At 43.9% G+C, this 57,671-nt stretch carries 55 protein-coding genes (2 of these 55 only partly in view); 11 read left to right on the top strand and 44 right to left on the bottom strand.

Annotation, left to right across the window (positions count from 1 at the left end; genetic code table 11):
* The 5 genes from mdxF to JMN17_RS10110 all read right to left on the bottom strand — a co-directional run.
* On the bottom strand, positions 1 to 980 hold the 5' portion of the coding sequence (mdxF, locus tag JMN17_RS10130) for a maltodextrin ABC transporter permease MdxF (protein WP_202327985.1). It extends 328 nt beyond the left edge of the window; the window shows 980 of its 1,308 coding nt (coding positions 1–980); the start codon lies at positions 978 to 980; the stop codon falls past the left edge of the window.
* 38 nt (positions 981 to 1,018) lie between these two features.
* Entirely contained in the window at positions 1,019 to 2,272 is a 1,254-nt protein-coding gene (locus JMN17_RS10125; RefSeq protein WP_202327984.1) for an extracellular solute-binding protein, read from the bottom strand.
* A 93-nt stretch (positions 2,273 to 2,365) separates the two neighbouring features.
* Positions 2,366 to 4,135, bottom strand: a complete 1,770-nt coding sequence (locus JMN17_RS10120) for a glycoside hydrolase family 13 protein (RefSeq protein WP_202327983.1) — start codon at positions 4,133 to 4,135, stop codon at positions 2,366 to 2,368.
* Positions 4,136 to 4,247: 112 nt separating this feature from the next.
* Positions 4,248 to 5,198: a LacI family DNA-binding transcriptional regulator gene (locus tag JMN17_RS10115; protein ID WP_202327982.1), complete on the bottom strand. Its 951-nt coding sequence runs from the start codon at positions 5,196 to 5,198 to the stop codon at positions 4,248 to 4,250.
* Between the two features lie 245 nt (positions 5,199 to 5,443).
* Positions 5,444 to 6,019, bottom strand: a complete 576-nt coding sequence (locus tag JMN17_RS10110) for an LOG family protein (RefSeq protein ID WP_202327981.1) — start codon at positions 6,017 to 6,019, stop codon at positions 5,444 to 5,446.
* Positions 6,020 to 6,136: 117 nt separating this feature from the next.
* Between JMN17_RS10110 and JMN17_RS10105 the strand changes: the two genes are divergently transcribed.
* Complete coding sequence (locus JMN17_RS10105) at positions 6,137 to 6,457, top strand: MazG nucleotide pyrophosphohydrolase domain-containing protein (protein WP_087993786.1); 321 nt, start codon at positions 6,137 to 6,139, stop codon at positions 6,455 to 6,457.
* Between the two features lie 28 nt (positions 6,458 to 6,485).
* Here the strand turns inward: JMN17_RS10105 and JMN17_RS10100 are convergent, their stop codons facing one another.
* A complete protein-coding gene (locus JMN17_RS10100) occupies positions 6,486 to 8,087 on the bottom strand; it encodes a SulP family inorganic anion transporter (protein ID WP_087993785.1) in 1,602 nt (533 codons plus the stop codon).
* A gap of 18 nt (positions 8,088 to 8,105) precedes the next feature.
* Positions 8,106 to 8,699 (bottom strand): beta-class carbonic anhydrase, encoded by a 594-nt coding sequence (locus JMN17_RS10095; RefSeq protein WP_087993784.1) that lies wholly within the window; start codon positions 8,697 to 8,699, stop codon positions 8,106 to 8,108.
* A gap of 392 nt (positions 8,700 to 9,091) precedes the next feature.
* On the opposite strand from JMN17_RS10095, the gene JMN17_RS10090 reads away from it, so the two are divergent.
* Positions 9,092 to 10,069: a 2-hydroxyacid dehydrogenase gene (locus JMN17_RS10090; RefSeq protein ID WP_202327980.1), complete on the top strand. Its 978-nt coding sequence runs from the start codon at positions 9,092 to 9,094 to the stop codon at positions 10,067 to 10,069.
* A gap of 297 nt (positions 10,070 to 10,366) precedes the next feature.
* Here JMN17_RS10090 and JMN17_RS10085 read toward each other — a convergent pair whose 3' ends face one another.
* The 4 genes from JMN17_RS10085 to psdR all read right to left on the bottom strand — a co-directional run bounded on the left by JMN17_RS10085 (position 10,367) and on the right by psdR (position 14,927).
* Positions 10,367 to 12,313 carry an ABC transporter permease gene (locus JMN17_RS10085; RefSeq protein ID WP_087993782.1) on the bottom strand — a complete coding sequence of 649 codons (1,947 nt, stop codon included), beginning with the start codon at positions 12,311 to 12,313 and terminating at the stop codon, positions 10,367 to 10,369.
* Entirely contained in the window at positions 12,288 to 13,067 is a 780-nt protein-coding gene (psdA, locus tag JMN17_RS10080) for a lantibiotic ABC transporter ATP-binding protein PsdA (protein WP_087993781.1), read from the bottom strand. The genes JMN17_RS10085 and psdA overlap by 26 nt, the downstream gene beginning before the upstream one ends.
* A gap of 82 nt (positions 13,068 to 13,149) precedes the next feature.
* Positions 13,150 to 14,220 (bottom strand): two-component sensor histidine kinase PsdS, encoded by a 1,071-nt coding sequence (psdS, locus tag JMN17_RS10075; RefSeq protein WP_087993780.1) that lies wholly within the window; start codon positions 14,218 to 14,220, stop codon positions 13,150 to 13,152.
* On the bottom strand, positions 14,214 to 14,927 hold the full coding sequence (gene psdR, locus JMN17_RS10070) for a two-component system response regulator PsdR (protein WP_202327979.1): 714 nt from the start codon (positions 14,925 to 14,927) through the stop codon (positions 14,214 to 14,216). Before psdR ends, psdS begins: the two co-directional genes overlap by 7 nt.
* 150 nt (positions 14,928 to 15,077) lie before the next feature.
* Here psdR and JMN17_RS10065 point away from each other — a divergent pair, with 150 nt between their 5' ends.
* Positions 15,078 to 15,287 (top strand): hypothetical protein, encoded by a 210-nt coding sequence (locus JMN17_RS10065; RefSeq protein WP_087993778.1) that lies wholly within the window; start codon positions 15,078 to 15,080, stop codon positions 15,285 to 15,287.
* A gap of 35 nt (positions 15,288 to 15,322) precedes the next feature.
* Here the strand turns inward: JMN17_RS10065 and JMN17_RS10060 are convergent, their stop codons facing one another.
* The 25 genes from JMN17_RS10060 to JMN17_RS09940 all read right to left on the bottom strand — a co-directional run bounded on the left by JMN17_RS10060 (position 15,323) and on the right by JMN17_RS09940 (position 40,791).
* On the bottom strand, positions 15,323 to 16,087 hold the full coding sequence (locus JMN17_RS10060; protein WP_087993777.1) for an arylamine N-acetyltransferase family protein: 765 nt from the start codon (positions 16,085 to 16,087) through the stop codon (positions 15,323 to 15,325).
* The gene (locus tag JMN17_RS10055) at positions 16,088 to 16,345 is read right to left on the bottom strand and encodes an HPr family phosphocarrier protein (RefSeq protein ID WP_003219835.1); all 258 of its coding nucleotides are present in this window, start codon (positions 16,343 to 16,345) and stop codon (positions 16,088 to 16,090) included.
* A 23-nt stretch (positions 16,346 to 16,368) separates the two neighbouring features.
* Positions 16,369 to 17,319: a DNA-binding protein WhiA gene (gene whiA, locus JMN17_RS10050; RefSeq protein ID WP_087993776.1), complete on the bottom strand. Its 951-nt coding sequence runs from the start codon at positions 17,317 to 17,319 to the stop codon at positions 16,369 to 16,371.
* Between the two features lie 22 nt (positions 17,320 to 17,341).
* Positions 17,342 to 18,295 (bottom strand): gluconeogenesis morphogenetic factor, encoded by a 954-nt coding sequence (mgfK, locus tag JMN17_RS10045; protein ID WP_087993798.1) that lies wholly within the window; start codon positions 18,293 to 18,295, stop codon positions 17,342 to 17,344.
* A 1-nt stretch (position 18,296) separates the two neighbouring features.
* Positions 18,297 to 19,184 (bottom strand): RNase adapter RapZ, encoded by an 888-nt coding sequence (gene rapZ / locus JMN17_RS10040; protein WP_087993775.1) that lies wholly within the window; start codon positions 19,182 to 19,184, stop codon positions 18,297 to 18,299.
* Positions 19,185 to 19,209: 25 nt separating this feature from the next.
* Complete coding sequence (locus JMN17_RS10035; protein WP_087993774.1) at positions 19,210 to 19,677, bottom strand: 8-oxo-dGTP diphosphatase; 468 nt, start codon at positions 19,675 to 19,677, stop codon at positions 19,210 to 19,212.
* A gap of 328 nt (positions 19,678 to 20,005) precedes the next feature.
* Positions 20,006 to 20,956 carry a thioredoxin-disulfide reductase gene (trxB, locus tag JMN17_RS10030; protein WP_202327978.1) on the bottom strand — a complete coding sequence of 317 codons (951 nt, stop codon included), beginning with the start codon at positions 20,954 to 20,956 and terminating at the stop codon, positions 20,006 to 20,008.
* 218 nt (positions 20,957 to 21,174) lie between these two features.
* Complete coding sequence (locus JMN17_RS10025) at positions 21,175 to 22,572, bottom strand: C40 family peptidase (protein ID WP_087993772.1); 1,398 nt, start codon at positions 22,570 to 22,572, stop codon at positions 21,175 to 21,177.
* A gap of 380 nt (positions 22,573 to 22,952) precedes the next feature.
* Positions 22,953 to 24,407 carry a tetratricopeptide repeat protein gene (locus tag JMN17_RS10020; RefSeq protein WP_087993771.1) on the bottom strand — a complete coding sequence of 485 codons (1,455 nt, stop codon included), beginning with the start codon at positions 24,405 to 24,407 and terminating at the stop codon, positions 22,953 to 22,955.
* A 125-nt stretch (positions 24,408 to 24,532) separates the two neighbouring features.
* Positions 24,533 to 26,302 (bottom strand): multidrug resistance ABC transporter ATP-binding protein/permease BmrA, encoded by a 1,770-nt coding sequence (gene bmrA, locus JMN17_RS10015; protein WP_087993770.1) that lies wholly within the window; start codon positions 26,300 to 26,302, stop codon positions 24,533 to 24,535.
* Positions 26,303 to 26,469: 167 nt separating this feature from the next.
* Positions 26,470 to 26,829 carry a hypothetical protein gene (locus JMN17_RS10010; protein ID WP_087993769.1) on the bottom strand — a complete coding sequence of 120 codons (360 nt, stop codon included), beginning with the start codon at positions 26,827 to 26,829 and terminating at the stop codon, positions 26,470 to 26,472.
* 14 nt (positions 26,830 to 26,843) lie between these two features.
* Positions 26,844 to 28,751, bottom strand: a complete 1,908-nt coding sequence (locus tag JMN17_RS10005; protein ID WP_202327977.1) for a DUF6792 domain-containing protein — start codon at positions 28,749 to 28,751, stop codon at positions 26,844 to 26,846.
* Between the two features lie 5 nt (positions 28,752 to 28,756).
* The gene (locus JMN17_RS10000) at positions 28,757 to 29,479 is read right to left on the bottom strand and encodes a lipoprotein YvcA (protein WP_087993989.1); all 723 of its coding nucleotides are present in this window, start codon (positions 29,477 to 29,479) and stop codon (positions 28,757 to 28,759) included.
* A 443-nt stretch (positions 29,480 to 29,922) separates the two neighbouring features.
* Entirely contained in the window at positions 29,923 to 30,618 is a 696-nt protein-coding gene (locus JMN17_RS09995) for a lipoprotein YvcA (RefSeq protein ID WP_087993988.1), read from the bottom strand.
* 129 nt (positions 30,619 to 30,747) lie between these two features.
* A complete protein-coding gene (locus tag JMN17_RS09990) occupies positions 30,748 to 31,458 on the bottom strand; it encodes a lipoprotein YvcA (RefSeq protein ID WP_202327976.1) in 711 nt (236 codons plus the stop codon).
* A 154-nt stretch (positions 31,459 to 31,612) separates the two neighbouring features.
* Positions 31,613 to 32,338: a lipoprotein YvcA gene (locus tag JMN17_RS09985; RefSeq protein WP_202327975.1), complete on the bottom strand. Its 726-nt coding sequence runs from the start codon at positions 32,336 to 32,338 to the stop codon at positions 31,613 to 31,615.
* Positions 32,339 to 32,417: 79 nt separating this feature from the next.
* Positions 32,418 to 34,085 carry a DUF2339 domain-containing protein gene (locus JMN17_RS09980; RefSeq protein ID WP_202327974.1) on the bottom strand — a complete coding sequence of 556 codons (1,668 nt, stop codon included), beginning with the start codon at positions 34,083 to 34,085 and terminating at the stop codon, positions 32,418 to 32,420.
* 287 nt (positions 34,086 to 34,372) lie between these two features.
* On the bottom strand, positions 34,373 to 34,996 hold the full coding sequence (gene hisIE / locus JMN17_RS09975; protein WP_202327973.1) for a bifunctional phosphoribosyl-AMP cyclohydrolase/phosphoribosyl-ATP diphosphatase HisIE: 624 nt from the start codon (positions 34,994 to 34,996) through the stop codon (positions 34,373 to 34,375).
* Complete coding sequence (gene hisF / locus JMN17_RS09970; protein WP_202327972.1) at positions 34,993 to 35,751, bottom strand: imidazole glycerol phosphate synthase subunit HisF; 759 nt, start codon at positions 35,749 to 35,751, stop codon at positions 34,993 to 34,995. The genes hisIE and hisF overlap by 4 nt, the downstream gene beginning before the upstream one ends.
* Positions 35,748 to 36,485, bottom strand: coding sequence for a 1-(5-phosphoribosyl)-5-[(5-phosphoribosylamino)methylideneamino]imidazole-4-carboxamide isomerase (gene hisA, locus JMN17_RS09965; protein WP_202327971.1), 738 nt, complete (start codon positions 36,483 to 36,485; stop codon positions 35,748 to 35,750). The genes hisF and hisA overlap by 4 nt, the downstream gene beginning before the upstream one ends.
* Positions 36,482 to 37,120 carry an imidazole glycerol phosphate synthase subunit HisH gene (hisH, locus tag JMN17_RS09960; protein WP_087991498.1) on the bottom strand — a complete coding sequence of 213 codons (639 nt, stop codon included), beginning with the start codon at positions 37,118 to 37,120 and terminating at the stop codon, positions 36,482 to 36,484. Before hisH ends, hisA begins: the two co-directional genes overlap by 4 nt.
* Positions 37,121 to 37,705, bottom strand: coding sequence for an imidazoleglycerol-phosphate dehydratase HisB (gene hisB / locus JMN17_RS09955; protein WP_087991499.1), 585 nt, complete (start codon positions 37,703 to 37,705; stop codon positions 37,121 to 37,123).
* Positions 37,702 to 38,985, bottom strand: a complete 1,284-nt coding sequence (gene hisD / locus JMN17_RS09950; protein ID WP_202327970.1) for a histidinol dehydrogenase — start codon at positions 38,983 to 38,985, stop codon at positions 37,702 to 37,704. Before hisD ends, hisB begins: the two co-directional genes overlap by 4 nt.
* Positions 38,982 to 39,623: an ATP phosphoribosyltransferase gene (hisG, locus tag JMN17_RS09945; protein WP_003219799.1), complete on the bottom strand. Its 642-nt coding sequence runs from the start codon at positions 39,621 to 39,623 to the stop codon at positions 38,982 to 38,984. Before hisG ends, hisD begins: the two co-directional genes overlap by 4 nt.
* A complete protein-coding gene (locus JMN17_RS09940; RefSeq protein WP_087991502.1) occupies positions 39,616 to 40,791 on the bottom strand; it encodes an ATP phosphoribosyltransferase regulatory subunit in 1,176 nt (391 codons plus the stop codon). The genes hisG and JMN17_RS09940 overlap by 8 nt, the downstream gene beginning before the upstream one ends.
* Before the next feature lie 248 nt (positions 40,792 to 41,039).
* Here JMN17_RS09940 and JMN17_RS09935 point away from each other — a divergent pair, with 248 nt between their 5' ends.
* Both JMN17_RS09935 and pelC read left to right on the top strand, forming a co-directional pair.
* Positions 41,040 to 41,786: a C39 family peptidase gene (locus JMN17_RS09935; protein ID WP_087991503.1), complete on the top strand. Its 747-nt coding sequence runs from the start codon at positions 41,040 to 41,042 to the stop codon at positions 41,784 to 41,786.
* Positions 41,787 to 42,038: 252 nt separating this feature from the next.
* Positions 42,039 to 42,704, top strand: coding sequence for a pectate/pectin lyase PelC (gene pelC, locus JMN17_RS09930; protein WP_202327969.1), 666 nt, complete (start codon positions 42,039 to 42,041; stop codon positions 42,702 to 42,704).
* A gap of 21 nt (positions 42,705 to 42,725) precedes the next feature.
* On the opposite strand, the gene hprF is transcribed toward pelC, so the two are convergent.
* From hprF to hprK, 5 genes are read right to left on the bottom strand one after another with little or no spacing between them, the layout of a single operon-like run.
* Positions 42,726 to 43,244, bottom strand: coding sequence for a heptaprenylglyceryl phosphate O-acetyltransferase (gene hprF, locus JMN17_RS09925; protein ID WP_087991506.1), 519 nt, complete (start codon positions 43,242 to 43,244; stop codon positions 42,726 to 42,728).
* A gap of 3 nt (positions 43,245 to 43,247) precedes the next feature.
* The gene (gene ppaX / locus JMN17_RS09920; RefSeq protein ID WP_087991507.1) at positions 43,248 to 43,898 is read right to left on the bottom strand and encodes a pyrophosphatase PpaX; all 651 of its coding nucleotides are present in this window, start codon (positions 43,896 to 43,898) and stop codon (positions 43,248 to 43,250) included.
* Positions 43,895 to 44,833, bottom strand: a complete 939-nt coding sequence (locus tag JMN17_RS09915) for a nucleoside recognition domain-containing protein (RefSeq protein ID WP_202327968.1) — start codon at positions 44,831 to 44,833, stop codon at positions 43,895 to 43,897. The genes ppaX and JMN17_RS09915 overlap by 4 nt, the downstream gene beginning before the upstream one ends.
* A 23-nt stretch (positions 44,834 to 44,856) precedes the next feature.
* Entirely contained in the window at positions 44,857 to 45,666 is an 810-nt protein-coding gene (gene lgt / locus JMN17_RS09910; RefSeq protein WP_202327967.1) for a prolipoprotein diacylglyceryl transferase, read from the bottom strand.
* A gap of 13 nt (positions 45,667 to 45,679) precedes the next feature.
* The gene (hprK, locus tag JMN17_RS09905; protein ID WP_010328731.1) at positions 45,680 to 46,612 is read right to left on the bottom strand and encodes an HPr(Ser) kinase/phosphatase; all 933 of its coding nucleotides are present in this window, start codon (positions 46,610 to 46,612) and stop codon (positions 45,680 to 45,682) included.
* A gap of 181 nt (positions 46,613 to 46,793) precedes the next feature.
* Here hprK and nagA point away from each other — a divergent pair, with 181 nt between their 5' ends.
* Genes nagA through JMN17_RS09890 form a run of 3 tightly spaced genes read left to right on the top strand, consistent with a single transcriptional unit; the run spans position 46,794 to position 49,458 of the window.
* Complete coding sequence (nagA, locus tag JMN17_RS09900; RefSeq protein ID WP_087991512.1) at positions 46,794 to 47,984, top strand: N-acetylglucosamine-6-phosphate deacetylase; 1,191 nt, start codon at positions 46,794 to 46,796, stop codon at positions 47,982 to 47,984.
* Entirely contained in the window at positions 47,981 to 48,709 is a 729-nt protein-coding gene (gene nagB / locus JMN17_RS09895) for a glucosamine-6-phosphate deaminase (protein ID WP_087991513.1), read from the top strand. The genes nagA and nagB overlap by 4 nt, the downstream gene beginning before the upstream one ends.
* A 17-nt stretch (positions 48,710 to 48,726) precedes the next feature.
* The gene (locus tag JMN17_RS09890) at positions 48,727 to 49,458 is read left to right on the top strand and encodes a GntR family transcriptional regulator (RefSeq protein ID WP_087991514.1); all 732 of its coding nucleotides are present in this window, start codon (positions 48,727 to 48,729) and stop codon (positions 49,456 to 49,458) included.
* A gap of 18 nt (positions 49,459 to 49,476) precedes the next feature.
* Here JMN17_RS09890 and JMN17_RS09885 read toward each other — a convergent pair whose 3' ends face one another.
* The gene (locus JMN17_RS09885; protein ID WP_202327966.1) at positions 49,477 to 53,346 is read right to left on the bottom strand and encodes a metallophosphoesterase; all 3,870 of its coding nucleotides are present in this window, start codon (positions 53,344 to 53,346) and stop codon (positions 49,477 to 49,479) included.
* Between the two features lie 164 nt (positions 53,347 to 53,510).
* Here JMN17_RS09885 and JMN17_RS09880 point away from each other — a divergent pair, with 164 nt between their 5' ends.
* Entirely contained in the window at positions 53,511 to 53,984 is a 474-nt protein-coding gene (locus JMN17_RS09880; RefSeq protein WP_087991517.1) for a MarR family transcriptional regulator, read from the top strand.
* Positions 53,985 to 54,022: 38 nt separating this feature from the next.
* Here JMN17_RS09880 and cypX read toward each other — a convergent pair whose 3' ends face one another.
* Entirely contained in the window at positions 54,023 to 55,240 is a 1,218-nt protein-coding gene (gene cypX / locus JMN17_RS09875; RefSeq protein WP_087991518.1) for a pulcherriminic acid synthase, read from the bottom strand.
* Positions 55,241 to 55,254: 14 nt separating this feature from the next.
* The gene (gene pchC, locus JMN17_RS09870; RefSeq protein WP_087991519.1) at positions 55,255 to 56,001 is read right to left on the bottom strand and encodes a cyclo(L-leucyl-L-leucyl) synthase; all 747 of its coding nucleotides are present in this window, start codon (positions 55,999 to 56,001) and stop codon (positions 55,255 to 55,257) included.
* A gap of 436 nt (positions 56,002 to 56,437) precedes the next feature.
* Here pchC and JMN17_RS09865 point away from each other — a divergent pair, with 436 nt between their 5' ends.
* Positions 56,438 to 56,947 (top strand): MarR family transcriptional regulator, encoded by a 510-nt coding sequence (locus JMN17_RS09865; RefSeq protein ID WP_087991520.1) that lies wholly within the window; start codon positions 56,438 to 56,440, stop codon positions 56,945 to 56,947.
* 20 nt (positions 56,948 to 56,967) lie between these two features.
* On the top strand, positions 56,968 to 57,671 hold the 5' portion of the coding sequence (locus tag JMN17_RS09860; protein ID WP_087991521.1) for an MFS transporter. It continues 508 nt past the right edge of the window; only the first 704 of its 1,212 coding nucleotides appear in the window; its start codon is at positions 56,968 to 56,970; the stop codon falls past the right edge of the window.

Genomic DNA, 57,671 nt, shown 5'->3' with positions numbered 1-57,671 from the left:
TCAATCTTTGCCGCTTCATACAGTTCACCTGGAATCGCCTGAAGCACTCCCGTTACCATGACATAAATATAGGGAAAGCCAAGCCAGGTCTGAATCATAATGAGGGCTGTCTTTGTCCAGAAAGGATCAGTCTTCCACGCGATCGCAGGCAGCTCTACAAACGGCAGGTGATTTAATAAAGGAATCACTTGTGCATTCACCGCCCCTATGCTGTCGTTAAATATGTTGGAAAAACTCATGATTGTAATAAAAGCCGGAACAGCCCATGGCAATAAGAAAATCATTCGAAATATCCGCTTGCCTTTTATAAAATCCTGATTAACGAAAAGTGCCGTCACGATCCCCAAAATGATTTGCAGCGTTGTCGCACAGATTGTCCAGATGATCGTCCAGCCAAGTACATTCAGAAATGTTTCACGATAGGAGCCGAGGAAAAAAATATTCAAGAAATTTTTAAAACCGACCCAGTCAATCAGACTGTTAGGCGGGATATGATAAAAATCATAGTTTGTACATGCAATAAACAGAGTCACCAAAACCGGAAAAATAATCACAAACACCATCATGATATACGCCGGCAGTGTAAAAAAATATGGAAACCCTTTATCACCCGCATGACAGATCATATCCTTGGCCGTTGTATTGACTTCCAAACCCGCCGCTTTCATAGCGGCGATCTTACGCGAATCATAAATAGTAAAGATATAGAACATGAGGAAAATCACTGTCACGATCAATTGCAGCGTGCCTTCAATCAGCATAAACAGTGAGTGGTCAACACCGGGAACACTTCCCAATGTAATCAATCCGGTGAGCGCCTGAATACCGAAAACGTGTAATTCAAAAGCAAACAAGCCTGTGACGGCAAGAAACAAGATCCCCTTTAAAAACTGCTGATTCGCAATCTGCCCAAGTCCTGGAATGATTGATAAAAGCCCTGCCTTTCGTTTTTGCTTTGCAAGTGTGTAGTGTTTATTCATTTTTTCGCCCTCTATTCTTCCGGACGCTGTCCCGCCGTTTATTTCACATATTTTTCTTTGATATTTTCCTTTATGACGTTTACAGCATCATTCGCTGACGTTTGCGCCGCTTTTTTTCCTGAAGCCGCATCAAAAATCAAACTTTCCGCTCCTGTCCATACCTCAGCCATTTCAGGAATATTCGGAGTCGGTGTCGCTGTTTCATATTGTTTAATCACAGCTGACGCCAGCTCATTTTTTTGCTCATCCGCTTTCTTTCTCGCAGCTGTGTTGGCCGGAACTTCGTTTGTATTCTCATAAAAAGCGTAAGCATTGGCATCATTTGCAGCATACTCAAGCCATTTTTCAGCCAGATCGGGTTCTTTTGTATATTTTGATGCAACCCATCCCTTCCCGCCGGCAAAAGGGGCATATTCTTCTCCATTTGGCAATGTCGGAATGGGAGCCGCTCCGTAGTTTAATTCAGCCTCTTTATAGTTGGCAGCTGACCAAGGTCCGCCGATGATTGCAGCCGCTTTGCCATCTAAAAACATCTGCTGAATAAAATCGTCTGCGCTTGAATTGTCTTGCATGCCTTTTGGCCAATAGGTTTTAAACCATTTCTCCGCATATTTCACCGCTTCTACAGCCCCTTTATTGTTTAGGCCGATGTCCCCGGAATCTGTGCCGTTTTTTCCAAATACATATCCGCCGTAACCGGCCAACAAACCGTACGACATATAAAAGTCAGTCCATTTTGCCAAAAATCCGGTTGATCTCCCTTTTTCCGAAGCAAACGCAAACCGGGAATCCTCTGTTAATGTTTCAAGATCTTTAAATGTTTTTGGTGCTGTTTGTAAGAGATCTTTGTTGTAATACAAAACAAGTGTTTCAATCACTAGCGGCATTCCATACACCTTGCCGTCAACCGTTACTTGCTGCATCTCTTTATCTCCAAAACTTTTTGTGTGAGATGGCTTAATATCAAGCAAATGTCCTTGCTGGCCCAAACCGCCTATCCGGTCGTAGGCAGCGAGCATCACATCAGGTGCATTCCCCGCCGGGCCATCAAGAGGAAGCGCTTCCAACTGCTCAAACATTTGCTTTTCAACCATTTTTATTGTGACATCATTCTCCTTTTCGAATGTTGCTTTGATGCTTTCAATGTAATCTTTATAAGTTTCTTCAACAGATACAGTCAGTACCTTTTTGCCGTCAGAGCTTGCCGGATCTTTTGAACTTGAGCAGGCGGCAAGGCCGAATGTCAGGACTGATGCCGCCAATAAGACGAACCCCTTTTTAACAAGTATCATCCCTTTTCCCCCTTTATTTATGAATCTACAACAATTGTATGGCTCTCCAGAAAGCGGTTACAACATATTTTAACTTGTTACCGATAACAGAATTTAAACAGGAACGGCAGCACCCAAAATAAAAAATTCTCCCGGCTGAACGGCAATGACATCGTGATGATGAAGCCGCTGATCTGTCCATACATCGTAGATTTTCTTATTCCTTTCAATATTCAAATCTCGCAAACTGACATGTCGAGTCGCGTCCCCCTGGTTAAAGAAATAAATCAGTGTTTTTTCCTCAAGAGTCCGCGAAAAACGAATAAAATGGTTTTGGTCATCAAGCAGATTCCACTCAAGATGTCCCTCAGTCAATAAAGTGTTTTCCTGTTTGCGCAAAGCAATTAACCGTTTCATAAATCGCAGCATGTCTTGGTTCTGCTTCTCTTTTTCCCAAACCATACATTTCCGGCATAATGGATCATTTTCGCCGTCCAGCCCGATTTCCGTTCCGTAATAGATGCATGGTGAACCTATCTGGGCAAACATAAAGGCCAGCAAAGCGCGTGCTTTTTTCTCGTCATTGCGGCATCTGGTCAAAAGGCGTTTTGTATCATGGCTATCCAGTACATTAAACATCACCTCATTGACCTGCTTCATTCCATTCATCAAATGGGCATTTACACGGTGGGCCATGCGCGAGGCTGGAATCGTCCCGTCAGCAAAATATTCAATCATAGGCTCTGTAAAAGGATAGTTCATCACCGCATGAAATTCATCTCCCCTAAGCCAAGGTTCGGCGGAATGCCAGATCTCTCCTACAATATAAACATCCGGCTTTTCCGCTGATACAGCTTGCCTGAATGTCTTCCAAAAAACGTGATCCACTTCATTGGCCACATCCAAACGCCAGCCGTCAATGTCAAATTCGCGAATCCAGTACAAAGCAATATCTAGCAAGTATCTCTGTACTTCGGGATTAGCCGTATTTAGCTTCGGCATATCGGGTGTAAACGCAAACCTATCATAATTGTCTTCTTTGACAGGAAAAGAGTGAATATGAAACCAGTCTTTATAGCGTGATTGAGCTCCGTTTTTCACGACATCCTGCCACTGCGGAGAAGCGCTTCCTATATGGTTAAAAACAGCATCAAGCATCATTCTCATCCCCCGCTGATGAAGCTGGCTGACCAATGTGCGAAAAAGCTCCGGATCTCCAAAATGCGGATCAATAGAATAGTAATCCAGCGTGTCGTATTTGTGATTAGAAGGCGCGGAAATGATCGGCGTTAAATAAATCCCGTTCACCCCTAAATCCTCTAAATAATCAAGCTTGTCAATAATCCCCTGCAAATCTCCTCCAAAAAAATCATTGACGTCCGGATCCTTGCTTCCCCACGGCAATGCATTCTCCGGTGACAAGTCTTCTCTTCCATTCGCAAAACGCTCCGGAAAAATTTGATACCAAACCGTTGATTTGGCCCACTGAGGCGCTTGGAATGTATCAGTCTCGTGAACAAATGGAAATTTAAAATAATAATGGATCGTCTCCAGCGTTTTTTCGTTATAAGGGCATACACCTGAACTTCCGAAAAAGATGTCTTCATGACGGTCTGTAACAACAAACGCATATTGCAGACGCCTAAATGGCGGCACCACTTCAGCAAACCAATAATCATGCATGTCTGTTGCAGCAATTTTTCTCATCGGCTGCTCGTTTGCCGACCACCTGCCGCCGTTGTACTCATAAGGATCACCCCAAATGAATCGAATGTGATCTGCATCACCTTTTTTTGTCCGAATCTTGATATGCACCGTCCGCCCGTCATAAGAATAAGCATCAGAACTGAACGGCTGATGATGAATCGCTGCATATTCCATCATGTTTCCCCCTTTGAATTCCGTTTTCATTAGGCCGGCTCTTAGCTTGAAAGTATCATGATGAAATATCAGGAACAATCCTTTTCACCTTGTTACCGATAACAGAATAATTCGCTTACAGTGTTGATTCCCGTACAATCAACTCCGGCTCAAAAAATAGATTTCCTTGAGCGGCCCCGCCTTCATTCATTTTTTTCAGTAACATTCTCGCACAGGCTTCGCCCATTTCAACAACAGGCTGTCTGACCGTAGTCAACCGGGGCGAGGAGATGCGATCAAGAAAAACACCGTCATTCCCGGTCACCGCGACGTCTTCCGGTATTCGTTTTCCAAGCGACTGCACGGCACGAATGACGCCGAGCGCGATCCGATCGGATGCGCAGACAAACGCGGCCTGATGATCCAGAGATTTCAGCACTTCGCTTGCAAGGCATTCACTTTTCTTAGAACTGTTGTCGATCCGAAATATTTTCGTTTTTCTAAAGCTTTCATTCATTGCCCGAATGTATCCCTGTTCTCTTGAACGTTCAAAAGGCTCATCTAAATCAATACCAATAAAGACAATTTCCCGCTCCCCCAGCCCCATCACATGACGTGTTGCCATAAAAGTGCCTTTCTCGTTATTTACATCGATAAAGTCATAGCCCATTTCATTTTGTCCAAATACGACCAGCGGCTTCTCAAAAGCTTTGATCACACCTTCAAAATCAGTCTTTCTCAAGCCGGTGGCAATAATGCCGTCGCATTGGCCAATATTGAGAGAGTTTCTTGTCACAAGCTGCAGAGCATAATGATTGCGATCCAGCTCCCGGCTGATTCCGGTCAGCAGGTTCATGTAATATGGTTCTGTCGTATCCATTTCCTCAAGAATCAACAGTTTGACAACCTGTGTTCTGTTTTGCACGAGCGCTCTTGCCGCATAATTAGGGATGTAATTCAGCTCTTTCATCGCAGAATGAACAAGCTTTTTCAATTCATCTGTCACCGTCTCAGGATGGTTTATCACTCGTGATACCGTCATTTTCGAAACATTTGCTTTTTTCGCCACATCTGACAATGTTGCCATTTTCATCCCCTCCTTACCTGTGCATATTATCCAAACTAGTGAAAAAGTCCTTTATTTACAACTGAATAGACTAGCAGCAAAAAGAATAGAAAAAAGGAGATTTCCTTCAGGAAACCTCCTTTGTTGAAAAAACTCGATTTTCAGTTCATTTTCCACCTGAAATACTCCCATAGAATAGAGGATCAAGGCCATGGATGCACGGCCAGACTCAGACCAAATACGGCAGGTGGCTCACTTGAAGGTTTTTAAATTTCCGTCCACTTTTTCTCTAAAATCGGATACGAGTAGTTTTGCATTTGCTCAATTAACTCATCTGGCCTTGAAGAGCTATGGATCAGTTTAAGGTGCGAGTCGTTGGAAAACCCTTCCTGAATGCTGTATTTGATCATTTTCATCATCGGTTCAAAATATCCATTCACATTGTACAGTCCGATCGACTTTTGGTGAATGCCGATCTGCGCCCAGCAAAGCACTTCAAATAATTCTTCATATGTACCGAAGCCGCCCGGCATGGCGATAAAGCCGTCCGCCAGCTCGCTCATTTTGGCTTTTCGTTCATGCATGCCGTTTACTTCAATCAGCTCAGTCAGGTTTTGATGGACGACCTCCCCGCTGAACAAACCGCTCGGCATGACCCCGATCGCAGTTCCGCCGTTTTCCATTATCGCGTCGGCAATCGCGCCCATCAAACCTACGCGGGAGCCCCCATAGACAAGGCCGATTCCCTGCTCAGCCATGTATGCGCCTAGCTCTGCCGCTTTTGTTTTATACGCTTCATTTCCCCCCGGGTTTGATCCCGCAAATACACATATTGTTTTCATTTTTTCATCTCCGCATCTATATATCGTATCAAATGTTCAAAAAACACACTATATATTGTCCCACCTTCATGTGATAATATCAATATGAAATACATAAAGAATGCAGGAGTGATAATGTTGCAGCTGACTGATGCAGAGAAATGGATGAAAGATTTTTACGAAAAAAGAGGCTGGACAGAGTACGGACCGTTTATTCGGGTGAGCTTTTTAATGGAGGAAGCAGGAGAGCTGGCACGGGCTGTCAGAGCATATGAAATCGGCAGAGACCGGCCGGATGAGAAAGAATCATCACGAGCTGAGCAAAAACAAGAATTGATTGAGGAAATGGGAGATGTCATCGGAAATATCGCCATTCTTGCTGACATGTACGGTGTATCCTTAGAAGAGGTGATGAAGGCACACCAAGAAAAACTGACAAAACGATTTGAGCATGCATAAAAAAGCGGCCGCAACGGCCGCTTTTTTTTTAACCTCTGATTTCATCGTGGTGATCAAAGAAATGCTGTTTCCCTATTTTGTGAAATAGGCCTGTTTTATGCAGCAGTTCCTTCGGCTGCGATTGCAGTCCTACAATCATCAGCTTTCCGTTGTGGCGTTTAATTCGGTTCATAATGTTCCCAAGCACAGCTTCGGCCGACGTGTCCATGTAGTGCACCTTATTCATGAGCAGAATAAGGGTCTTTGGCTTTTTCTGTACATGCTCCAGCAGTGAAGATTCAAGCGAATCAATTGACCCGAAAAACAACGGTCCTTCTATGGCATACATGCTGACAGATGGGTCTTCTCTCTTTGTTGTCTTCGCCAAAAAAGGATGCGATTCCTGATTGTGGATGCGGGTTGCTTCACTCATTCTTCTGATGAAGAACACAAATGCGAGCAGCAAGCCAATTCCCACACCGACGATTAAGTCAAACAGAACGGTTAGCGCAAAGGTTGCTGCCAAAATAAAGGAATCAGCGGTTTTCAGTCTCAGCATGTTTGCGACTTCCTTGCGCTCACTCATATTCCATGCGACAACCATGAGGATCGGCGCCATACTGGCAAGCGGCACATGGGATGCATAAGGCGCGAATACGAGCAGGACAAGAAGAACGACTACACCGTGAACAACGCCTGAAACAGGAGACACCGCTCCGTTTTTAATATTGGTCGCCGTTCTGGCGATCGCTCCTGTTGCCGGGATTCCGCCGAACAGCGGCGCAGCCATATTCGCAATTCCCTGGCCGACAAGCTCCTTGTTGCTGTCATGCTTTGAGCCCTTCATATTATCAGCGACCATCGCGGACAAAATCGACTCAAGGCCGCCAAGAAGCGCGATGACAAGGGCTGCCGGAAACAGCATGACCATTTTATCGAATGTAAGCTCAGGAAACTGAAATTCAGGCAAATGGCGGGGAATTTCTCCATATGTTGACCCGATCGTTGCCATACGGTCAGGGAAAAAGACAACCGCGACCAATGTCGAAATAAGAAGCGCCAATAAAGCGCCAGGTACTTTAGGCATCACCTTGGCGGATACAAGCAAAATGACGAGCCCGATCACCGCTGTCAAAATGGCATACACATTGAAGGTGCCGAGATTCTGTGCAATTTCAAACATGTTGTGATGAAAATTCTCATGTTTCTCAATATTACTTAAACCAAGAAAATTAGCGATTTGCTCTGTAAAGATCAGCACGGCAATCCCGGCTGTAAAACCGACGATAACAGGTTTCGGCACGAATTTCATGATCTTTCCGAGCTTAAACAGCCCGAACAGCACCAGCATGACTCCTGCCATAAACCCTGCAATCAACAGGTTCTCAAAGCCGTACTGCATCACAATGCCAAATAGAATCGGGACAAAGGCGCCTGTCGGACCGCCAATTTGATATTTGGAGCCCCCAAACAAAGAAATACAAATCCCCGCCACAACAACAGTGTACAGCCCGTATTCAGGCTGAACTCCCGAAGCAATGGCAAACGCCATCCCTAAAGGAATTGCCACGACACCTACTACGATACCTGCAATCAAGTCTTTCTGAAATTTCTGTAAATTATAGGACTTGAATCTCCCTGAGAATCGCATATTTTGCTATAACCTCCCTTATGATTGAGTGTTTATGAGCTCAGTTTCATAACCGTTAATGACGACATCAAGTTTTCCTGTTTCAGGGTGAATGACAAGTCCGTGAACCGGCACCTTTTTCGGCAGCAGCGGATGATGCTTGATCAAATTCACACTATGGGAAACGCTTTCTTCTACGCTGTGAAAACCAGTCAGCCATGTTTTCAAATCAAGTCCGGCGCTAGCCAGCAAGTTCAGGCAGCTTTCTTCCACTCCGCGTTCCTTTGCTTTCTCGAGAATCGAGGACGCATTCAGTCCCGACATCCCGCATTCATGGTGGCCGACAATGCACACCTCTTCAGCCTGCAATTCATAAATCGCGACCAGTATGCTGCGCATCACGCTTCCAAATGGGTGGGAAACGATGGCTCCCGCGTTTTTAACAATTTTAGCATCGCCGTTTTTAAGCCCCATTGCTTGCGGAAGAAGTTCGGTGAGCCTTGTATCCATACAGGTGACAATGACGAGCTTTTTTGAAGGAAATTTTGTCGTTTTGTACGGTTCGTACTTCTTCTCTCTGACAAACCGCTGATTGTGTTCCAAAATTGATGTTAAAGAAACCATTTGATTCATCTCCCATCCATATGATTTCGCAAGCCTTCTTACCCAGCTTACAGTAAGGAATTATAGCATAGGAATACGCCTCGAAAAGGCTTTCACAAAAAGACACTATAATTGAACTGTAGAATAAAAACAGAAACATTTATATCTTTCAAAGATAATAAAATTTATATTTATTGATCCCTATAATCTGGCTTCAACTCGATATGGATGATTTGTCTGACAAAAAATATAGGTGAATTCAGATAATTAAAAAACTTATTTAAGCCAATTTAGCTGTTCATCCGGTTTTCTTATCCATTTTAAGTTCAAAAGAACCAGAAATCAAAATGAACATAGCTATATTTTTAACATCTATTTATTTCCGATATAATAAAAAAGACAACAGCCATAAAGGGGGAGCCTTGTTGAAACCATTTGTATTCATCACAAAACCGATTCCTGAAGAGATTGAATCATTCATCGATGAACATTGCCGTTATGAAATATGGCAGGAAGATACGCTTCCGAGTGACGTGCTATTTGAGAAATTAAAAGATGCGGAAGGGCTTTTAACTACAGGAACGTCCGGACCGTCCATCAATCGTGAACTGCTTGAACATGCGCCAAAGCTCAAAGTGGTCAGCAACCAATCCGTCGGCTATGATAACTTCGATATAGAAGCGATGAAAGAAAGTGGAGTCGCCGGCACTCATACGCCTTATACACTGGATGATACCGTCGCGGATCTGGCCTTTTCTCTCATTCTATCTTCCGCCAGACGTGTTGCCGAACTGGACCGTTTCGTCAGAGCCGGAAAATGGGGAACCGTTGAAGAAGAAGCGCTTTTCGGCATTGACGTTCATCATCAAAAGTTAGGCATTATCGGCATGGGCAGAATTGGCGAACAAGCCGCAAGACGCGCCAAATTCGGTTTCGATATGGAAGTGCTTTATCATAACCGCCATCGCAAACAAGAAACTGAAAACAGCATCGGCGTCGAGTACGCTGAGCTCGATACATTGCTCAAACAATCTGACTTTATTCTGCTCATTACGCCGCTGACTGATGAAACGTATCACATGATAGGGGAACGCGAATTTAAGATGATGAAGGATTCAGCAATTTTCGTCAATATTTCACGGGGAAAGACAGTTGATGAAAAAGCGCTGATTCGCGCCCTGCAAGAAGGCTGGATCAGAGGAGCCGGCTTAGATGTATACGAAAAAGAACCTGTCACACAAGATAACCCGCTCTTACAGCTGGATAACGTGACACTGCTCCCGCACATCGGTTCAGCAACAGCAAAAGTGCGCTTCAACATGTGCAAACAGGCTGCCGAAAACATGATCGCAGCCATCCAAGGACAAACGCCGAAAAATCTCACAAGAGAATTTCAATAATAAAAAAACAGCCGGTCTGATACAGACCGGCTGTTACAGATTGTTGACAAAGACCTAAAACGGTTTTCGTTTTAGGTCTTTGTCATCTTTTCAGCGTGATGGAAAACCCTTGAAGTCTAGGAAGGACGAGCATCGGAGCAGACTTTCATAGGATGTGATGACGGCGGCGTTTAGGCAGGACGCCTAAGCATTTAGCCGCCGTTCCTTTCGTAAGTCGTGAGCACCGACGCGCAGGCCTGACAACGAATGCGAGGGTTTGTCGACACGCTGAAACATCCGGTCTGAAACAGACTGATGTTAAAATGTGATATGCTGCAGAACAGCACGCTTATAGATGTAGCGGGTGACAAGATAGTATACTGCCTGAAACACAAAATAAATGATGATGACCAGTACAGCCTCCAGAAATAAGTTGGAATGCAGCATATTGCTTAACGCTGCATACGCAAAGCCTGCATGAATGGTACCCGCGATAAACGGGATGAAGAATAAAAATCCAATTTGTTTTCCAAGGATGGAGTGAATTTCTTTGTCCGTAATCCCTATCCTCTTTAACGCTAACACCTGCAATCTCGTATCCTCTATTTCCGTAAACATCCGCAAATACAGCATGCTTCCTTGCACGATAAAAAACAACACGCTGACAAACATTCCTATAAACAGCGTTAATGCCACGGCCTGCTTTACAATCTGATAACTTGGAGCACGTGTTTGAAAATCAGATGTATGTTCTTTCGGCACCATGTTTTCAAGTTTTTCAGAGACATCCACCGTCTCCTGCCAATGCTCGAGCTCGTAACCTACCACTCTCATCTGTTCCTTCAGCGGCACATCCCGTGTCAGGCTGTCAAAGCTTTTTTCGCTGACGACCAATAAACGGCTGACTCCTCCGACTGACATCAATACCCCTTTGTTTTGCTGCTTTTTCATGACATAGGAAAGTGTTTTTTCTGACTTCATATGAAATGCTGCTGTTTCCCCTTCTCCAAATGTATCTTTCACCATCATCTGAAAAGGAACATTGATAAACGCTTCATTTTCTTGTAAATGAATAACAGGGTAACCTTTTTCCTTTGCGACTTGATTATAGATTTTCTCTGAAATCAGCAAGGCTTCCGCTTCCGTTTTCTTGTTTCCATACGGCAGGTCTGATTGAAAAGTGACAGGAATCCCTGTGGCATTCACCTTATACTTAATCTCAGCATCTGCTTTTCTCAGTGTGCTCTCCGCTCTCGCAGGCTCCATCACCTGAAAACGGGAAGCGTCTTTTTCCACCCATGCAACAGACTGAGGAATGCTTTGCTCCTCCTGCCTTTGCAAATCGGCATAAAACATATAGATGACACCTGTAGCTGTGAGTATAACCGCTGTAATGATAGAGGTTAAAAACAGCATGCTGGCGTGATCCTTGAGTCGGAAGATCATATTGGAACGCACAATGATATTGGTGCCTTTATAGAAGCTGTGTTTTTTTCTGTACAGCATCCGGAAAAACGCCACACTGCTTTGGGTAAAAAAGAAATACGTGCCAATTAACACTAAAATCAGAATCGGAAAGACCCGAAACACCATGTCGATCACATTTGCAGTCGCAGCGAGATAATAACCTCCGCCGAGGCACAGCAATGACAGCACAGTGAGCCATTTCGAATAGGCCGGCAAGCTTTTCGGCTTTTGAGCCGATTTCATCAACTCAATGATTTCCAGCTTGCGAATCCGCCCCAGCGATAAAATGAGCAGCGTCTGAAACAGGATGAGAAAGCCCGCAGCCGTCAGCTCAAACGCTTTCGGCACAATGACAAACGAAATCGGCACCTTCACGCTGAGCATCCATGTCATGATCATAAAAAACAGCTTTGAAAATAACAGCCCTGCTCCAATACCTGCCGCAATCGCCGCAAGAGAGATCAGAGACTGCTCATAATAAATCATCTTGCGGAGCTGCTGCTTTGATGTTCCGAACAGTGTCAGCAGCCCAAACTCTTTCTTTCTCGCCTGCAAAAACGCCGAATTCGAATATGAGATAAAAAATAGACAAAACACAATAATGACGACAAGGGCTGCGCTTAAGCACGTTTTGACAAGGCTTCCGCCATATATATTGTCTTCATTGACATCCGGATGAAAAATGAAAGATGTGAAGACAAAAAACACGGAAACGGCAAACACACAACTTAAAAAGTAGGCGACATACCGTTGCAGATTCCCAAGAATGTTTTTACGGGCGATGGTTCTCAAATTCATGAAAATCGCCTCCCAACACACTCAAGGTATCCAATATACTTTGATAAAACACCTGTTGATTTGTCCCTCTGTGAATCTCTGAAAAGAAACGGCCATCCTTAATAAAAACAATCCGTTTACAGAAGCTCGCCGCTGTCGCATCATGCGTGACCAATAATATCGTCGCTTCCTTTTCTTCATTCAGCTGAGCCAGCGTGTTCATCACTTGCTTTGCCGATTTTGAATCAAGATTTCCTGTCGGTTCATCAGCTAGAATGAGCGCCGGATTGTGAATAATAGCTCTGGCGCAAGCGGCCCGCTGCTGCTGCCCGCCGGACACCTCGTATGTCCGGTGATCGAGAATATGCTTGATTTGCAATGCATTGGCCAATTCATCCAGACGGGCTTCCATTTCTCTCAGCTTTACTTTATCCAGTGCGAGCGGCAGCAGAATATTTTCCCGAACCGTCAGCGTATCAAGCAGATTAAAATCCTGAAAGACGAAGCCGAGTTCTCTTCTGCGAAACAGAGCCAGCTCCTGGTCCTTTAACGCTTTCGGCTGAATGCCGTTAATCATCAACTCACCCTGGGTCGGCTTATCAATGGTGGCCAGCAAATTCAGAAGCGTGGTTTTTCCGCTTCCCGACGGCCCCATAATGCCGACAAATTCTCCTTTTGCCACACTGAGGTCAAAGTCGCTGAGCGCTTGATATGATATCGTTCCTTTATTTGAATAGTACGTTTTCGACAGGTTCGTTGTTTGTAACACGTTCATGTTCTGCTCCTCCTTTTTCTTTATTATAAAAAGGAAGTCAGCAGCCTCCCATCGAACTTTCTTGCAATTCCGCGCTCCAACCTTACAATGCTGTCACATTCACTAGGGTGTCACTTGAAAACACGATGGTCATCACCGTGCCAGCCCCTTCTTTTGATTCCGCATACAGGTGGTGGCCAAGCCGGCTGCATACCTGTTTTGCTAAATAAAGACCCATTCCCGTTGCCTCTTTCATGCTTCGTCCGTTTTCTCCGGTAAAAAACGCGTCAAAAATCCGCGGCAGATCCTGCGGCGGTATGCCGATGCCTTCATCAGCAACCGACAGACGCGTCTCACGCCCCTGCGTTTCTATCCGGATTGTAATATGGTCTCCCACCCCTTGCTTTGAGTATTTCAAGGCATTGAAAAGGATTTGCTCGACGACAAAGGAAAGCCATTTTTGATCACTGGAAATCTGAACGGCGTTTGGCGGCACATGTAATGTTGGAAAAAGGCGCCGTTTGATAAACTGCCGTTTTTCCTGATTAATAAGTGAACGGACCAGCTCGGCCACATCAAAGGTTTGGGGCTTTACATCAAATGCAAATTCCTCCAGCCGGGCTGTTTGCAGCATCATATCAAGACCGTGGCGAAATCTCTCATTTTCATCCTCAAGCTCCTCTAAAAACGTCGGAAAAGAAGAAGAGGCTCCGTTTTTTCCTTCTTGAATCATTAAGGAAATAACAGAAACCGGCGTTTTCATATGGTGGACCCACTGATTGGTGAAAGTATAATGCTGTTTTTGCTGATTCATATATTGTAAGAGCCTGCCTTCGTATTGCTGCCCGAGTGTGTTGATCATTTTCGTCCAAAGCGCCTGCTCTCGAGTTCTTGGGTTTCGGGCTTTCAAAGCCTGTCCGATGTCATTCGAAGAAGGCGCTTGTTCTGCAAGCTTTTTGACATAAGTCAGAAAGGAAAATTGCCGAACATAATCAGCAGCAAAACCGGCGGCTAAAAGAACACCGGGTAAAACCCATATGTACATCATATTTTCTGCGGGAGGTTCTGCGCCGCTCTCTATGATGCTTAAATACGCAATCAGCATAGCCGTCCCTATCCCTAATAATGAAAATAAAATTATGGCTAAGCGGTCAATGAGATACGTCTTTAACACTCCGGTTCATCCTTCCGATTGACTTGAAATTGATAGCCTTGTCCCCTTATCGTTGAAATGCAATCTTTCAGTCCTGCATTCTCCAGTTTTCTCCGCAGCCGATTGACATTGACCGTTAACGTATTATCATCGACAAAATCAACGTCATCCCACAACGCCTCCAATAATTCATCACGAGAGACAATTTTTTTATGTTTTTTCACGAAAATGGATAGGAGCTGAAATTCTTTTTGTGAAAACAAAATGCGGGTGCTGTTCCACTCCGCCTCGTTCTGTTCCGGATAAATCGTGAGCCCGCCCAGCTCCATTATTCTTGATTCCTGTGACAAAGAGGGCGAGTATTCACCATATGTGCGGCGCAGGACGCTTTTGATTTTGGCCACCACTACCTCTAAATGGAATGGCTTCGTGATATAATCATCGCCGCCATTTTCAATCGCCATCACCTGATTCATCTCATCGGTTCGTGCCGATATAAAGATAATCGGCGCATTGGAAATGGTACGAATTTGCCTGCACCAATAAAACCCGTCAAAAAAAGGAAGATTAATATCAAGCAGCACAAGATCCGGCTTCATTTCTATAAATTTCAATTTTATATCATTCAGCTGTTCAGCAATTTTCACTTCATATCCGTATTTTTGAAGATGACCGCCCAGCAAAGAAGCAATGCGTTCATCATCTTCCACAAGCAAAATCCGATACACGTTTATCCCCCCTTACATGTATTTCGTGATGACTTTTCTAGAAGATTCCAAAATTCATTATAGCATGTGTCGGGATCGTAAATCGGTCTTTTTCTATTCGTTATGGTAGAATAAAAAAAGGAAAAAACTTCTTGATAAGTAGGTGTCATTATGAAGAAAATCATGCTCTTTGTCACCATTACGTCAATTCTTTCAGCATGTCAGCCGAACTATACCGGGGAATACATAGAAATTGGAGATTCACTAACTGAATACGAAAAAGAGTGCTTTAAAGAGCATCAAATTCCTTATCAATATGAAAAAGGGAAACTGTATATCCCGGAAGATGCATTTGATGTAGTTATCAATACTTGTTCATAAGAAAAAGCTTGCAGTATGTCTGCAAGCTTTTCATGTTACAAAAAATAAGTATTTAATTTCTCTTCAAACTCTGAAGAGACAATATCACTTTTTTGGCTCTCTCCGCCGTTTTCCTGAATCGTCAAATGGCGGTCAGACATGACCATCCGTCCGTTCGATGTCAGCTTTGAAGCGAGCAGTGATTTGTTAAAAGGAGATTTTTCATGAGAATGAATCATGTCCTTCATGTCATCTAAATCACCGGCATCGCTCTCATCAAGGGTAAAAGCGTAACCGATTTGCCAACCTTCGCCTTTATCCATCCACAGCACATGACTGCCCTTTTCTGTCTCTTCTTCTATGATTCGGAATGACCCGACAGGTGATTGTGCCGTTTCTCCGGAAAGCGGTATCGGCTGGAGCGCCAGGTTGATGCCGAAGCCGATATCTAAGATATAATCACCTTTTTCCGCAGAAAGCAATACAGCGGCATGCGTTCCGTCTAACGCCCACTCTTCTTGATGTCCTGCATAAACCGTCCCCCGAATGAGCTTCACTTGAAACCCGGCCTCCCGCAGGACAAAATAAAGGAAACCATTTAAATCGTAGCACAGACCGCCGCGCTGTTCTTTGACCAGACGGCGCCATAGCTCTTCTTTTGTTACCTTATAATCCTCATTTGCGAGTACGGCACGATTTTCAAATGGGAAACGGTATGCCATTGCTTCGAGAAAAAGGGGGAGATCGCCGAAGCTGACATGGTCTTTCTCCCAGCCGATTTTCTGAAAGCAGTCATTTAGAAAGTCACTCATCTTTATCACCTAAACTTCTTCTTGAACATAAGCAGCCAGCTTTTCCAGCGCCTCTTGTTCGTCTTCTCCCTGGGCAATCAAGGTCACCTCAGTGCCTGTGCTTACCGCAAGGCTCATCAGTCCCATGATGCTTTTTGCGTTTACTTTTTTCCCATCCTTCTCAAGAAACACATCTGACGTAAAACGGTTTGCTTCTTGCACAAACAAAGCAGCAGGACGCGCCTGCAGTCCTGTCTTTAATCGAACTTCCACTTTCTGTTGAACCATAAGATCTCCCCTTTTCTTTACGGTTATTTTAAAGTGACGGTTTGCCCTGTCCGCAGCTGTTCCGCGATTTCATCAAGTTTTCTCAGCCTGTGATTGATCCCTGATTTGCTGATTTTTCCGCTTGTTACCATTTCCCCTAGTTCTTTCAGCGTCACTTCCTGATAATCAATCCGCAGCTGCGCGATTTCCCGAAGTTTTTCAGGAAGTGCATCAAGGCCGATCCGTTCATCGATGTATTTAATATTTTCCACCTGTCTGAGCGAAGCGCCGATCGTTTTGTTTAAGTTGGCTGTTTCACAATTAACGAGGCGATTGACCGAATTTCTCATATCCCTGACGATTCTGACATCCTCAAATCGCAGAAGCGAATTGTGGGCGCCGATTACGTTAAGAAATTCGGTAATCTTTTCAGCCTCTTTTAAATAGGTGATATAGCCTTTTTTACGTTCGAGCGTTTTGCTGTTTAACTGAAACTCATTTAACAGGTCGCATAATGAATCGTTATGCTCCTTATAAAGAGAGAAGATTTCTAAATGATACGAGGAGGTTTCCGGGTTATTGACCGAACCTCCCGCCAAAAATGCCCCTCTCATATAAGAGCGTTTGCAGCATCTCTTTTTGACCAGCTCTTCCGAAATACTTCGTTCAAACACAAAATTCTTCTCAAGTATTTTTAAATCCTCTAAAATCGCTTTTGCATTTTCGGAAAAACGCACAATATAGACGTTATTCTTTTTCAGCCGCATTTTCTTTCTGACCAGAAGCTCGACCGACACATCATATTGTTTTTTCAGCAATGTATAGATGCGGCGGGCAATCGCCGCATTTTCGGTTTGAACATCAAGTACGAGATGGCGGTTTGTAAATGATAATGCTCCATTCATCCGGATAAGAGCAGACAGCTCTGCGTTAATGCAGCAGTCTTTCACTTCCAGATTCGTTAATTCTTTTTTTGTTTCCGATGCAAATGACATATAGCCACCTCATTTCAAGGCTTCATTCTTTCAGTAAATCGACAAGAAGAGAAGCCACTTTATGTGTATCGTGACGAATTACGTCATTTTTATACGTTACGATTTGATCTCTGATGACTTCCAGCTCCATCGCTTTCAGCTCTTCGATATCAAAATCAACAGGGCGCGCCGATTCCATTTCGTACTTACGTTTGATTTCGTCAGGAATGTCTTCGCTGTTCACTAATATCGTATCAATAAAACCGCAGCCCATATGCTGATTGAGCGCTTTCACGTGATCAGCAGCGGTGTAATGAAGCGTTTCGCCGGGCTGAGTCATCACGTTGCAAATGTATACCTTTTTCGCCTGCGCCTTTATCACTTCTTCCCCGATTTTTGGGACGAGCAAATTGGGAAGAATGCTTGTATAGAGGCTTCCCGGGCCGATGATAATCAAATCCGCTTCCCTGATTACGTCTATCGTTTCCGGCAGCGGGTCAATATGTTCAGGCGTGAGAAAAACACGCTTAATGCGCTGTCCGTAAGCCGGAATCGTGGACTCGCCTGAAACCACGCGGCCGTCTTCCATCTGAGCATGCAGAACGACACTGGCATTGGCAGCCGGCAAAACTTTTCCTCTTACATTCAGCACCTTGCTCATTTCTGTGACAGCGTGAAAAAAATCACCGGTTATATTTGTCATCGCTGCCAAAATCAAATTCCCGAGAGAATGGCCTGTTAAGTCATTCCCCTTATTGAAGCGGTGCTGAAAGAGATCTTCAACAAGCGGCTCCACATCGGATAAAGCGGCAAGCACATTTCTGATGTCTCCGGGAGGCGGAATTTTCAGTTCATTCCGCAGACGGCCAGAGCTCCCCCCATCATCGGCAACTGTCACAATGGCCGTAATGTCAACTGGTTTATGCTTTAAGCCTCGAAGCAATACAGAAAGACCCGTACCCCCGCCAAAGATTGCGATTTTCGGTTTTTGTCCCATCTTATTTCCGGCTTCTCTTTTCAATGTCCCGGTGAGTAACATGAGTATAGTAATCCTTCTTGAAATAATCAGCTAAATGTTCGGCAAGTGTCACAGAGCGGTGCTGGCCCCCTGTGCAGCCGATCGCAATGACGACCTGGCTTTTTCCTTCTCTTTTGTAAGATGGAAGCATAAAGCTCAGCAGATCGATCAATTTTTCATTGAACTTCTGCGTTTCATTCCACTTCATGACGTAAGAGGAAACCTCTTCATCCTTGCCAGTCAGCGGCCGCATGCTTTCGATATAATAAGGATTCGGCAAAAATCTGACATCAAAGACGAGGTCTGCGTCAATCGGGATACCGTATTTAAAACCAAATGACATGACATTCACAGTAAATGTTTCTCCTTGGTTTGACGCAAAGTGATTTACGATTTTTTCACGCAAATCACGCGGCTTCATGTCTGACGTATCATAAATCATTTGAGAGCGGCCTTTTAATTCCTCAAGCAGTTCACGTTCCAGGCCGATGCCTTCAAGCGGAAGGCCAGTCGATGCCAGCGGATGTGAACGTCTCGTTTCTTTATATCTCGTGACGAGAATGGAATCCTTCGCGTCCAAGAATAAAATTCGCGGTGTAATCCACGGATTTTCCGCCATTTCATCCAGCGCTTCAATCATTCGGTCAAAAAATTCACGTCCTCGCAAATCCATCACAAGCGCAACCTTGCTCATTTTCGAATTTGATTCCTTCATCAGCTCTAAAAATTTCGGAAGTAATGAAGGCGGAAGATTATCGACGCAGAAATAGCCGAGATCTTCAAAGCTTTGAATGGCGACAGTTTTTCCCGCTCCCGACATTCCGGTTATAATGACAAGCTGAATATCATGTGATTCACTAACACTCATCTAACTCCCCCCTGACTTGTACTTTCTATTTAATATGCTGCGGGTCTAAACGATAACTGAGCAGCTTAAAGTCCGGTGTATACGTAAATGTACCGTGCAGCAGCCCTTGTCCCTTCATCATAAAATCAAGAATATGGCCATCTCCCGGGGCCATTGGGAGGTTTTGAATCTCCTCGACATTGTGCCACTGCAATTTGCCTTCCTCTGATTCAGATACATTTTGTCCGGTATAAGAATCAGCGACAAACGTAAACATCATCCACTCAGAAACTATCTGGTCACCTTCTTTAATGATAAAGGTAAAAACGCCTTTTAACTGAGGGTTTATGATATAGATACCAGTCTCTTCTCTGTACTCTCTGATGACGGAGTCTCTGACTGATTCCCCGCTCTCCATTTTGCCTCCCGGCGCGACCCACCAGCCGCGTCTCGGCTTTTGAAGCAGAAGGACTTTGTCATCCGTCTGAAGCACACAATTTGTCACTCTTTGCAAGTACGTTCACCTAACCTTCTCGTCCTGTCATCGTCTCTTTATTATACCGCTTCAAGATGCCTCCCACAATGAAGAGACATTGACAATCTTTCCTTCTATTTTACAGCATATTCATTTCTGAGCTCAGGTGATTTTGCTGTAACAGGCATCCGCCTTTATTTTCACACAAAAAAAGGACACGGATAACTGGAGAATCCGTGCCAAAAAAGTGTATTCATTATAAAAAGGGGGTCAATTACGTTATTAATCATAACCGAAAAGCATTACACATGTGTTACAGCGGAATTAAAACCCAGTAACGTAATATGAAACTCGTATGACAGCCTTTTTATTTTAAGGTTTTCAGCGTTTCTTGGAGCTCTTCGACATAATGCTGGACGCTTTGTGCCGCAATACTTCCGTCTCCTGTAGCTGTTACGATTTGGCGCAGTGATTTTTCGCGAATGTCTCCGGCAGCGAAAATCCCTTCAACCTTTGTTTCCATCCGGTCGTTTGTTTCGATGTAGCCCTCTTCATTCGTAATGCCCAGATTTTCAAACGGTTTAGACAGAGGAAGCATGCCGATGTAAATGAATACGCCGTCTGTTTTGAATTCACTTTCTTCACCGGTTACCGTATCGACAAGCGTTACGTTACCGACTTTGCCGTTTTCTTCATGAATTTCCTTCACAGTTTTGTTCCATAGGAAATCAATTTTTTCATTATCAAATGCTCTCGCTTGGAGAATGCTTTGCGCACGGAGTTTATCACGTCTGTGAACAATCGTTACTTTTGAAGCGAAACGTGTCAGATACACGCCTTCTTCCACCGCGGAATCTCCCCCGCCGACAACGACAAGCTCTTTGCCTTTAAAGAAAGCGCCGTCACATACTGCACAATAAGAAACACCGCGCCCGCCTAATTCTTTTTCGCCAGACACGCCTATTTTCTTATACTCCGCACCCGCGGAAATGATGACTGCACGTGCTTTATATTCTTTTGAACCGGCTTTCACCACTTTGTACTCTTTGCCGTCAACGACTTCTTTAATATCGCCATAAGCGTATTCAGCGCCAAATTTTTTCGCGTGTTCAAACATTTTGTTGGAAAGCTCAGGTCCGAGAATGCTTTCAAACCCAGGATAGTTTTCTACATCTTCCGTATTTGCCATTTGCCCGCCAGGAATTCCTCTTTCAATCATTAATGTCGATAAATTTGCTCTTGATGTGTATACAGCGGCCGTCATCCCAGCAGGACCCGCGCCGATAATAATCACGTCATATACTTTTTCTTCTGACACACTATTCACTCCTTAACACGTCTTTTTCAAGTTAGGGCGCTTCTTTATATGATAAGAGTCCCCATCTAACGTATTCCTTACCCATATCCTATAAAATCTCAGGGTGATACGCTATTTTTTTGCTCATTTTTTTCTGATCATGATTAAATGTTTTTTTTAGGGGTATATGTATTAATAAAGAAAGAGCCTTCTGTTCAAGAAGGCCCTTGTCTTATTTATTATTGAACAACACGTCTTACAACGCCTTTGAATGCATCTTTCCAATAACTATTGCTCATAGAGTCAACTGATACACCATGAGATGAATTGTCATTAAGGAAAGTACCGTTTCCTAAGTAGATTCCTACGTGACCGTTCGTTTTGTATGTGTCAAAGAAAACTAAGTCTCCGCGCTTCATTTCTGACGCGCTGACAGCTTTTCCTCTTCCAACTAACGTGTCAGTTGTTGTTCCGCCGACAGGTCCAAGGTTGACACCTGCAGAAGCGTATGCCCAGCGTACAAATGATGAGCAGTCAAAAATACGGTTGTTGATATCAGACTGAGAGCGTCCGCCGCCAAATTTGTACGGAGATCTTCCGACAATGCTTGACCCAACGCTGATCGCGCCTTCAATTCCGCCTGAGTTACTGATGACAGTGCCGCCTGAATTGCTGTTTGAACCGCTGCTCTTCTTAGAAGATGAGCCGTTAGACGAACTGTTTGATGAACCCTTAGAAGAATTGTTTGAAGAATCATCATGAGATGAGCTTGCTGTTGCTGTTTCAGTTGTAGCTGTTTGTGTCTCATCAGATGCTTTTTGCGCTTCTTCCTGCTTTTTGATCAAAGCAGCCGCTGCTTCTTGTTCTTTTTTGATGCGTGCTTGTTCTGCTTCGGTATCTGCTTTTTGGTTAGCAAGCTCAGACGCTTCTGATTTTAATTCAGAAATCGCGTCAGCCGTTTTCTTCTGGCTTGCTTTTGCTTCTTCAAACAGCTTGTCTTTATCATCAAGCTGTTTATCAAGGTCTTTTTGCATGGTTTCTAATTTAGCCAATGCAGCTTGAACTTCTTTCAGCTTGTTATTCAAATCCGCTTCAGAATCTTCAAGCTTCGCTTTATCCTGCTCTTGCTGCTTGATTAAATCTTTGTCTGCATCCACAATAGATGAAACCGCAGTCGCGCGAGAGATAAAGTCACCAAAGCTAGTTGATCCTAAAAGGACATCTATGTACCCTTGAGATCCGCCGCTTTCCTGTAAAGAACGAACGCGTTTTTTCAAGATTTCGTTGCGCTTTTCAATGCGGGCTTCTGTCTCTTTAATCTCTTTTTTCAGTTTTTTGATTTCTTCTTTTGTTTTATCGTTTTCTTCTTTTTTATCTTCGATCTTGTTGCTTGTATCAAGCGCCTTATCGTTAATGTCTTTCAGTTCTTTTTCAATCTTTGATTGATTTTGCTGAAGCTCAGTTAATTCTTTTTCCTTCGCTTCGATGCTGGAAGCAACCTCAGATTGCTTGCTTTCGATATTTTCTTTCTTTTCATCTAATGTTTCCGCCGATGCAGTTTTACTTGTAAATGGGATCAAAAAACTGCTTGTACCGATGACGGAAGCCAAACCAAGTGTCAATAAACTCTTTCTCACTTTTTATATCCTCCCTTTACTGTGAACCTGTTCTCATGTGGAATCGTATTTTAAACATCAAGTTTCGTTCCTCATACTCTACGAGGAATGATGGTTGTTTATGGTTAATTATTCTGCGCATCTCTTATTCTGGCTGTATAGCGTTTATTTCACATCATATGTAAAAAACACTAATTCCTTATGTACGAGAATCATTATACCATCAAGTTTCGACAAATTAGCGATAAATTTTATTACATTTGTGTTTCAAACAGATGTCAAGTCGTTCATCATTTGTCATTTTTCTTAAACGAGTAAAAAAACTGTCGATATTATTTTCTTAATATAATCTATCAAACCAAAAAAAGAGTCGATTCTAAGAATCAACTCTTTAAAATATTCTATTCTAGAATATCATCAATATATTTCATATATTTCGTCAATGTTGCCGGAGAGATGCCGAATCGAGCTGCTGTGTCTTTTTTCGTATCATGTTTGCCGTGCGCTTCTTTCCAAATATAACAAATCGCGGCTGCCCAGCCTTTCTCATTTTTCAACGGAGCGGCTGCGCGGATTTGCTGGATGACATGGAACACCCAACAGCTCATGACTTCTGTTTTCATCTCTTCTTTTTCAGCTTGCTCTAATAATTTGACGGTTTGATAAGCGAAAAGTGCATCCTCTGATACGTCAGCAGCCGCGGAATCTCCATTCAAGAGCAGCTGCACAAAATGATTTTCGAAAGGAGCGGTCATTCTCTTCGAGTGTATCACCGCTTCTAGATGCTCCGTTTCACCCTTTGTGCTGCTGATATAATAGGCTGCGAGACGTTGTTCTACGGATGAAGGAAGTGCTTCCCTCCGCTCAACCCAGGGAGCCGGGCGGTCCTCTCCGGGATATTGCGACTCGGCTTTTCTCCAGATCGTCTCGGCAAATTCAGTATGCCCTGTAAAATAAGCGGAGCACGAGAGCCAGTAAAAGAATGTATCGTCACCTTCAAAGCCGCTTTTATATAATGATTTGAGCCATTTATATCCGAGCTCATAGCGGCCGACAAGCGCCAAAGTAGCTCCCAGTTTGTATCGCTGTTCCAATAGCATCGGATACACATTGGAAAGCCGGTCACTCAATTCCGCCACTTTTTCGTCTTCTCTTTCATAATAGTAGAAAACGAGAAGATTGCATAAGGCGTGAAGGTTTCCTTCATTATGACTGAGCACTTGATAAGCGGTTTCCTTTGCTTTAACGATGTTGCCTGAATAGAAATAGGCGAGCGCCAGATTGTTGTATGCTGACCAAAGCTCCGGATATTCAGCTGTGATTTCCTCAAGCGCCGCCACAGCTTCAGCAAGCTGGCCGCTTTCCAAGAGGGACTTTGCCCGATCCTGTTTCACCAGCAATTCATCCTGATCATACAAAGAATCCTCAGGCCCGCCGTCTCCTAAATCTAGCAATTCAAGCAGACTATCGTTTTCTTCAGCGAATTCACCGTCCGGATCCGCATCTGAATAAGCGGCCGCTTCTTTATAAGCTTCTTGAAAGAGCCCCAGGTGGGCAAAGTTATTCGCTTTAAAGTAATGGCACTCCGGCATTTCGATCTCCAGATTTGCCATAATATAATCAAGAAGATCGTTCGACTCTTGATATTGGCCCATTTCTGAATAAATGACCGCAAGCTGCGAAAGCATCTCTGAATCCTCCGGCTCCAAATGAACCGCGCGCTGAATCAGTTTGCTTGCCCGTTTCAGATTGCGCTCTTTATACGCTTTCAAGCCTTTATGAAAAAAATATTGTCCATCTTGAAGCAGCTGGACAATTTGTGCGTGATTTTTATGTTCAGAAGTGTGTTTTCCCACAACTACCCTCCGTTTTATACAATGTTACCGTCAGTAGTATACCATAAATCATCAGCTCCTCAATAGTTCAAAAGGAAGGATCGGGAAAATCCCTCCGTTTTTTTACTGGCTGATTCGACCAAAATTTACCCGGCTTTGTTTTCTAAATCTGAATTCATTTTCAGCTGCTGTTCAGCAAAATCTTTATATAGATCATGCGAAGCCATTAATTCATGATGTGTGCCCCGGCCGGTAATTTCTCCTTTTTCAACAAACAAAAGCTGGTCCGCGTCTACAACAGTAGATAGGCGGTGAGCGATGACAATCGTTGTGCGGCCCTCCATCAGCACCTCGAGCGCCTGTTGGACTGATTTTTCAGATTGGCTGTCAAGACTTGAGGTCGCTTCATCAAGCATGAGAATGCTCGGATCTCGGAGAAGCGCTCTCGCAATCGCGATTCTTTGCCTTTGTCCGCCTGACAGCATAATGCCGCGTTCACCCACCTCTGTATCAAGCTGATTCGGAAGCTCCTTTATAAAGTTGAGCGCGTATGCCATCTCCGCGGCTTTTTCGATCTCGGCATCCGTAACATCACGTTCTAACCCGTAACAAATATTTTCTCTGATCGTTCCTGACATTAACGGGCTTTCCTGTGATACATACCCGATGTGCTCCCGCCACGATTCAAGCGAGTAAGTATCAACCGGCTCTTCCCCCAGCCGAATGGTCCCCGCAGTCGGTGAATAAAAACGTTCAAGCAGCTTAAACAGTGTTGTTTTCCCGCCGCCGCTCGGACCGACAATCGCTGTGACTTTCCCTGCTTCAATCACGGCGCTGATCTCTTTCAAGATCAGCTGATCGGGCTTATATCCAAAAGACACGCGATCAAGCTGAATAGGCAAATGTGCGTCTTCGATTTGTTTTCCTGTGACAGTATCTTCCTCTTCTTCTGCCAAAATCTCAATCATCCGTTCTGTTGCGCCGATTGATTTTTGCAGCTGTGTGAAAAACGTTGTAATCTGGCCCATCGGCATAATAATTTGAAACAAATATAAAATAAAAGCCACGAGTGCTCCGGCGGTAAGCTCGCCTGATGAGACCTGCATGCCGCCGTATCCAATGACTGCCACAAGCGCTGCCATTAATACAAGTGAGATGAGCGGACTGACAAGCGACTGAACCTTGGCTTCACGAACTCCTAGTTTAAATAATGAAGAAATCCCCAGTTTCCCCCGCCCATATTCGACAACCTCCGCATTTGAAGCCTTGACGAGTCTGATTTCCGGAAGAATTTGATTCAGCAGGCCGGTAAAACGGGCTGTTTCATCTTGCGTTTCGCGGGAAATGGTGAACATCTTCCGGCCAATCGGAATTAAGATTAGAGCGGCAAGCGGTACAACAACTAATACAAGCAGTGTCAGCTTCCAATTCATAATAAACAAGATTGTCAGTGATCCAATGACCGAAATGATGCCTGTAATAAACCCGCTAATATGGGTTGTGATCAGTTCTTTGACCACCATCGTATCATTTGTCACACGGCTGACGGTTTCTCCGGAAGCGTTTGTATCGAAATAAGGGACAGGGAGCTTAATTAATTTCTTCCATAATAAATCCCGCAGCCCAGAGATGATTTTTTGCCCATTATAGTTAAGCGCATAGGTGGCATAAGCGCTCAAAGCGGCCTGAACGAAAAAAACAAGCGCGATCAGCCCGATTTGTGTCCCTGAAAGAGCTGACATAGAAAAGCCATCGACAAGCTGCTTCGTTAGTAATGGAATGAGCAGGCTGACCAGTGTCGTTACAATACTAAGAACCAGCGCAAAAGCAAGCTTTCCATAAGAAGGATTGGTCTGCTTCACTAATGCAAAAAAGGGTTTTAATTTACTTTTCGATTTTTGTTGCTGGGTTGGCATATACTTTTTCCTCCTGTTTCAGCGTTCAGAAAGGTGAAATGTCGTATCAAAAGGATGTTTTTTACTCTTTCTCAATCATATCAATGGAGAGAGACTTTTTCAGTATATTTTTGCCATAATAAAAATAAAAATCTCCCACTCATGATTTGAATAGGAGAGGTATGGTCTTATACATCCTTAACAGGCTTCTTTTTCCTGTAAGTCAATGTCACATCCTGCTTTCGCAGGTCTTCAACTATCATTTTGTACCGATCCACTTTTGCTGTATGTTCTTCTTTTATCATTTGAAGTGCGGCTTTTTGTTTTTCACTTTTTGATTCAAGCTCTTCTTTTATTTTTTTGACAATCAATCCTTTTTGTCCTTTGATTTCTTCTTTTAGCGAAGACTCAAATTTCTTTGTCAGGCTGAGGATGTCGTTGATCGGTTGATTGAGGCTGCCTGCTTTCCCCTTCATTTCGTCCTGGGTAAGAAACATATAGGTGGTTGATACAATTTCTGTTTCACTTTCTGAAAATAAGGAAGTCACTCTTCATATTCCTCCTAAAGCTGAAAATCAAATAACTGAGAAATCATTTCTTCTTTTTCAAACAGCTTTTCAATACTCTCGCGGATGTTTTTGCTGAAATCTCTTTTTTCTGTTGCCTGTTTTTTTAATTCAGCAACAATCCCATCGTTAGCAGGGAGCGCACCTGTGTGGAACGCTTCATGAACTGAGATTTTCTCCAATTTATCAAATGTGTGACTGAAACCGGCCGCAAGCCGGAATTGAAGATCGAAGGCATAATGCGAAGGATTTTCTTCCATGTGATGAATAGCCGTGATGATCGCCTGTTTTTTGTCTATAAAGTCTTCATTGATTTCCTGGCTGTAAACCTTCTGGTACTTAGAAATCGCATCTTCCATATCTTCAACGATCCTCATACCGTTTTGATAGATTCTGACAGCAGATGAGATATTAACTTTAATCGTTTCTCCCGAGCCGCTCTTCCCTGTAAAGTAAATATCGGAGCCTTTATAGCTGAAGCCTTTTTCCTTTGATAATGCGTTCAGCATTTGCACGATGCTGTGGCCGTCGACGATGAGTTTTAACGCGTCTTTTGTTTCTGTGTCGAGTGTTTCTATAGAGGACAAAATTGACTTTACGTAATCTACTATTTCACCAACATCTTTTAAAGCGTGCGTAAATTGACCATGCTTTAGATGATCAATAAAATGTTCATACCGTGATTCTATGCCTCGCATACTCGCATTAATATTCGATAATTCTTTTTTGATCACTTTCTTTTGCGTTTCATCAATATACCCATTTTCAGCTAGCTGATCTACGACCGGTCCGCTGTTTCCCAATAAGGTATGGAGAAAACCTAAAAACGCTGGCAAATTCTCTTTAATTCGGCCATACATTTGCTTAACGTCATCAAAGTTTTCATAAATGACACTCGCTTTCGCTAAAGCACCATCTGTGTACTTCACTTTATCTATCAGCTCTATGTCAATCCCGCTTGCAGCCTTTACAAAACCGTTCAAGCCGTCTTTTTTATAGTCACCCTTATATTTTTGAAGGAATTCTTGAATCGCTCTCACGTCTTCATCAGGGATCCCATCCATAATGTTTCGGATGCCTTCTACACTTGTATTTGTATCTGCCATCTTCACATCGCCGAATGTAATGAAGTCCGCCTTGCCGCTCGCACCGTACAGCGGGTCATCTTTTGAGATGCGCTGAGTGATATTTGCTGTTACGCCTTTGTCTTTGTAGTATTTTTGGATCTCTTTTTTTAGCTTTTCTGGTGGGATCTCATTAATATCTTTTAAGCGTCTAATATGAAATTTATGCATTATCGTATCTCTCAAATTTAAATCAGTTGCTAAAAGGTGATCAACGCTTATTTGAGCTCCGTTAACTCCATATACTTCATCAAATTCTCCATCAATTAATTGAACCATCACCTGATTATTATTAGCCAGTGAGTGACCCATAGCAAAGGTCTTTAAATCATTAGAGTCATTTGTTTCTTTTTTTGCATTTCTTGTAAACTCTTTTGTCGCTTGATACTGGCTGTCATCCATCCCTAAAAAGAGACCAAAAAAATTGTATGACCAGTCCTCGTTATCAGCACTGCCCTCTGAAATAATATGAAGCTGATTAATGTGTTGTTTATCGTCCTTAATATAAATAGCTGTACCATCATATCCGGACTCTCTAATTGATGTATCTACTTTTGAATTTTTTTTAATAAGTTCATTAGATGTGTATATTTCCACATTTTTTGGAAGATCTTTATGTGTTTCTTCTTTGTATATTCGGCGCACATCGGCTTCAAAATCTGTTTTAGCTTTCTTTATTTCACTTTCTTTATCAGAAGCAAATCTTTCTTTATAATCGTACTCTAAGTTAATTAAACGCAGTTTTACATTTTCATTTTCAAATATATTCTTATGTTCCATTTCTTCTATTTCTCCTTTTTAACTTTTAAAAAGGTAATAGAGTCTATTATTTTTTGAACTTTTTTTCTGGCATCTTCTTCTTTTAGTGAACAAGACTCTTTATCTTTATAGCAGGCAAATCGAAAAGAATACTCTATCCCCAGATAATCCTCTTTTGTCGATTTAACATAACCAAAAAATCTATAAGAAAAATTATTCTTTCCCTCTACATCATCAAAAACACTTTTCTTTTGAGCAGAATATACAATTTTGTCAGATAGCTCTCTTTCTTCGTATTTTCCTTTATAACTATTTCTACCGCTTACAATATCCAGCATTGTATCCTTGTCATTTGCAAAACTTTTGTCTTGATGATAATCCAGTTGACCATCATATTGAATGTCAGTTTTTTTATTAAAACTATCAAATACTATTGTTTCTTCATTTTCTCCTGTACTCGAAAGATCAGGTGCGTACTCCCCATCCTCCGGAAACAACATCCTAAATCCTTTCAGCTTTGACTCAAGCAAATAATACCCTGGCTCCTCTTCTTTCGTTGACACCATGTACTCTCTCGTTTTTTCGTCCTGAAATGCCGGAACTTGCGGCAAGTCTTTTGGATCCATGTCTTTTGGTTTTACGACTTCCGTTTTATTATCATTTGTGCTGTTTTTTTCATTGTCGTTCATACTGCATCCTCCTGTCAGAGCAAGTAATAAGCTAAAACAAATAAATAGGATCTTTTTCATTACGAACCTCCACGGATTTTTAAGCTGATTTATCAAAATCATACTAATGACCCTGTCAAAAAGTGATTATTTTATCCTTGTTCATGTTACAACATGGAATAAATTTGATAAATAGGGAATTGGACTTGGTTTACACTAATAAACATAAGGGAGGACTTAAGAAATAGGCTAAATAACTCACATACCAAAAGACCACTGTTTTCCCTCGGCAATCTTAGACAGTCATTACTGTCCTTTTTTCAAAAACATCTTTGAGATAAACAAACCTTTGACCACTAACAGGATCACAAAACAATCACAATGGAACAGCCACGACAAAACTGTTTTAGCCCCTTTTGTAGTTACCCTAATACTATCGAAAAAAGTTTCGGGTAGGTGAACACGCGCATATCGGGAATCTTCAACTATCTTCTAATATTTAATACATCAGTGTTTGTATTTTTTTACACATCGCAAAAGATAACAGAGTTTAATATTTTTCTAACCTTTTCTTCATTGTCTTTTGAATTTTGTTTACAGGCCTGAGCATTTGCAGAACAGCTAAACATAAAAGAGTATTCCATCCCTAAATAATCTTGTTTTTTTGATTTTATATAACCAAGATAGATATAAGATGGTTTTTCTTCGTTGTCAAAGTTTTCTTGTTTTAAAGCAAAATAAATATCCTTATCCTTTGCTTCTAATTTTTCAAAATTACCTTTGTATTCACTTTTACCGCTAACGATATCCAACATAGTCTCCGGATCGTTTATAAATGATTCATTTTGATAAAACTTTACTGAAGCATTCATTACTATATTCGTTTCTTTATTCATACTGTCAAAAAATAGTGACTCGTTTTTCTTTGAAGTTTCAGAGTCTGAGTACTCCCCATCCTCCGGAAACCACATCCTAAACCCTTTCAGCTTAGATTCAAGCAAATAATACCCGGGCTTCTCTTCTTTCGTTGACACCATGTACTCTCTCGTTTTTTCGTCCTGAAACGCAGGAACTTGGGGCAAGTCTTTTGGATCCATGTCTTTTGGTTTTACGGCTTCTGTTTTATTGTCATTTGCCGTATTTTTATCATTGTCATTTATACTGCATCCGCCTGTCAGGGCAAGTAATAAGCTGATGCAAATCAAGATGATTCTTTTCATGACGAACCTCCATGGGTTTTCGGCTAATTTACCTAAATCATTTTATGACCTTATTACAAAGTGATTTTTATTCTTAATTTTACATTCTCATCTTCCAATATATTTTTGTTTTTCGTGTTATTTCTCCTGTTAATGATTTAAAAAGGTGATGGATTTTACGTGCTTTTTAACCTTATCTCCTAAATTGTCTTTATCTAACGTACAAGGCTTCTCATTATTTGGACATCTAAACATAAACGAAAATACGATACCTGCTTGTTTTTTCTCGGGTGACTTGATATAGCCGAAATATCTGTATGAAAAGCTGTATTTATTTTTATCGTTTTGAAAATGATTTTTCTTATGAGCAATATAAATATCTTTATCTTCGTTCTTTAGCTTTTCAAAACTGCCTTTATAACCATTTTCACTACTAACTTGATCTAACATTGTCTCAGGATTGTTAATAAAAGATGTTCCTTGATAATATTCTATATGCGCATTTAGCATTTTATTTTTTGTTTCATCATAACTATCAAATGGAATGATTTCTTCGTTTTCATCACGGCTAGACAAATAGCTTGAGAACTCCGCATCCTCCGGAAACAACATCCTAAACCCTTTCAACTTAGACTCCAGCAAATAATACCCCGGCTCTTCTTCTTTTGTTGACACCATGTACTCTCTCGTTTTCTCGTCCTGAAACGCAGGAACTTGCGGCAGGTCTTTTGGATCCATGTCTTTTGGTTTTACGGCTTCTGTTTTATTGTCAATTGTACTGTTTTTTTCATAGTCGTTTATACTGCAACCGCCTGTCAGGGCAAATAATAAGCTGATGCTGATCAAGATGGTTTTTTTCATGACGAACCTCCGCAGATTTTCGTTGTTTACCCGAATAATACAATCACCTTATTGGGTTTCTATCATTTCCTTGCATTCATTGAGGCAAACTGTTGTTAATAGTCATATTCTAAATCAATTATCCGTAACTTTACGCCCTCATCCTCATTTCATCTTATTTGTCCTTTTTATCTATTAAAAAGCTGATAGAATGTATTAATTTCTCAACTTTATTTTTAGCCTTTTCTTCTTCTAGGGAGCATGGTCGATTTTCATTTTTGCATCCGAAAGTAAAGGCGTATTCAACTCCTAGGTTATCTTCTTCTAGAGATTTCACATATCCAAAGTAACTGTATGAATCATTATATTTTCTATCAATATTTTCAAAGATGTCTTTTTTCTTACCAAAATAGATATCCGTGTTCTTGTTACTACTTTTCTTGTATTCACCTTTATAATCATTTTTTCCACTTACAATATCTAGCATTGTTTCAGGTTCATTCACAAAACTTTCTTCTTTGTAATATGTTACATGACCATCAAACATTACATTGGTGTCTTTCTCATAACTATTAAATCCAATACTTTCTTTATTTTTCCCAGTCAACGAGGATCTTCTTGATAGATATTTCGCATCCTCCGGAAACAACATCCTAAACCCTTTCAGCTTAGACTCCAGCAAATAATACCCCGGCTCCTCTTCTTTCGTTGACACCATGTACTCTCTCGTTTTCTCGTCCTGAAACGCGGGAACTTGCGGCAGGTCTTTTGGATCCATGTCTTTTGGTTTTACGGCTTTTGTTTTATAGTCCTCTGTGCTGTTGGTTTCATTGTCGTTCGTACTGCATCCGCCTGTTAGGGCTAGTAATAAGCTGAAGCTGATCAAGATGATTTTTTTCATGACGAACCTCCATATAGTTAACTGATAGAATCAAACGAACAAAAAACCGCCGAGTTCTCTCGGCAGTCTTGGCCAGGCATTATGGTTTCTCTTTTTTCGAATAAAATATTCTGGAGATAAACAGTCCAATGACCCCTAACAAGATGAATAAGACCGCTCTCCAAACAATATCAATCGAAGCAGAATCTATTAAAATCATTTTGGCCAGTGTAATGAATAAAAATATCAGCCCGATTCGGTTCCATGTCTTGTCTTTGGTTGCGTAATAAACAGCGTACATCACGATGACAAATATAAACCAAGACAGAGATACCCCGACATTACTGGATAGGCCGTCAATCTTAGCCGTCATCCAAATGGATAATTTGCTGAAGAATACAAGCATCAGGAATGAAACGGTGTATGAAACAACAATCTTGACTTGTTTATATTGTATTTTTTTCGAATACAGATAGGCGGCAAAAAGTGAGCTGATCAGCAGCAGCCAAGAGACAATGCTGAGAATGTGTAATGAGCGTGCCGGGTATTGCATGAGGCCGCACGATGCCTGTAGTACTACAATCGCCCCGGCAATGCCGATCAGCCAGCTTTTTTTGCGGTATGACACGTAACACATCATGATTCCTTGTAACGTGAATATGATGTACAGCAAAATCTCATTTTCATCTAATACATCCGCTGCTAATATATTGAAATAAATCATAGAAGTGAGAAAAAACGTATGTTTGATTTCGGCAAATTCTTTTCTTTTCCATAAGCTTAACAACAGGTACAACACAAAAGCAGCAGTATAAAAGGCGTATAACGCCGTATCGTTTTTTAGATACAGGACTAACCCTGTGATGAAAACGACAAAAGCTCCGATTGAAACGGCTGTGAGATAGACGGCTTTTTTAAATGGGCTGTGCGATCGTAAAGCCGAGAAGATCATGATCGCCTGCTGCATCGTAAATACAGCAAGTGTCCAAACCGATACCTGTGCATCGGTAAATGATAAGAAAGCAAAAATCGCTAATATGAACGCATAGTTTGCTATATTCCATGCCACACTGTACTTTTGTTTGACTGTCTCATACATTAAGCCTGAGAAAACCAATGACTCATATATATAAAAGATGTATTCGTTTCCTTGTTCCCCGCCAAATAAAAACGGATACAGGTAAACACCTGCGCCGATAATCGCAATTAGTGTTTGTGACCGATATTTTCTTGATATGTACACACCGCCCGCAACGCCTGCAGCAAGAAGGATCACTGTAAGCGGGGTCGGGATAATCTCGTATAGCATGTTCCCCGCAAATAAGGAAACGATGTAGACAATATTACTGCCCGCCAATAATGAAACGCCCAGCACACTGGCATTTTTCTTATATTGCCTGCTGCCGAGAACATATAGCACAATGGAGACCATGAGTCCTGCCGCCACCCTCATATATGTATTGATCCAACCTTTTTCAGCAGCCGCTGTAAACGCCCAAATCATACCAAGAAGAAAAACAAAAATAAAGATTTTTGGAAGCCAATTTCCTGCCATGTTTTCTAAAGTTCGTTTCTCTTCCTTTGACGGAGCCGGTGCCTGTTTTGGCACTTCGGTTTCTTTGCTGATTTTTGAATGCTCTTCCGTTTTGACTATAGTTTGTTCCTGCGCGCCTGCCATGAGATATGCGATCTCTTTTTTGACATTGGCCAGTTCTTGTTCCAAACGTCCAACTCTTTTGTTCAGTTCATCAATTTTATCGTTCACCATTCTCTCCCCATTTTCGAATTTACTTGCTTTTTCATGATATGCCTTTTTTTACTCTCCTTACCAGTTTCCACAAAATCATGCTAAAGACCTGCTATCCAACAGGGATTTTCATCCTTAGTTATGTTACATCATGGAAAATTTTCGATGAATAGGGAATTCGATTGGTTTTTTTATGTAATTTTTATGTGAACATTGCTTTTTTTCATTTCATTTACTGGAACACGACAAATGGATCAGGCGAAAAGATGCATAAAAAAGGAGCTGCCATATGTACAGCTCCAATCCTCTTACTTGTCAGAATGTCGTTTTTTCAAAACGTCAAGCACATCATCCAGCGGCAGAGCTTGTTCTCTGAGCAGGACAAGCAGGTGATACAGCAGGTCTGCCGCTTCCCATTTGAGTTCCTCGCGGTCTTGGTTTTTCGCGGCAATGATCACTTCGGATGCTTCTTCACCGACTTTTTTCAAAATCTTATCGACACCTTCACGGAAAAGATAAGTGGTGTAAGCTCCTTCAGGCATTTCCGCTTGGCGTTCCGCGATCACGCGCTCCAGCTCGTTCATGATGTCAAATCGGCCCGCAGCCTGCTCTTCTGTTTGTTCCTTTGTAAAACAGCTGTAGCTGCCAGTGTGGCATGCCGGACCTGACGGCTCTACGAGTACGATCAACGCGTCTTGGTCACAGTCATACCGGATGCCCTTAACGGCTTGCGTGTTGCCTGAGGTTTCTCCTTTATGCCATAACTCTTGGCGCGAGCGGCTGTAGAACCATGTTTCTTTCGTTTCCAATGTTTTTTCGTATGATTCCTTGTTCATATAGGCAAGTGTTAGCACTTCTTTGCTTGCCGCATCCTGCACGATGGCGGGAATTAATCCATTCTCGTTAAAACGCAGTTCATCTGCCTGTTTCATCTCACATTCACCCCGTGCTCTTTCAAGTATGATTTCACTTCTTTAATCGACGTTTCTTTATAATGAAAAATAGAAGCGGCCAGCGCGGCGTCGGCTTCTCCTTTTGTAAAAGCCTCAAGCATATGCTGCGCGTTTCCCGCTCCTCCCGAGGCGATAACAGGTACGGGAACAGCTTCAGAAACTAGCTTTGTCAGCCTGTGGTCAAAACCTTTTTTCTCACCGTCAGAGTCCATGCTTGTCAGCAATATTTCTCCTGCTCCGCGTTTGACGCCTTCTTTTGCCCATGCGGTGACTTCCCAGTCTGTTTTCTTTCTGCCGCCGTGCGTGTAGACCTTATATGCGGCAGATTCCTGGTCATACTTGGCATCAATGGCAAGTACGATGCATTGAGAACCGAAAAACTCGGCTCCTTCTGTAATCAGCTCAGGGCGGAGAACAGCTGCCGTGTTCACTGAAACTTTATCCGCGCCGGCACGCAGAATCGTTTTCATATCGCTGAGCTGATTGATGCCGCCGCCGACTGTAAACGGAATCGCAAGCTTCGCGGCAACCTGCTCCACAACGTCAACCATCGTTTTTCGGCCTTCGTACGAGGCGGAGATATCAAGAAAAACCAGTTCATCCGCGCCTTCCTGGTCGTACACTTCCGCCAGTTCAACAGGGTCACCGGCATCCTTTAATTCGAGAAATTGAATTCCTTTGACAACGCGTCCTTCTTTGACATCAAGACATGGAATAATCCGTTTTGTGATCATTTGCGTTTCACCCTTTCAAGCGCCTCGCTCAGTGTAAACTGATTGGTATATAGCGCTTTTCCGATGATCGCTCCAGAAACGCCATCCGCCTGATAGCGGGCGAGGGCTTCGAGATCCTCCACCGAGCTGACGCCGCCGGAAGCAATCACAGATTTCCCCGTTTCCTTTGCAAGCTCGACCGTGCTTGCAATATTAGGGCCTGACAGCATTCCGTCTGTCGAGATGTCTGTAAAAATAAAGACCTCCGCTCCTTCATTGGCAAGCTCTTTGCCGAGTTCAGTTGCTCTAAGGCTTGATGTTTCCAGCCATCCTTCAGTTGAAACAAAACCGTTTCTCGCGTCCAGGCCGATTGCAATTTTTCCCCCATATTGTTTCAGCATTTTTTTGACAAACGGGGGGTTAGAAACAGCTGAGCTTCCGAGGATCACCCGATCGACTCCTGCCGATAAGTATTCATAGACGTCACTTTCGGAACGGATCCCGCCGCCGATTTCCACCTTCAGCTCTAGCTTTTGCGCAATTTCGATCACGTGGCGGTGATTTACTCTTTTTCCTTCTTTGGCACCATCAAGATCAACAAGATGGATCCATTCGGCACCCTCACGCGCAAATAACGCGGCCATGTCGTACGGTGAATCGCCGTATATCGTTTCCTGACTATAATCTCCTTGAACAAGACGGACACATTTGCCGTTTCTCATATCAATTGCCGGATATAATGTAAAAGCACTCATTTTTTCACCTTCTGTTCTGCTGCCATTTTCGTGAATTGGGTTAAGATAGACATTCCGACCGTGCTGCTTTTTTCCGGATGAAATTGGGCGCCGAAGACATTTCCTTTTCCGACGACAGCAGGCACTCGCACACTATAATCAGCGCTTGCCAGAAGCGCATCCTCCTCCATCCCGTCAATGTAATACGAATGCACAAAATAAGCGTAGCCTTCTTCTGTTTCAGCCAGCAGCGGAGATTCAGTATGAAAGGAAAGGCGATTCCAGCCCATATGCGGAACCTTCAGCTTGTTTCCTTCCTCATCTTCTGCTTTCAGCCTGACTGCTTTTCCTTTTAACAGCCCAAGGCCTGACGCGGTGCCGTTTTCTTCGCTTTCATCAAATAAAAGCTGCATGCCGAGGCAGATCCCGAGCAGCAATCGCCCCTCTGAGACCATATCATGAATCAATTGATCAAGCTTCGCGTTGCGCAAATTGTCCATCGCGTCTCCAAATGAACCGACGCCCGGCAAAATAAAGGCATCAACTTCTTTCAGCTCCTCCGGCTTTTCAGAAACAAAGTACGGGACGCCGACGCGCTCAAGCGCCTTTGAGACACTGTATAAATTGCCCATTCCGTAATCTATTACGCCGATCATTTACAGCATCCCTTTCGTTGATGGGATTCCTTTAACACGCGGATCGATCATTGTCGCTTCATCAAGCGCACGTCCAAGCGCTTTAAAAACGGCTTCTATCATGTGGTGGGTGTTTGTCCCGTAATGAACGATGACGTGCAGGTTCATCCGAGCTTCAAGCGCCAGCTTCCACAAAAATTCATGTACAAGCTCCGTATCGAATGTTCCGACTTTAGCCGCAGGGAAATCCGCGCGCATTTCCAAGTGCGGCCGGTTGCTTAAATCGATGACGACTTGGGCAAGCGCCTCATCCATCGGCACAAACGCCGATCCGTAGCGTTTGATTCCTTTTTTATCGCCCAAGGCTTCGAGCAGCGCCTGCCCTAGACAGATGCCGATATCTTCAGTCGTGTGGTGATCATCTATATCAACATCGCCTTTTGCGTGAATGGAGAGATCGAATTGCCCGTGTTTCGTGAATAAATCCAGCATATGCGTCATAAACGGCACGTCTGTTTTGATATCAGCTTTTCCCTCGCCGTCTATTGCAAATGCCAGCTCAATATCTGTTTCGTTTGTTTTTCTGGCGCGTTCCGCTTTTCTCATTTTGAATTCCTCCGTTCTCTCGCTTCGATTGATCTGGCATGGGCGTCTAACCCTTCAAGTCTGGCAAAAGCCGCGATGCTTTCGGCATATTCTTCAAAGGCTGTTTGACTGTAAGAAATAATGCTCGATTTCTTTTGAAAATCCGTTACGTTTAATGGACTTGAAAATCTGGCTGTTCCGTTTGTCGGAAGCACATGGTTCGGCCCGGCAAAATAATCTCCGACAGGCTCAGGGCTGTATCTGCCTAAGAAGATCGCACCCGCATGTTTGATGCTGCCAAGCAGAGCTTCGGGAGACTGTGTGATAATTTCTAAATGCTCCGGTGCGAGCGTATTGACAGTATCAATCGCTTCATCCATTGTTTCCGCCACATAGATACAACCGTAATCGTTCACTGAAGCTTCCGCTATTTCTCTTCGCGGCAAGGTTTTCAGCTGCTCGTTCACCTCTGCTGAAACCGCCTCGGCCAGCGCCACGGAATCTGTGACACACACACATGAGCTGAGTTTATCGTGTTCCGCCTGTGACAGAAGATCGGCTGCGATTTCGCTCGGAATCGCAGTTTCATCAGCCAGCACGACGATTTCACTCGGTCCGGCAATCATGTCAATATCGACATCACCGAACACCTCTCGTTTGGCAAGCGCGACATAAATATTTCCCGGACCTGTGATTTTATCCACCGGCTCAATTGTCTCTGTTCCGTACGCCAGCGCCGCAATCGCCTGAGCGCCGCCCATTTTGTAAATGTCTTTTATCCCTAGCTCGGCAGCAGCGACTAAAACCCCTGAAGACAGCCGCCCGTCTTTCCCCGGAGGCGTCACAAGAACGATTCTTTCCACACCGGCTGTCAGCGCCGGAATGACATTCATCAAAACAGATGAAGGATATGCCGCTGTCCCCCCCGGCACATATACGCCCGCGGAATCTAACGCCGTCACTTTCTGCCCCAGCATTGTGCCATCCTTTCTGTGATAAAACCAGGAGGATTGCAGCTGTCTTTCGTGATATTCCTTTATATTTTCAATTGCCTGCCTCATCACCTGAAGCAGCTGTGAATCCAGCAAGGTGTATGCTTCCTCAATTTCTTCTTTTGTGACCAGCGGGCTGTCTATTTCGATGCCGTCAAATCTCGCCGTGTAGCTGCGGACCGCCTGATCACCGTTTGCTTTGACATCTTCAATAATGGATCGAACCGCTTTTCTTTGCTCTTCCGTTCCGGCATCTATGGACCGTTTGAGAGAAAGCCGTTCTGTGCCGCTGATGGATTTGATCTTCATTTTGCCGTTTCTCCTTCCACAACAAGGGATAAGCGGGATGCCATTTCGTCTATCACATCGTCTTTCATGCGATAGCTTACCGGATTCACGATAAAGCGGGAAGTAATGTCACAAATGTGCTCCGTTTCAACAAGCCCGTTTTCTTTCAGCGTCTGCCCTGTGGAAACGATATCCACAATCCGGTCTGCGAGCCCAATGAGCGGGGCCAACTCAATTGAACCGTTGAGCTTGATGATCTCGACTTGTTCTCCCTGCTCTCTAAAATAGCTGGAAGCCACATTCGGATACTTTGTCGCGATTCTCGGGGCTACGCCGCTCCAGTCTGTATTCGGAAGTCCGGCGACCGCTAAGTGGCATTTGCTGATCTTCAAATCCAGCACCTCATACACATCGCGTTCCTCCTCCAGCATGACATCCTTGCCCGCAATTCCGACATCGGCCACGCCATGCTCCACATATGTGGTCACGTCCATCGGCTTAGCTAATATAAAACGGAGATTTTCCTCCGGCACATCGATGATCAGTTTTCTTGAATCTTCAAACTCCTCAGGGAGCTTATAGCCCGCCTGACGAAGCAGCCCTGCCGCTTCTTCAAATATCCGGCCCTTCGGCATCGCCATTGTGAGTAACTTACCCATTTTGCTCTTCCTTTCTGGCACCGATAAAATAGGTGACGTGTGCAAAAGATTTTGTCATCTGATCGATATTTTCGATTCCCGATAAATCCTGAAGAACCACTTTGTTCCCTTTCATCCGTTCTTCATTCGCATAAGCGATGGCTTGTGCCCGCTGCTCTTTGCTGAAAATAACAGCGTCTATTTCACAAGCTTCGTCTTTCATATGGAGCGCTTCAATCAGCCGGTCGACCCGAAGCCCGAAGCCTGTCGCCGGCGCGGGTGAATCAAAATAGCCGAAGAGCTTGTTATAACGGCCCCCGCTTCCAATGACAAAGCCGACATTTTCGGCGTACACTTCAAATAAAATCCCCGTGTAATAGCTCATGTGGCTGACCATATTCAGATCCAGACGGACATTTTCCGTACATCCATAATCCTCAAGAATGTCCCACAGCGCCTTCAGCTCATCAACAACGCTTTTTCCTTGCGCGGAATCGACGATTTCCTCAGCACGTCCGCATACTTCTATGCCGCCCCTCAACTCAAGAAGCTCAAGCAGCCTGCTTTTATCAATGGAGGAAAGCGGGAGAGACTTGACATGTTCTCTGTAGCCGACGTAGTTCTTCTCATACAAAAACCTCCGCAGCACATCGGCACGTTCAACGTTTCCGAGCACCTCAACAAACAAAGCATCCGCAATGCCGGCATGGCCGATGGCAATTTTAAAGGAAGCCAGCCCCGCGCTCTTTAAGGCGCCGACGACTAAGGCAATGACCTCCGCATCCGCGCTTGTCGTGCCGTCACCGATTAATTCCACTCCGACCTGCTCGAATTCGGCGGGACGTCCGCCTTCGCGTTCCTGAGCCCTGAAGACATTTGCCGCATAGCCGACTCTGAGCGGATGATCGTGTTTCAGAAGCTTGGATGCCGCCACCCTTGCAATGGGCCCTGTCATATCCGGGCGAAGCACCAATGTTTTGCCGTCCTGATCAAGAAGCTTGAACAGCTGCTGCTCTTCAATCGCTGACTGCACACCAACGGTATCGTAAAACTCCAATGTCGGTGTTTCCATAAATCGGTATCCCCATTTATCTATCAAATCGGTTAACGATTGTCTCACCTTTTTTTTCGTTTCGTATAAACCGGGCAGTGTATCTCTCATGCCGTGCGGTTTTTCAAACATAAACATCAACCCGTGCACCTCCGTTGCCATCGTTTGAAGGAAAATTCCGAATCCTTTAGTTCGCTAATATGATAATATGTTAGCAGATGAAAGAGTGAAAATCAATGCTTAACTTTAGTCAGGATATGTTATCTCAGTTGTCCTCCTCCTAATTATGAAAAAATCATGAACAAATCATTAAAGGTGCATCATATCTCAAATTCTTATGGTTGGCATGCTATAATACAAATCAAATAGAGAACAAGGAGATAAAGATGAAAACACTGCGAACTCTATGTGTCATGATTATTCTTTCAGGCGTCGTTTTTTTCGGACTTAAGATATATGCAAAAGATATAGATATCCCTTTTTTCAATAGCGATAAAAGAGAGGCTGAAAAAGAATCAACAGCCGCAAACAGCACAAACGAGCTGAAAGGAAGCGCAAAACCGCTGGATGTCGTCCTTTACAATCAGATGGACGCACCTCGGCTCTATAACGGCTGTGAAGTAACAAGTCTTGCGATGGTGCTGAATTACGCGGGATACAACGTGACAAAAAACACACTGGCAAACCAGCTTGCCACAGTGCCTTTGACGTACAGCAGCGGATTAAAAGGGGATCCGAATGATGGGTTTGTCGGGGATATGGCGAATGGCCCGGGTCTCGGTGTCTATCACGGACCGATCTATCAATTGGCGAAAACCTATGCCGGAGACAAAGTGTCTGACCTGACTGGAAAAAACATTTCTTCTGTTTATGAACAGCTTGAGAAAGGCAATCCTGTTTGGGTCATTACAACTGCCAACTTTACGCCAGTTGACAACATGCAGACGTGGAAAACGCCAAACGGAACGATCGATATCACGTACAGTGTACACAGTGTCGCCGTTACGGGATATGATGAAAAATACGTGTATCTCAATGATCCTTATGGCTATAAAAACAGAAAAACCGACAGAACCAGTTTCGAAAAAGCGTGGGAACAAATGGGCAGCCAGGCCATCGTTATTCAAAAGTAAACAGCTGGTACCTCCCGCCTTCCCAGTGCCTATGTTCTATCTTGAGCAAATACGACAATATTCATGTTTTTTTTTCAATCGGTCATATCGATTCATTTTCCATTTATCATCCAAAATTGTCTTTACTTTCAGGCTGTCTGTTTTTATGATTAAAGCAGATTCAGCCTTGCCCCGATCTATGTGAGAGAAGCCGGAGCAAGACGCTGAGGCTTCTCTTACAAAAATCATAGATATCCGGGGAGGATTTTATCTTTGAAAAAAATCGTGTCTATCCTATTTATGTTCAGTTTGGTTATCGGTTTCAGCCAGTTTCAAACATCAACTGCTTTCGCAGCTGACAAAGTGGTTCACGAAACAATTATCGTACCCAAAAATACAACATATGACGGGAAGGGACAGCGGTTTGCAGCAGGGAAAGAATTAGGTGACGGAAGCCAGTCCGAAAACCAAAAACCTGTTTTTCGTGTAGAGGATGGCGCAACTCTAAAAAACGTGGTGCTCGGCGCACCTGCTGCTGATGGCGTGCACACTTATGGAAACGTTAACATTCAGAATGTGAAGTGGGAAGATGTTGGGGAGGATGCGTTAACAGTAAAGAAGGAAGGAAAAGTGACCATCGATGGCGGCTCTGCCCAAAAAGCGTCTGATAAAATTTTTCAGATCAATAAAGCCAGCACATTTACAGTGAAAAATTTCACGGCGGACAATGGCGGTAAATTCATAAGACAGCTTGGCGGTTCAACCTTCCACGTTGATGTGATCATCGACAAGTGCACCATCACGAATATGAAAGAAGCGATATTCCGGACCGACAGCAAAACAAGTACGGTCGGAATGACAAATACACGCTACTCCAATGTCGGCCAGAAATGGATTGGCGTTCAGCATATTTATGAAAATAACAATACTCAATTTTAATATAAAAAAGTCCGCTGATGTTTATTCAGCGGGCCTTTTCAATCTTTCTTTCATTTCTTCCTTCGTATAGATGATCCGCATCGGGTTTCCGCCGACAAATGCGCCGGCAGGCACATCCTTATGGACAAGCGTTCCGGCGGACACAACTGCGCCATCCCCTATTTCCACCCCGGGCAAAATGGTCGTGTTGGCACCGATCATCACTTCGTCTCCGATCAGGACTTTGCCGGTCCGGTATTCCTGAATCAAATATTCATGGGCCAAAATGGTCGTATTGTACCCGATGATTGAATTTGCTCCTACTGAGATCTTTTCCGGAAACATAATATCCGGCATCACCATCAGGGCAAAGGATGTCTGCTTCCCAACCTTCATCCGCAGAAACGTACGGTACAGCCAGTTTTTCATCCCTATAAACGGTGTATATCTCGCCATTTGAATGACAATGAAATTTTTGACAACTTTTAAAAAAGGCACCGTTTGATAGACATGCCATAGTGAGTTAGCCCCTGAGACCGGATGACGATCTGTTTTTCTCACAGATTAATTCACTCCAACGATTTGTAATAGATCACTCATTTTCTCAAGCATATAATCTGGCTCATGCTTCGCCAGCATTTCCGGCCCTTTAATCGTCCATGCGACTCCGGCCGTTTTTGTTCCGGCGTTTTTCCCCGACAGCACATCGTGGTAATTATCTCCGACCATAATGGCTTCCGCAGGCTCGCTTCCAAGCTGTTTCAGCGCTAACAGAACCGGCTCGGGATCAGGCTTTGCATTTGTCACATCATCGAGGGTGACGACCGTTTCAAAGAACTCGCCGATTCCCGTCAGCTTGAGGCCCATATTGACAGTATCTCTTAATTTCGTTGTTACAATCCCTAATCTAAACCCGGCTTTTTTCAATGCATCCAGGGTTTCATACACGGTTTCATATTCAGTCACAAGTGAATCATGCATGTCATGATTGTACGCTCTGTACATGGCGATCATATCATCGCATTTATCAGCGTCCATCGAAGAGAATGTGTCAAAAAGAGACGGTCCGATAAACGCGAGCACATCTTCTCGTTTATACTTGCTCGGGTAATAATGCTCCAGTGTATGTAAAAAGGACGCGATAATTAATTCATTCGTATTAATTAGAGTTCCGTCTAAATCAAATAGAATCGTCGTTACTTGTTTGTGACTCATATTGCTTCCTTTCCAACCGCTGAGGGTTTCCATTTTTTCCATGTGCGCGCAATGACAATTGTCAGCAGCACTGCTGTAGTGACACGTATCAGAAGAAGAGGCCAAACCGGTATGCCGAGCGGAATAAAGACGAGCGTATCTTCCACGACCGCGTGGCAGGCGACGAGAAAAATAAATGCCAATGTCATATCCCGTCTGCTCACGCCGTCATCCTCGACAGCTTTGATCATGACACCCGCTCCGTAGGCCAGACCGATCGTCAGTCCCGCCACCATCGTCATGGACGTATTTTTATTCATGCCAAGCAGCTGCGTAAACGGAGACAGCCACCTCGAAAACCGATGCAGCCAGCCTAAATCTCTTAAAAACTGAATGATGATCATCAGCGGGATCACAATGGCCGCCAGTTGCAAAACACCAAGTCCGGCTTTCATTAAAGCCTCGGCCAGCATTGCCAGCCAGCCGTCAGGCGCCGTGCTCTTCGCAGCGATAAAACCGTACTGCGCCGTTTCCTGTCCGCCATGCCAAATGAGATTGATGACAATTGCTGACACAGCGGCCAAACCGATGCGCACCGCCAAAATGACGCCAATTCTGATGCCAACCTTTGCGGCGACTGTCGATTCGATAATCAAGTTATGACAGAATGAAAGCATCACAGCTAAAATAAAGACTTCCTTCACAGATAAATCCAATGGTAAAATCCCGGCAATTCCAGCATACAGATTCAGTATATTCCCCAGCACAAGCGGAATGGCCGCTTCACCAGAAAGCCCGAACAGGCCCATAACCGGTGTGATCAGCCGTACCAGCCAATCCATGACAGGCGTATGCTGAAGCAATGTAACCAGTAGTGTTACCGGGAAAATGACTTTACCGAGTGTCCATGTTGTTTGAAGACCTGCCGCTAGACCGGCCAGAAAGATCTTCTTCATCCCTCATCCCCCTTTGTTGGCGTCTACTCCGTGTACCGCTCCTTCGAGTATCCTTTGACACGTCTGAAAATGATGGCTGCCACAGCCAAAACAATCAATACGATTGAAATCACCTGAGCGATGCGAAGCGCATCAGTCAGCATTAAGCTGTCCGTCCGCATTCCTTCAATAAAGTATCTTCCGATTGAATACCAGATGATATAGATCAAGAACATCTCGCCTCTCCGCAAGTTGGCTTTGCGCAGGAACAGCAAAACAATGACGCCGACAAAGCTCCATAGTGATTCATATAAAAAAGTAGGGTGATAATATTGTCCGTCGATGTACATTTGATTGATGATAAAGTCAGGCAGATGCAGGCTTTCCAAAAAGGCTCTGCTGACTGCCTCGCCGTGTGCTTCCTGATTCATGAAGTTTCCCCAGCGGCCGATCGCCTGTCCGAGTAAAATGCTTGGCGCGGCAATATCCGCAAGCTTCCAGAACGAAAGGTTTTTTACTCTTGAAAACACATAACCTGTTAAAATGGCCCCGATTAACCCGCCGTGAATGGCAATGCCGCCCTTCCAAATCTTAATGATTTCTCCCGGATGCGCCGCATAATAATCCCATTCAAATGCAACGTAATAAATTCGGGCACAAATAATCGCAATCGGAATGGCAAACAGGACAAGATCGATAAACGTATCTTTCTGCAGCCCCAGTTTCTCACTTTCCCTCATCGCAATCCAAAGTCCAAGCAAAGCACCGAGACCGATAATGATTCCGTACCAATGGACGGCTAACGGCCCCAGCTGAAAAGCTATTGGATTGAGTGGTTCTATCGCTTCATTCATTTAACGCCAACTCCTATTCGTCTTGTTCACCGTCTTCAATGACGTCCGCCAGCTTAGTGGTAAATTGCTCAGCGGCATTCAGACCCATCCGTTTCAATCTGAAGTTCATTGCTGCCACTTCAATAATAACTGCGAGATTTCGGCCCGGACGGACGGGAATCGTCAGTTTTGTCACTTCCGTATCAATGATTTTCATGGTTTCTTCCTCAAGTCCGAGACGGTCGTATTGCTTGCCCTGCTCCCAGAGTTCAAGATTCATGACAATCGTGATTCGTTTATTGCTTCTGACAGCGCCGGCACCAAACAGCGTCATCACGTTGATAATGCCGAGCCCCCTGATTTCCAGAAGATGCTCAATTAATTCCGGAGCGTTTCCGACAAGGGTATCCTGATCCTCCTGCCGAATTTCAACGCAATCATCGGCAACGAGGCGATGTCCCCTTTTCACAAGCTCCAGCGCGGTTTCACTTTTCCCGACACCGCTTTTTCCTGTGATCAGCACGCCGACACCGTATATATCAACAAGAACGCCATGAATCGCCGTGGTAGGCGCCAGCCGGCTCTCTAGAAAGTTGGTTAAACGGCTTGACAGCCTAGTCGTTTTCAGAGGCGATCTGAGGACAGGCACACCGTTTTTCTCGGAAGCGTCAATCAGCTCCTGCGGGATAGGCATATCTCTAGAAAGAATAATAGCTGGTGTTACATCCGTACACAGAGATTCCATTCGCTGCTTTTTATCCTCTTCCGGCAGCTGCTCAAAGAAAGAAAGCTCTGTTTTTCCGAGAAGCTGCACGCGTTCTCTCGGGTAATATGTAAAATATCCGGCAATTTCAATGCCTGGTCTTGATAAGTCACTCATGGTAATCGGGCGGTTAACCCCTTCTTCTCCGCTGATTAGTTCCAAATTGAACTGTTCCATTACGTCTTTTGTGCGAACTTTTGCCACGATCTGTTCCTCCTGTTCCGGGCTGCCCCGAGCTTGCTCACAATACTTTCATTTTATCACTTTCGGACTTGAACCCAAAACAGATTTTATAAAAGACAGGAAAACACCTCAGCTGGTCTAGATCACTAGTCTGAAAAGGAGTAAAATAAGTGTATTCATATTCCAGAAAGGCGGATGACCTATGGCAGAAAGTCTTCTTATCAAAGACGTCGCGATCGTGACAGAAAATGAAGGAATCAAAAAAGGCTATGTCGGAATCAATGACGGAAAGATCAGCACAGTCACAACAGAACGGCCTAAAGAGTCTTATTCAAAAGAGATTCAAGCACCGGCAGATTCCGTTTTGCTTCCCGGCATGATTGACATTCATATTCACGGCGGCTATGGCGCAGATACGATGGATGCAAACTTATCCGCCCTCGACACCATGTCGTCGAGACTGCCCGAAGAAGGAACGACGAGCTTTTTAGCAACAACCATTACCCAGGAACACGGGCACATATCTCGAGCTTTGGTGAATGCAAGAGATTGGAAAGCAGCTGAAGAATCCTCTTTATTAGGTGCGGAACTGCTCGGCATTCATTTAGAGGGACCCTTTGTTTCACCTAAAAGAGCCGGAGCGCAGCCAAAGGAATGGATCAGGCCTACGGATGTTGCCCTTTTCAAAAAGTGGCAGCAGGAGGCGGGCGGACTGATCAAAATTGTCACACTTGCGCCTGAAGAGGATCGGCATTTTGAACTGATCCGCTATTTGAAAGACGAATCGATTATCGCGTCGATGGGGCACACAGATGCCGACTCCGCATTACTGTCGGAGGCTGCGAAAACAGGCGCGAGCCATATGACTCATCTTTACAACGCGATGAGCCCGTTTCATCACCGAGAGCCCGGGGTGATCGGAACGGCGCTTGCCCATGATGGGTTTGTGACAGAGCTTATTGCCGACGGCATCCACTCCCATCCTTTAGCGGCAAAGCTGGCTTTTTTGGCAAAAGGCAGCAGCAAGCTCATTTTAATTACTGATTCAATGAGGGCGAAAGGCCTGAAAGACGGTGTATATGAGTTCGGCGGCCAAAGTGTGACGGTAAGAGGAAAAACAGCTCTTCTTTCAGACGGAACACTTGCCGGTTCAATCCTCAAAATGAACGAAGGCGCACGGCATATGCGTGAGTTTACAAATTGTTCTTGGACGGATATAGCTAATATAACTTCTGCAAACGCGGCCAAACAGCTGGGCATCTTTGACCGTAAAGGCAGTGTGACAGAGGGAAAAGATGCGGATCTTGTGGTTGTCAGCAGCGATTGCGAGGTCATTCTCACCATCTGCCGCGGAAACATTGCATTTATATCCAAGGAGGCTGACCAGATATGAAACTAATGGAATGTCAAACATATGAAGAGCTAAGCCAAAAAGCAGCCAAAATAACGGCAGACACGATCACGCAAAAACCAGGCGCCGTTCTCGGTTTAGCGACAGGCGGCACACCTGAAGGCACGTATCGCGAGCTGATCCGCCTGCACCAAACTGAGAACCTCTCATTTCAAAACGTCACTACGGTTAATTTGGATGAATACGCCGGACTTTCAAGTGATGACCCGAACAGCTATCACTTCTATATGAATCATCGTTTTTTTCAGCATATTGACAGTCAGCCAAGCCGGCATTTTATTCCCAATGGAAATGCAGACGATCTGGAAGCCGAATGCGGGCGGTACGAACAATTAATCGAATGTCTCGGCGGCACTGACATTCAGCTTCTCGGCATCGGCCGGAACGGACATATCGGCTTTAACGAACCAGGAACGCCTTTCAAGTCGCGAACACACATTGTGACATTAAATGAACAAACCCGTCGGGCGAATGCCAGATATTTTTCTTCAATAGACAGTGTGCCGAAAAAAGCGCTCACAATGGGCATACAGACGATTCTCTCAAGCAAACGCATTCTGCTGCTTATTTCCGGCGAAAGCAAGGCAGCTGCCGTGAAAAAGCTGTTAGTAGGAGACATAAGCGAAGATTTCCCCGCATCTGCTTTGCACCTGCATTCTGATGTTACGGTTTTAATAGATCGTGAAGCAGCGGCATTAAGATCTTGAAAGGAACATGCTGACTTATGAATATCGATAAACAATCGCCCATTCCGATTTATTATCAAATTATGGAGCAATTAAAAGCCCAAATGAAGAGCGGAGAGCTGCAGCCGGATATGCCTCTTCCCTCCGAGCGTGAATATGCCGAACAATTTGGAATCAGCCGGATGACGGTTCGACAGGCGCTTTCTAATTTAGTCAATGAAGGCTTTCTCTATCGCCTCAAAGGCCGGGGCACCTTTGTCAGCAAGCCAAAAATGGAACAAGCACTACAAGGTCTGACAAGCTTTACCGAGGATATGAAAAGCCGCGGGATGACACCCGGCAGCAGGCTCCTTCATTATCAGCTTATTGATTCAACGGAGGAGCTCGCCTCTATATTAGGCTGCGGGCACCCCTCCCTTATCCATAAAATCACTCGGGTTCGGCTGGCAAATGATATTCCGATGGCGATTGAATCCTCGCATATTCCGTTTGAGCTTGCGGGTGAGTTAAACGAATCGCATTTTCAGTCGTCGATTTACGAGCATATTGAAAAGTACAACCGTATACCGATTTCCCGCGCAAAACAGGAGCTTGAACCAAGCGCTGCAACATCTGATGAAGCAAGCATTCTCGGCATTCAAAAGGGGGCGCCTGTCCTCTTAATCAAACGAACAACGTATTTACAGAACGGAACTGCTTTTGAACATGCAAAATCTGTATACAGGGGCGACCGTTATACATTTGTCCATTACATGGATCGGCTTTCATAAAAAAATCTCCAACCCTTTTTAAGGATTGGAGACATGGCGTAAATCAAACTGGTCTGGCGCGGGACGATAGGTCTCTTTTTTCGTCTTGAACTTCCAGATCGGTGATTTCGTTTTGCCGTTAAAACTGTCTTCCACAATGGTGTACCAATAATAAACAGAGTGCGGCTCAAGATGATCCCAGCGGAACTCAGCAGTATCCCCGCTCTTCACTTGCTCCCGTTTTCCGAGCTCTTCATTGGTATATACATTACATTCAAAATAATCGGTTTCCACCTTTTTGATCCTCGGCTTCAAATCAAGTGAAAGAGAAAACTCATCCTTGTTTCCGTAGGTATCCGTATCATAGTAGTTCTTATCATGTAAATACGGAGAGTACGTCGACACATGCACCATATCATTCGCCTGGTCAAATTGCAGCAAACGCAAATATCCTTGTCCGCCTTCCGGTCCGCCCTGATAATCGGCCAGCATTTGATGCACGAGGCGATCCGGCTTTCCATCACCATCATCATCAAGCTCATCTGTTTTTCTCATCGCACTATGATAATGCCCGCTCAACACCATCACGACATTCGGATTCGCCTTAACCACTTTTTTGAATATTTTCTCTCCGATCGGGCTTCTGTTTCCGCTGACCAGCAAATACTCATGAAAAGCTAACACAGCCATCCGGTCAGGGTGCTTCTTCAGTACCTGATTCATCCACGCGATGTCTTCATCGGTAATGCCCCACCCCATGTACAGCATGATATAATCATTGCCGTTGCTCGAAATCAAGTCATAATGTCCGCGGTTATTTTTATAGGAACCGCCATAATGCAATTTTTTATCAAAACGGTGGCTGCCAAAGTATTTGCCAAACGCCCTATAGGAGCCGTCCTTATGCCCGACATCGTGGTTGCCAGCCAGCACGCCGTATGGAATTCCGTTCTTATCCAGAACAGACATTGACCGATCAGCGTTTTTCCACTGTCTGATATCGGCAGAATCATCTACAATATCACCCGTGTGAAACACATATTTGACATTGAGCCGCTTTTGATTATTTTTGATCCATGCGGTCTGTTTATCAAAAATATGCGGGTAGCTTTCGGCGTAATACTGTGTATCAGACATCCAGACAAATGTATACATATCCTTCGCTGGAGGAATTTCATCCTGGACAATCACATTCATCTTCGACTGCCGTACAAAATCTGAGACGATCACAGACGCCTTCAGCGTAAACGGTTTGTCATCTTTGGCAACGCAGCTGTCAACCGTCTGCCACTCGTTTGTCCGGTAATTCCAAGCATACATCGTCACCTTTCTCCCCGATAAAGAACTCCCCTGCCAGACCGCTTCCGCCAAGTCATTCTCATCAACTGACGGATCAACCGTCACTTCAAAGCGATGATAAGGGAAAAGCTCCTTCTTTTCTGTCGATACTGTTTTTCCGTCAGCGGCTGATACCCGCTCCAATTCTTGATTCGTAAACGGGGTCTCACTTTCCGGCACAAAGCTTTTCGGCGGTTCAGTCAGTGACGCGTGCTTGAATATCTTCACATTGTTTCGCGCTGTATATTGAAATCCTCTATAAAAAGCGACATTCATGGCGTCATTCGTCGGGTCCTTCACCCGTACAGAAAGCTTTGCCCTATGTGTATCGGCTTCACTGTCTATGACCTCCGGCTGATCCGGATGCTCCCGTTCTGTTTTAAACGTGCGCTCTATGACCGTTTTATTGCCCGCGAGGTCCGTTGCTGTCACTTTTAGAGAATGTTTTCCCGGCGATAGTTCAGAAGATGACGTATGATATGGGAGTGTAATGCTTTCGCCATCTAAAGACGCCTCCACTTCCTCAATTTTGCTCCATTTATCATAGATATCCGCCTGCAAGATAAGATTTCCTTTATACGTTTGTCCCTCGGTGACATTCGGCTCAATGTGAGGCCCTGAATTATCCACCCGCACAACCAAACTTACATTTTCCTTGCCGTCGCTTGCTTGAATATGGTGAGCACCTTCAGAAAGTTTTGATGTATCCCACTCCAGCAGCTGTGACGTAAACAGGCCGTCAGGCAGATTGAATTGAAATTGCCAGCTTTTTTTCGAGCGCTGATTATCTCCAATAAAGAGTTCCTTTTCGGGAGAAACCCTCGGATCCCTGATAACCGTCCCATCCGATAACACCAATCGGGCGTTTTTGACTAAGAAATCATCACGGTTTTCAGCCGTATCAAATGGAGACACCTTCGAACCTGAACGTATGGTAATACGCTGCAGCTGCTTTCCTTTCCGAAGCAGCGTTTCTGGCAATGGAACAGAATAGGTGCGGTATTTATTTGTCGTATCATCAAACACCTTTAGCACTTTGCCTTCCATTGTGACCGCGTTTTTAAAGTAGAGATTTGTTTTTCTCGTATCGAACGCAAAATACACTTCTTTTTCCATAGCAGGCTCTGGCACTTGTTTTTTTCCGTCAATCCATAGCTTAATGCTGTCAGTGTGCCCGTCTGTTGTCGCTTTGAGGAACTGGGTTCCCGACAGCGTGTCTCTGTTTTCAATGTTCATACGCAAACCGTGCGATTTGCTTGTTTGTTTAATATCAATCATTTTGACCGGCGTTTTCGCTTCATTGCTCCCGTCCCCAGCCGCCACGTAATACTCAAGCTGATCCTTCCCGATCAGTTCAGGCGAATACACAATATAATGGTAGAGATTGTCGTTGCGGTCTTTTTCAGCGAGAATGCGCTTAAACGGTTTGTTTTCATCTGTTCGATAGTAAAAGGCCGCAGTTTTCACAAGATTGCGATCCCGTATGTCAGCCCGCAGCTCAATGCTTTCAGCAGGACGGACAGGCTTACGGTCAGTCAAATCCTCAATAACCGGCTTTTCTTTATCAAGCTTGATTTTTCGTTTCTGCTCAGGCACCTGCGCCTGTAATACGGTTCCCGGAGACGGATTCTTTTCTCCGATTGAAATATTGAGAAGTTCTGCGGTTCCGTCCAGAGGATATTTGTAAAGCACAGACGAGAGCCGGCGAAGCGCATGTTTCCGATAATGCGCAACTGAGATATCTTTTCCTGTATTCGTTGATATCACAACTGCCCGCGGCCTGGTATTGGCCATGCCCTCTGTCTCTTCTATCACCGCCAGATTTTTCCCTTCCGTTAATTGTGTCTGGTAATATCGATTGAAATCCCCCGCCGTCAATTCTGGATGACCGGCAGGCTTCAGCCAAACCACAAACGTTTCACCGGATGGAATCGTGATCCTTTCTTCAGGTCTCCAAATCAGATCCGAATCAGGCCCTTCTTTCGGATAGCGGTAACGGATATGATAGTCTTTAAAATCAATCGTTCTGTCAGTCGTATTGTAAATCTCAATAAATTCATAACCATCTGCACGTCCCGTATTCTTCGTATCAACCGCCAGCTCTGTAATCAGAAGCTCCGGAATATGGGCAAGATCCGCTTGATAGCCTTCAAGCTTCAGTTTTTTCGTTCCCGACTCGGCCCGCTGCTTCCCATTCGAAATCACAATGTAATACTCAAGCTCGCTGTTCCAAATCAATCGTTTTGGAATTTGCGTCAAAAACTTGTGAATCGCTCCGGGTGTCGGGTCCATCGGCACCATTTTGTAGCCCAGCTCATTACTTTGTTTATAAAAAAGAAAGGCAGAAAATGCTTGATACTCATTGTCACGCACTTGAGCCTCAATCATCAGATTGCTTTTCATTTCAGCTTTCACATCGATTTGAGGAGGATTTTCAAGCAAGGGTATGTAATGAGGCGTTTGGAATGGTTCCTGTTTTGTAACAGGGAAAACTTTCGGTTCATGATGGCCGCCAGACAAAACTGAAAGAAAAGACAAGAATAAAGAAGCGATAACTGTGTATTTCCTCATCAAAGCACCTCCCTTTTCATGTATTTTGCGTCTGAACAGGGAAGCTTATGAGTTCATTTTTGTGCAAAAAGAACAAAAAAGCGTCTGCCTCTTGAAAATCCCACTATTACCCAGTAAACTAAGGATAGTTAACCAGTTAACAATTAAATCAGAGAGGCAGATTGATGAACAACAGCATTCATGATGAATTATTTCAAGCGATACAACAATTCGCATTTAAAAGGGATAAACGCGTCTTGCAAAAGGTGCAAATACCGTCCAGCGATATGTCCTCAGAACATCTTGGTCACCTCAAAAAAGACTGGACATTGACCCAGCTTCATATTGTTTCCTGCATACACACCAGCCAAAATGTGAATAACAGCTTTCTGGCATCCCGCTTACATATCTCAAAAGCAGCTGTTTCAAAAGCGGTTCAAGCTTTGTTGAAACACAATATCGTCACAGTGAAAAAAAAGCCCGGCAATAAAAAAGAAACTTTTTATACGTTAACTGAAAGCGGCAGAGGACTGGCGGCATTCCATGACCAGCTTCATGAAAAAGCTAAGGAGCAGTACAAGCGGCTCTTCAATGAATTTTCGATTGATGATTTAAAAACAGTGACTGCGTTTTTCAACTTATGGGTAAAACATATGTAAAAAAGCCTCGCCCGCATGGGAGAGACCTTTGAATCTTATTAAACTCTGTCAAACGTAATATGAAGTGAAACGGGTCCGCGTGTATACAAACCGGACTCAGCATAACGAAAACCTTCCTCTAATCGGATATTCCGCATGTTATCCAGTACAATATTGGCTACAATCTCGATTTCGGTTTTGGCAAAAGCTGCTCCTACACAGTTATGGATGCCGGATCCGAAAGCGAGATGCCGGGCGGCGCCGCTAAAAGCGCTCTTGATACCGAGGTCTTCCCGATGAATATTAAATACGTCAGGATGTTCAAACGCTTCAGGGTCCCGGTTAGCTGCTCCGATCATACAAAAAACAATCGTATCTTTTTTGATTTCTATACCGCCGACCGCCGTTTCTTGGGACAGCTGCCGCGGAATCAGCTGAACCGGCGGTTTATAACGCAACGTCTCCGCAATGGCTCTTGACACTAACGAACGGTCAGCCAAAACATCATTCATCTGCTCAGGATTGTTGAGCAAATGATAGATCATCAGCGCCAGCGTCTTATCCGCCGGTTCCGTTGCGGCTAACAGCACATTGAGAATCAGGGCCAGTATATCCTTGTCCGACATCGCCATGCCTTCATATTCAGAAGTACATAGGATAGAAATTAAATCTGATCCCGGATTGAGGCGGCGTTCTTCGATGACAGGCATCAAGTATTGGGAAAGCTGTTCGCTGCACCATAAAGAATGCGCCCGCGCTTCAGGAGTCTGAGAGATACTCGTAATAAAATCGGCAACTCCGCTGTGCCACTCGGCGATTTTTTCATGATCTCTTTTATCCAGCCCGAGCATGTCCATCGTGACACACACCGCAAACGTCTTTCCAAAATCATTGACGAGATCGATTCTCCCTTTTTCAAGATAAGGAGCTAACAAGTTTTCTGCATTTTGTTTAATCAATGGAGACAGATGATCCAATGCGTCCCCGACAAAGCTTCTCACTACAATTCTTCTTTTTGCGGAGTGTTCTTTTCCATGCATTTGGGCGAGCACAGGGCCGCGCATGACCGGTTCAGCACGCTCAACAAGTGATTTTGTCGTAAAGATATCCGGATGCTGAAGGATATAGCGGACATCGTGATAGCGGCTGATAAAATAGCTGTCTATCGACTCTTCATAATGAACAGGATCTTCCTCCCGCAGCTGTGAAAAATAAGCATATGGATTTTCTTGAAATTGATCAGAAAGCACACTAAACAATTTAATGGATTGACTCATGTTTACTCCCCCTGTCATCCTTCAGATGTGATCCGTGATTCAGAAAGCATCTGCTCCATTTCCTGCACAATGAGATATCCTTGGTTCGGCCGCATACGAATAGAAAATTCATGATTACTGATCTGCTCACCCAGCTTCCACGGACGATGATAAGCAAGGAGCGTTTCTTCCACCTCTAAAATATCCGGTGCTCCAATAAAAAACGGCATCTCTGCTATGACATATTCCACAGCAAGATTCAGCATATCCTCACTGACTTCTTCCATCATCAAGCTGATGCCGCGCGCACGCCCGATCATCGCCTCACGAGACATGTCCAAACAAGCTTGCCGAAAATGAGGCTGTTCAAAAAACGCATGTTCAACTTCTTGTCTCATCAGCTGGTAGGCTTTGTTTTCCGTGAAATCAGAAAATGTATGAATCGCCTTCGGGTCCCCGCCATGAGCTGCAAGAGCCCTTTCTGCAAACCTTCTGTTTCGCGATACCTCTTTCCTTACTTTTCGTTCCGCCTTGCCTCTGGGAGTTCCGAGCGCTTCAAGAAGATTAGCCGCCTCATGCCCCGCAAGCAAAACAGAAACACTCTTAAATTCAGCGGTTGCCCAACCAATCAATCTGTAAATATAATCCTCAGAAAATCTGCTGTTAAACGGGCTGATACCCACTAAAACATGCCGGCGCCGTTCAAATATTTCTCTGCAGTTTTGTGTCAGAGACTCAGCAGTAAAATACACAGGCTTTTTTTCCGTCACCATTTCAGTCATCTCATTCACCCCTAAAAAACTTATCCCGCTTTAAGTCTTCACCCTCAAACATGGGATGGAACAACTGGTACAACTGAACAAGACGAATGGCAGGCAGCACTTAAAGTTTCCAAGTGAATTATGTTTAGATTCCAACTTCATTTTTCATTTATTACGATGTACACCTAATAAATGTTTACTAGTAAACATTAGTTATTTTATCCCTTATTTTTCCTTTCGTCAATACGATCAGTACCCAAACAATTGAAAATAAATGTTAATGTCACATTTTTCACACACTTTTTACACTTATATTCAGCATGACTAACAGCAAATAAAGTTTAAACACCAGCAATTGACAACGAAAGCAAGAAAAGATAAAATTGAATCGTTCACCAGTAAACAATATTATTATTATTTCTTTGTAAACTATAATTTCCAAGAAAGAAGGTTGCCTATGTCTAATTTGACAAAGCAGATGATATACGACATATACGTGAGGCTGCTGCACCTTAATGAACAAAAAGCGAACACTTCACTTCAGCAGTTTTTTAAGGAGGCCGCAGAAAAGGATGTGATGGATGTTCCTAAAAACATGACAAGCATTCATGTCATTGACTGTATCGGCCGGCATGAACCCATTAACAACGCAGGAATCGCCAGAAAAATGAATTTATCGAAGGCAAATGTAACGAAAATCAGCACAAAACTGATTAAGGAAGAATTCATTAACAGCTATCAGCTGACAGATAACAAGAAAGAAGTGTATTTCAAGTTAACTCGTAAAGGCAGACGGATTTTCGACTTGCATGAGAAACTGCATAAAAAAAAGGAACTGGCTTTTTACCAATTCCTCGATTCATTCTCACAAGATGAGCAAAATGCTGTATTGAAATTTTTAGAGAACCTGACGTCTTCACTTGAAGCAGAACAAACCAACGAGGCTCCGGATAAACCTGTAAAGTAAACAAAAAGGCGGTGTACACAATGGCTCAAACGAAATCAAAGGCGGTATTGATCTTATATATTGTTTGCTTCAGCGCATTTTTTGCGTCTTTAAGCCAAAACATTTATTCACCTATTATCCCGATTATTAAAGAATCGTTCCACGTTTCCGCAGCAATGGTCAATCTGTCAGTCTCAGTCTTTATGATTGTGACAGCGATTATGCAAATTATATTAGGGACTATCATCGATTTTAAAGGCGCGCGGTTTGTATTGATTGCCGGTATTCTGGCAACGGCAGCCGCCAGCATCGGCTGTGCGGTGACCACTGACTTTACTTTGTTTCTGATATTCAGAATGATACAGGCAGCCGGGTCCGCAGCACTGCCTCTTATTGCTGCCACTACGATCGGACAGCTTTTTACAGGCAGGGAACGCGGAAGTGCCATGGGAACGTATCAAATGCTCCTTTCCGCCGCGCCGGCTATCGCACCTGTCCTCGGGGGATTGATCGGCGGAGCAGCCGGGTACGAAGGGATCTTTTGGATGCTTACGGCCATCTCTGTCATTATGCTGGCGGCAAACAGCATGATCTTTCCCAAAGATTCTCCCGCTGGCTCTAAGCAGCAAACTAAGGGCAATGTTTTTACCCATTACAAATCAATATTTACAAACCGAACAGGAAACGTCATTTTAACCTTAAGCTTTGTCCTCTTTTTCATTTATTTTGCGGTGATCGTCTACCT

It is taken from the genome of Bacillus sp. RHFS10 (assembly GCF_016757475.1).
Taxonomy (GTDB): domain Bacteria; phylum Bacillota; class Bacilli; order Bacillales; family Bacillaceae; genus Bacillus; species Bacillus subtilis_G.
This window is presented reverse-complemented; position numbering and strand designations above follow the sequence as displayed.

What these genes read in the sequence shown, in the direction of transcription:
- JMN17_RS10125 (WP_202327984.1), bottom strand. Translation starts at nt 2,272, where the DNA reads ATGATACTTGTTAAAAAGGGGTTCGTCTTATTGGCGGCATCAGTCCTG.
- JMN17_RS10120 (WP_202327983.1), bottom strand. Translation starts at nt 4,135, where the DNA reads ATGATGGAATATGCAGCGATTCATCATCAGCCGTTCAGTTCTGATGCT.
- JMN17_RS10115 (WP_202327982.1), bottom strand. Translation starts at nt 5,198, where the DNA reads ATGGCAACATTGTCAGATGTGGCGAAAAAAGCAAATGTTTCGAAAATG.
- JMN17_RS10110 (WP_202327981.1), bottom strand. Translation starts at nt 6,019, where the DNA reads ATGAAAACAATATGTGTATTTGCGGGATCAAACCCGGGGGGAAATGAA.
- JMN17_RS10100 (WP_087993785.1), bottom strand. Translation starts at nt 8,087, where the DNA reads ATGCGATTCTCAGGGAGATTCAAGTCCTATAATTTACAGAAATTTCAG.
- JMN17_RS10095 (WP_087993784.1), bottom strand. Translation starts at nt 8,699, where the DNA reads ATGAATCAAATGGTTTCTTTAACATCAATTTTGGAACACAATCAGCGG.
- JMN17_RS10085 (WP_087993782.1), bottom strand. Translation starts at nt 12,313, where the DNA reads ATGAATTTGAGAACCATCGCCCGTAAAAACATTCTTGGGAATCTGCAA.
- psdA (WP_087993781.1), bottom strand. Translation starts at nt 13,067, where the DNA reads ATGAACGTGTTACAAACAACGAACCTGTCGAAAACGTACTATTCAAAT.
- JMN17_RS10065 (WP_087993778.1), top strand. Translation starts at nt 15,078, where the DNA reads ATGAAGAAAATCATGCTCTTTGTCACCATTACGTCAATTCTTTCAGCA.
- JMN17_RS10055 (WP_003219835.1), bottom strand. Translation starts at nt 16,345, where the DNA reads ATGGTTCAACAGAAAGTGGAAGTTCGATTAAAGACAGGACTGCAGGCG.
- whiA (WP_087993776.1), bottom strand. Translation starts at nt 17,319, where the DNA reads ATGTCATTTGCATCGGAAACAAAAAAAGAATTAACGAATCTGGAAGTG.
- mgfK (WP_087993798.1), bottom strand. Translation starts at nt 18,295, where the DNA reads ATGGGACAAAAACCGAAAATCGCAATCTTTGGCGGGGGTACGGGTCTT.
- rapZ (WP_087993775.1), bottom strand. Translation starts at nt 19,184, where the DNA reads ATGAGTGTTAGTGAATCACATGATATTCAGCTTGTCATTATAACCGGA.
- bmrA (WP_087993770.1), bottom strand. Translation starts at nt 26,302, where the DNA reads ATGCCAACCCAGCAACAAAAATCGAAAAGTAAATTAAAACCCTTTTTT.
- JMN17_RS10005 (WP_202327977.1), bottom strand. Translation starts at nt 28,751, where the DNA reads ATGGAACATAAGAATATATTTGAAAATGAAAATGTAAAACTGCGTTTA.
- JMN17_RS10000 (WP_087993989.1), bottom strand. Translation starts at nt 29,479, where the DNA reads ATGAAAAAGATCCTATTTATTTGTTTTAGCTTATTACTTGCTCTGACA.
- JMN17_RS09995 (WP_087993988.1), bottom strand. Translation starts at nt 30,618, where the DNA reads ATGAAAAGAATCATCTTGATTTGCATCAGCTTATTACTTGCCCTGACA.
- JMN17_RS09990 (WP_202327976.1), bottom strand. Translation starts at nt 31,458, where the DNA reads ATGAAAAAAACCATCTTGATCAGCATCAGCTTATTATTTGCCCTGACA.
- JMN17_RS09985 (WP_202327975.1), bottom strand. Translation starts at nt 32,338, where the DNA reads ATGAAAAAAATCATCTTGATCAGCTTCAGCTTATTACTAGCCCTAACA.
- JMN17_RS09980 (WP_202327974.1), bottom strand. Translation starts at nt 34,085, where the DNA reads ATGGTGAACGATAAAATTGATGAACTGAACAAAAGAGTTGGACGTTTG.
- hisIE (WP_202327973.1), bottom strand. Translation starts at nt 34,996, where the DNA reads ATGAAACAGGCAGATGAACTGCGTTTTAACGAGAATGGATTAATTCCC.
- hisF (WP_202327972.1), bottom strand. Translation starts at nt 35,751, where the DNA reads ATGATCACAAAACGGATTATTCCATGTCTTGATGTCAAAGAAGGACGC.
- hisA (WP_202327971.1), bottom strand. Translation starts at nt 36,485, where the DNA reads ATGAGTGCTTTTACATTATATCCGGCAATTGATATGAGAAACGGCAAA.
- hisH (WP_087991498.1), bottom strand. Translation starts at nt 37,120, where the DNA reads ATGATCGGCGTAATAGATTACGGAATGGGCAATTTATACAGTGTCTCA.
- hisB (WP_087991499.1), bottom strand. Translation starts at nt 37,705, where the DNA reads ATGAGAAAAGCGGAACGCGCCAGAAAAACAAACGAAACAGATATTGAG.
- hisD (WP_202327970.1), bottom strand. Translation starts at nt 38,985, where the DNA reads ATGAAGATCAAATCCATCAGCGGCACAGAACGGCTTTCTCTCAAACGG.
- hisG (WP_003219799.1), bottom strand. Translation starts at nt 39,623, where the DNA reads ATGGGTAAGTTACTCACAATGGCGATGCCGAAGGGCCGGATATTTGAA.
- JMN17_RS09940 (WP_087991502.1), bottom strand. Translation starts at nt 40,791, where the DNA reads ATGTTTATGTTTGAAAAACCGCACGGCATGAGAGATACACTGCCCGGT.
- JMN17_RS09935 (WP_087991503.1), top strand. Translation starts at nt 41,040, where the DNA reads ATGAAAACACTGCGAACTCTATGTGTCATGATTATTCTTTCAGGCGTC.
- ppaX (WP_087991507.1), bottom strand. Translation starts at nt 43,898, where the DNA reads ATGAGTCACAAACAAGTAACGACGATTCTATTTGATTTAGACGGAACT.
- JMN17_RS09915 (WP_202327968.1), bottom strand. Translation starts at nt 44,833, where the DNA reads ATGAAGAAGATCTTTCTGGCCGGTCTAGCGGCAGGTCTTCAAACAACA.
- lgt (WP_202327967.1), bottom strand. Translation starts at nt 45,666, where the DNA reads ATGAATGAAGCGATAGAACCACTCAATCCAATAGCTTTTCAGCTGGGG.
- nagA (WP_087991512.1), top strand. Translation starts at nt 46,794, where the DNA reads ATGGCAGAAAGTCTTCTTATCAAAGACGTCGCGATCGTGACAGAAAAT.
- nagB (WP_087991513.1), top strand. Translation starts at nt 47,981, where the DNA reads ATGAAACTAATGGAATGTCAAACATATGAAGAGCTAAGCCAAAAAGCA.
- JMN17_RS09890 (WP_087991514.1), top strand. Translation starts at nt 48,727, where the DNA reads ATGAATATCGATAAACAATCGCCCATTCCGATTTATTATCAAATTATG.
- JMN17_RS09885 (WP_202327966.1), bottom strand. Translation starts at nt 53,346, where the DNA reads ATGAGGAAATACACAGTTATCGCTTCTTTATTCTTGTCTTTTCTTTCA.
- JMN17_RS09880 (WP_087991517.1), top strand. Translation starts at nt 53,511, where the DNA reads ATGAACAACAGCATTCATGATGAATTATTTCAAGCGATACAACAATTC.
- cypX (WP_087991518.1), bottom strand. Translation starts at nt 55,240, where the DNA reads ATGAGTCAATCCATTAAATTGTTTAGTGTGCTTTCTGATCAATTTCAA.
- pchC (WP_087991519.1), bottom strand. Translation starts at nt 56,001, where the DNA reads ATGACTGAAATGGTGACGGAAAAAAAGCCTGTGTATTTTACTGCTGAG.
- JMN17_RS09865 (WP_087991520.1), top strand. Translation starts at nt 56,438, where the DNA reads ATGTCTAATTTGACAAAGCAGATGATATACGACATATACGTGAGGCTG.